Origin of the sequence: Streptomyces sp. NPDC023723 (assembly GCF_040639815.1) — a bacterium.
Classification (GTDB): Bacteria; Actinomycetota; Actinomycetes; order Streptomycetales; family Streptomycetaceae; genus Streptomyces.
The window spans coordinates 244,552-301,506 of the sequence record NZ_JBFAAP010000001.1; the positions used below are offsets into that span (position 1 = coordinate 244,552).

48 protein-coding genes (2 of these 48 cut by a window edge) are annotated in these 56,955 nt (G+C 74.5%); 27 read left to right on the forward strand and 21 right to left on the reverse strand.

The window, feature by feature from the left end; genetic code table 11:
- The 4 genes in view from AB0G32_RS01250 to AB0G32_RS01265 are tightly spaced (at most 27 nt apart) and all read right to left on the reverse strand, a layout consistent with a single transcriptional unit that may run on beyond the window.
- Positions 1-386: the 5' portion of an ATP/GTP-binding protein gene (locus tag AB0G32_RS01250; RefSeq protein ID WP_361156429.1), read on the reverse strand. Its footprint begins 253 nt before the window's first position; the window shows 386 of its 639 coding nt (coding positions 1-386); the start codon lies at positions 384-386; the stop codon falls past the left edge of the window.
- Positions 367-726 (reverse strand): DUF742 domain-containing protein, encoded by a 360-nt coding sequence (locus tag AB0G32_RS01255; protein WP_361156431.1) that lies wholly within the window; start codon positions 724-726, stop codon positions 367-369. Before AB0G32_RS01255 ends, AB0G32_RS01250 begins: the two co-directional genes overlap by 20 nt.
- The gene (locus AB0G32_RS01260; protein WP_361156433.1) at positions 723-1,130 is read right to left on the reverse strand and encodes a roadblock/LC7 domain-containing protein; all 408 of its coding nucleotides are present in this window, start codon (positions 1,128-1,130) and stop codon (positions 723-725) included. Before AB0G32_RS01260 ends, AB0G32_RS01255 begins: the two co-directional genes overlap by 4 nt.
- A 27-nt stretch (positions 1,131-1,157) precedes the next feature.
- On the reverse strand, positions 1,158-3,017 hold the full coding sequence (locus tag AB0G32_RS01265) for an ATP-binding protein (RefSeq protein WP_361156436.1): 1,860 nt from the start codon (positions 3,015-3,017) through the stop codon (positions 1,158-1,160).
- A gap of 245 nt (positions 3,018-3,262) precedes the next feature.
- Between AB0G32_RS01265 and AB0G32_RS01270 the strand changes: the two genes are divergently transcribed.
- Together AB0G32_RS01270 and AB0G32_RS01275 are read left to right on the forward strand one after the other, a co-directional pair.
- Positions 3,263-6,160, forward strand: a complete 2,898-nt coding sequence (locus tag AB0G32_RS01270) for an FAD-binding and (Fe-S)-binding domain-containing protein (protein WP_361156439.1) — start codon at positions 3,263-3,265, stop codon at positions 6,158-6,160.
- 47 nt (positions 6,161-6,207) lie between these two features.
- Positions 6,208-7,809 carry an FG-GAP repeat protein gene (locus AB0G32_RS01275; RefSeq protein WP_361156441.1) on the forward strand — a complete coding sequence of 534 codons (1,602 nt, stop codon included), beginning with the start codon at positions 6,208-6,210 and terminating at the stop codon, positions 7,807-7,809.
- Positions 7,810-7,853: 44 nt separating this feature from the next.
- Here AB0G32_RS01275 and AB0G32_RS01280 read toward each other — a convergent pair whose 3' ends face one another.
- Entirely contained in the window at positions 7,854-8,306 is a 453-nt protein-coding gene (locus tag AB0G32_RS01280; protein ID WP_361156444.1) for an NUDIX domain-containing protein, read from the reverse strand.
- A gap of 296 nt (positions 8,307-8,602) precedes the next feature.
- Between AB0G32_RS01280 and AB0G32_RS01285 the strand changes: the two genes are divergently transcribed.
- From AB0G32_RS01285 to AB0G32_RS01325, 9 genes are all read left to right on the forward strand, one after another.
- Positions 8,603-9,517, forward strand: a complete 915-nt coding sequence (locus AB0G32_RS01285) for an EamA family transporter (RefSeq protein ID WP_361157130.1) — start codon at positions 8,603-8,605, stop codon at positions 9,515-9,517.
- Between the two features lie 173 nt (positions 9,518-9,690).
- Positions 9,691-10,485 (forward strand): TIGR03084 family metal-binding protein, encoded by a 795-nt coding sequence (locus tag AB0G32_RS01290; RefSeq protein WP_361156447.1) that lies wholly within the window; start codon positions 9,691-9,693, stop codon positions 10,483-10,485.
- Complete coding sequence (locus AB0G32_RS01295) at positions 10,482-12,152, forward strand: acyclic terpene utilization AtuA family protein (protein ID WP_361156450.1); 1,671 nt, start codon at positions 10,482-10,484, stop codon at positions 12,150-12,152. The genes AB0G32_RS01290 and AB0G32_RS01295 overlap by 4 nt, the downstream gene beginning before the upstream one ends.
- Positions 12,149-13,747, forward strand: coding sequence for a carboxyl transferase domain-containing protein (locus tag AB0G32_RS01300; RefSeq protein WP_361156452.1), 1,599 nt, complete (start codon positions 12,149-12,151; stop codon positions 13,745-13,747). Before AB0G32_RS01295 ends, AB0G32_RS01300 begins: the two co-directional genes overlap by 4 nt.
- An 8-nt stretch (positions 13,748-13,755) precedes the next feature.
- Positions 13,756-15,600, forward strand: coding sequence for a biotin carboxylase N-terminal domain-containing protein (locus AB0G32_RS01305; protein ID WP_361156455.1), 1,845 nt, complete (start codon positions 13,756-13,758; stop codon positions 15,598-15,600).
- Positions 15,601-15,642: 42 nt separating this feature from the next.
- Positions 15,643-16,773, forward strand: a complete 1,131-nt coding sequence (locus AB0G32_RS01310) for an acyl-CoA dehydrogenase family protein (RefSeq protein WP_361156458.1) — start codon at positions 15,643-15,645, stop codon at positions 16,771-16,773.
- 21 nt (positions 16,774-16,794) lie between these two features.
- Entirely contained in the window at positions 16,795-18,363 is a 1,569-nt protein-coding gene (locus tag AB0G32_RS01315) for a 4-coumarate--CoA ligase family protein (protein ID WP_361156460.1), read from the forward strand.
- Positions 18,360-19,094 carry an enoyl-CoA hydratase family protein gene (locus tag AB0G32_RS01320; protein WP_361156463.1) on the forward strand — a complete coding sequence of 245 codons (735 nt, stop codon included), beginning with the start codon at positions 18,360-18,362 and terminating at the stop codon, positions 19,092-19,094. The genes AB0G32_RS01315 and AB0G32_RS01320 overlap by 4 nt, the downstream gene beginning before the upstream one ends.
- Positions 19,082-19,705 carry a TetR/AcrR family transcriptional regulator gene (locus tag AB0G32_RS01325; protein ID WP_361156465.1) on the forward strand — a complete coding sequence of 208 codons (624 nt, stop codon included), beginning with the start codon at positions 19,082-19,084 and terminating at the stop codon, positions 19,703-19,705. The genes AB0G32_RS01320 and AB0G32_RS01325 overlap by 13 nt, the downstream gene beginning before the upstream one ends.
- On the opposite strand, the gene pdxH is transcribed toward AB0G32_RS01325, so the two are convergent.
- The gene (gene pdxH / locus AB0G32_RS01330) at positions 19,695-20,330 is read right to left on the reverse strand and encodes a pyridoxamine 5'-phosphate oxidase (RefSeq protein WP_361157133.1); all 636 of its coding nucleotides are present in this window, start codon (positions 20,328-20,330) and stop codon (positions 19,695-19,697) included. The genes AB0G32_RS01325 and pdxH overlap by 11 nt on opposite strands.
- A 208-nt stretch (positions 20,331-20,538) precedes the next feature.
- Between pdxH and AB0G32_RS01335 the strand changes: the two genes are divergently transcribed.
- Both AB0G32_RS01335 and AB0G32_RS01340 read left to right on the forward strand, forming a co-directional pair.
- Positions 20,539-21,633: a citrate synthase 2 gene (locus AB0G32_RS01335; protein WP_361156468.1), complete on the forward strand. Its 1,095-nt coding sequence runs from the start codon at positions 20,539-20,541 to the stop codon at positions 21,631-21,633.
- A 438-nt stretch (positions 21,634-22,071) separates the two neighbouring features.
- A complete protein-coding gene (locus tag AB0G32_RS01340; RefSeq protein ID WP_361156471.1) occupies positions 22,072-23,466 on the forward strand; it encodes a PAS domain-containing protein in 1,395 nt (464 codons plus the stop codon).
- A gap of 1,130 nt (positions 23,467-24,596) precedes the next feature.
- Here the strand turns inward: AB0G32_RS01340 and AB0G32_RS01345 are convergent.
- Positions 24,597-25,352 carry an SIS domain-containing protein gene (locus tag AB0G32_RS01345; RefSeq protein ID WP_361156474.1) on the reverse strand — a complete coding sequence of 252 codons (756 nt, stop codon included), beginning with the start codon at positions 25,350-25,352 and terminating at the stop codon, positions 24,597-24,599.
- A 253-nt stretch (positions 25,353-25,605) separates the two neighbouring features.
- Between AB0G32_RS01345 and AB0G32_RS01350 the strand changes: the two genes are divergently transcribed.
- Both AB0G32_RS01350 and AB0G32_RS01355 read left to right on the forward strand, forming a co-directional pair.
- Positions 25,606-26,298 carry a metal-dependent transcriptional regulator gene (locus AB0G32_RS01350; protein ID WP_361156476.1) on the forward strand — a complete coding sequence of 231 codons (693 nt, stop codon included), beginning with the start codon at positions 25,606-25,608 and terminating at the stop codon, positions 26,296-26,298.
- A gap of 469 nt (positions 26,299-26,767) precedes the next feature.
- Positions 26,768-27,682 (forward strand): alpha/beta hydrolase, encoded by a 915-nt coding sequence (locus tag AB0G32_RS01355; RefSeq protein ID WP_361156479.1) that lies wholly within the window; start codon positions 26,768-26,770, stop codon positions 27,680-27,682.
- A gap of 56 nt (positions 27,683-27,738) precedes the next feature.
- Here AB0G32_RS01355 and AB0G32_RS01360 read toward each other — a convergent pair whose 3' ends face one another.
- From AB0G32_RS01360 to AB0G32_RS01370, 3 genes are all read right to left on the reverse strand, one after another.
- On the reverse strand, positions 27,739-29,343 hold the full coding sequence (locus AB0G32_RS01360; protein WP_361156481.1) for a transporter: 1,605 nt from the start codon (positions 29,341-29,343) through the stop codon (positions 27,739-27,741).
- Positions 29,340-30,110, reverse strand: a complete 771-nt coding sequence (locus AB0G32_RS01365) for an ABC transporter ATP-binding protein (protein WP_361156483.1) — start codon at positions 30,108-30,110, stop codon at positions 29,340-29,342. Before AB0G32_RS01365 ends, AB0G32_RS01360 begins: the two co-directional genes overlap by 4 nt.
- Positions 30,111-30,250: 140 nt before the next feature.
- Entirely contained in the window at positions 30,251-30,904 is a 654-nt protein-coding gene (locus AB0G32_RS01370; RefSeq protein WP_361156485.1) for a bifunctional DNA primase/polymerase, read from the reverse strand.
- 312 nt (positions 30,905-31,216) lie between these two features.
- On the opposite strand from AB0G32_RS01370, the gene AB0G32_RS01375 reads away from it, so the two are divergent.
- Together AB0G32_RS01375 and AB0G32_RS01380 are read left to right on the forward strand one after the other, a co-directional pair.
- Positions 31,217-32,602: a transcriptional regulator gene (locus tag AB0G32_RS01375; protein WP_361156488.1), complete on the forward strand. Its 1,386-nt coding sequence runs from the start codon at positions 31,217-31,219 to the stop codon at positions 32,600-32,602.
- Positions 32,603-32,802: 200 nt separating this feature from the next.
- The gene (locus AB0G32_RS01380; protein WP_361156491.1) at positions 32,803-34,554 is read left to right on the forward strand and encodes a hypothetical protein; all 1,752 of its coding nucleotides are present in this window, start codon (positions 32,803-32,805) and stop codon (positions 34,552-34,554) included.
- Positions 34,555-34,574: 20 nt separating this feature from the next.
- Here the strand turns inward: AB0G32_RS01380 and AB0G32_RS01385 are convergent, their stop codons facing one another.
- Positions 34,575-35,852 (reverse strand): ABC transporter substrate-binding protein, encoded by a 1,278-nt coding sequence (locus AB0G32_RS01385; RefSeq protein WP_361156493.1) that lies wholly within the window; start codon positions 35,850-35,852, stop codon positions 34,575-34,577.
- A 117-nt stretch (positions 35,853-35,969) separates the two neighbouring features.
- On the opposite strand from AB0G32_RS01385, the gene AB0G32_RS01390 reads away from it, so the two are divergent.
- Together AB0G32_RS01390 and purU are read left to right on the forward strand one after the other, a co-directional pair.
- The gene (locus tag AB0G32_RS01390) at positions 35,970-36,470 is read left to right on the forward strand and encodes a hypothetical protein (RefSeq protein ID WP_361156495.1); all 501 of its coding nucleotides are present in this window, start codon (positions 35,970-35,972) and stop codon (positions 36,468-36,470) included.
- A 46-nt stretch (positions 36,471-36,516) separates the two neighbouring features.
- Positions 36,517-37,398, forward strand: coding sequence for a formyltetrahydrofolate deformylase (purU, locus tag AB0G32_RS01395; protein ID WP_361156497.1), 882 nt, complete (start codon positions 36,517-36,519; stop codon positions 37,396-37,398).
- 190 nt (positions 37,399-37,588) lie between these two features.
- Here purU and AB0G32_RS01400 read toward each other — a convergent pair whose 3' ends face one another.
- Positions 37,589-39,175, reverse strand: a complete 1,587-nt coding sequence (locus tag AB0G32_RS01400; RefSeq protein WP_361156500.1) for a zf-HC2 domain-containing protein — start codon at positions 39,173-39,175, stop codon at positions 37,589-37,591.
- A complete protein-coding gene (locus AB0G32_RS01405) occupies positions 39,172-39,765 on the reverse strand; it encodes a sigma-70 family RNA polymerase sigma factor (protein WP_361156502.1) in 594 nt (197 codons plus the stop codon). Before AB0G32_RS01405 ends, AB0G32_RS01400 begins: the two co-directional genes overlap by 4 nt.
- Before the next feature lie 320 nt (positions 39,766-40,085).
- Here AB0G32_RS01405 and AB0G32_RS01410 point away from each other — a divergent pair, with 320 nt between their 5' ends.
- From AB0G32_RS01410 to AB0G32_RS01420, 3 genes are all read left to right on the forward strand, one after another.
- Positions 40,086-40,466 (forward strand): STAS domain-containing protein, encoded by a 381-nt coding sequence (locus AB0G32_RS01410; protein WP_361156504.1) that lies wholly within the window; start codon positions 40,086-40,088, stop codon positions 40,464-40,466.
- Between the two features lie 154 nt (positions 40,467-40,620).
- On the forward strand, positions 40,621-41,133 hold the full coding sequence (locus AB0G32_RS01415; RefSeq protein ID WP_361156506.1) for an EF-hand domain-containing protein: 513 nt from the start codon (positions 40,621-40,623) through the stop codon (positions 41,131-41,133).
- A gap of 355 nt (positions 41,134-41,488) precedes the next feature.
- Positions 41,489-41,959 carry an ATP-binding protein gene (locus AB0G32_RS01420; RefSeq protein ID WP_361157135.1) on the forward strand — a complete coding sequence of 157 codons (471 nt, stop codon included), beginning with the start codon at positions 41,489-41,491 and terminating at the stop codon, positions 41,957-41,959.
- A 454-nt stretch (positions 41,960-42,413) separates the two neighbouring features.
- On the opposite strand, the gene AB0G32_RS01425 is transcribed toward AB0G32_RS01420, so the two are convergent.
- Positions 42,414-43,412: a helix-turn-helix domain-containing protein gene (locus tag AB0G32_RS01425; RefSeq protein WP_361156508.1), complete on the reverse strand. Its 999-nt coding sequence runs from the start codon at positions 43,410-43,412 to the stop codon at positions 42,414-42,416.
- A gap of 224 nt (positions 43,413-43,636) precedes the next feature.
- Here AB0G32_RS01425 and AB0G32_RS01430 point away from each other — a divergent pair, with 224 nt between their 5' ends.
- Complete coding sequence (locus AB0G32_RS01430) at positions 43,637-44,884, forward strand: MFS transporter (RefSeq protein WP_361157138.1); 1,248 nt, start codon at positions 43,637-43,639, stop codon at positions 44,882-44,884.
- A 21-nt stretch (positions 44,885-44,905) separates the two neighbouring features.
- A complete protein-coding gene (locus AB0G32_RS01435; RefSeq protein ID WP_361156511.1) occupies positions 44,906-45,868 on the forward strand; it encodes a hypothetical protein in 963 nt (320 codons plus the stop codon).
- A 7-nt stretch (positions 45,869-45,875) separates the two neighbouring features.
- Here the strand turns inward: AB0G32_RS01435 and AB0G32_RS01440 are convergent, their stop codons facing one another.
- Both AB0G32_RS01440 and AB0G32_RS01445 read right to left on the reverse strand, forming a co-directional pair.
- A complete protein-coding gene (locus AB0G32_RS01440) occupies positions 45,876-47,078 on the reverse strand; it encodes an NAD(P)/FAD-dependent oxidoreductase (protein ID WP_361156513.1) in 1,203 nt (400 codons plus the stop codon).
- A gap of 39 nt (positions 47,079-47,117) precedes the next feature.
- Positions 47,118-48,758 (reverse strand): subtype B tannase, encoded by a 1,641-nt coding sequence (locus tag AB0G32_RS01445; protein WP_361156516.1) that lies wholly within the window; start codon positions 48,756-48,758, stop codon positions 47,118-47,120.
- Between the two features lie 177 nt (positions 48,759-48,935).
- Between AB0G32_RS01445 and AB0G32_RS01450 the strand changes: the two genes are divergently transcribed.
- The gene (locus tag AB0G32_RS01450) at positions 48,936-49,538 is read left to right on the forward strand and encodes a GNAT family N-acetyltransferase (RefSeq protein WP_361156519.1); all 603 of its coding nucleotides are present in this window, start codon (positions 48,936-48,938) and stop codon (positions 49,536-49,538) included.
- A gap of 148 nt (positions 49,539-49,686) precedes the next feature.
- On the opposite strand, the gene AB0G32_RS01455 is transcribed toward AB0G32_RS01450, so the two are convergent.
- The 3 genes from AB0G32_RS01455 to AB0G32_RS01465 form a co-directional block, all read right to left on the reverse strand.
- Entirely contained in the window at positions 49,687-50,352 is a 666-nt protein-coding gene (locus AB0G32_RS01455) for a pyridoxal 5'-phosphate synthase (protein WP_361156521.1), read from the reverse strand.
- Positions 50,353-50,778 carry a pyridoxamine 5'-phosphate oxidase family protein gene (locus AB0G32_RS01460; protein WP_361156524.1) on the reverse strand — a complete coding sequence of 142 codons (426 nt, stop codon included), beginning with the start codon at positions 50,776-50,778 and terminating at the stop codon, positions 50,353-50,355.
- Between the two features lie 180 nt (positions 50,779-50,958).
- Positions 50,959-51,594, reverse strand: coding sequence for a TetR family transcriptional regulator (locus AB0G32_RS01465; RefSeq protein WP_361157141.1), 636 nt, complete (start codon positions 51,592-51,594; stop codon positions 50,959-50,961).
- A gap of 135 nt (positions 51,595-51,729) precedes the next feature.
- On the opposite strand from AB0G32_RS01465, the gene AB0G32_RS01470 reads away from it, so the two are divergent.
- Positions 51,730-52,467: a VOC family protein gene (locus AB0G32_RS01470; RefSeq protein WP_361156527.1), complete on the forward strand. Its 738-nt coding sequence runs from the start codon at positions 51,730-51,732 to the stop codon at positions 52,465-52,467.
- Positions 52,468-52,636: 169 nt separating this feature from the next.
- The gene (locus tag AB0G32_RS01475; protein ID WP_361156530.1) at positions 52,637-54,994 is read left to right on the forward strand and encodes a serine/threonine-protein kinase; all 2,358 of its coding nucleotides are present in this window, start codon (positions 52,637-52,639) and stop codon (positions 54,992-54,994) included.
- A gap of 233 nt (positions 54,995-55,227) precedes the next feature.
- Here the strand turns inward: AB0G32_RS01475 and AB0G32_RS01480 are convergent, their stop codons facing one another.
- Positions 55,228-55,386 carry a hypothetical protein gene (locus tag AB0G32_RS01480; RefSeq protein ID WP_361156532.1) on the reverse strand — a complete coding sequence of 53 codons (159 nt, stop codon included), beginning with the start codon at positions 55,384-55,386 and terminating at the stop codon, positions 55,228-55,230.
- A 202-nt stretch (positions 55,387-55,588) separates the two neighbouring features.
- Positions 55,589-56,955: the end of a BTAD domain-containing putative transcriptional regulator gene (locus AB0G32_RS01485; RefSeq protein ID WP_361156535.1), read on the reverse strand. It continues 1,570 nt past the right edge of the window; 1,367 of the gene's 2,937 nt are visible here — the last part of the coding sequence; its start codon lies off the right edge, out of view; the stop codon is at positions 55,589-55,591.

Consider the following 56,955-nt stretch of genomic DNA (forward strand, 5'->3'; position numbering starts at 1 on the left):
TCGATGGCGTACCAGGAGTCGTCGATCCGCCGGGTGTCGACCAGTACGACGGCGCCCAGCGTGCCGTAGAAGAGGCGGTCCCACAGGAACCAGAAACGTTCCTGCCCCGGGGCGCCGAACAAGTACAGGACGTTGCGGGCGTCCAGCGTGATGCGGCCGAAGTCGAAGGCGACCGTGGTGGTGGTCTTGCCGTGCACGCCGGTCAGGTCGTCGACCGTGGCGCCGGCCTGGGTCATCGTCTCCTCGGTGTTCAGGGGACGGATCTCACTGACCGAACGGACCAGGGTCGTCTTGCCGACGCCGAAGCCGCCCACGATCACGATCTTGAGGCCGTTGTCGACGGAGGCGCCGAGCGGCGCGCTCGCTCTAGAGGTTGCGGAGTCCAACGAGCACCTGCTCCAGGATTTCGGGATCGGGTAGGGCTTCCTGACGGGGGTGACGGGCGCTGACGCGGCCCGCGTCCAGCAGGTCGGTCAGCAGGATCTTGGTGATGCCGACGGGCAGCCGCAGCTCGGCGGCGATCTCCACGACGGCCGTCGGGCGCTCGGTCATCCGCAGGATCGCGGTGTGCTCCGACTGCATGCCGGGGACCGGGTCGCACTCGGCGACGACCAGGGTCACCAGGTCGAACGGGTTGTCCGCGTGCGTCTTGCTGCGGCCGCCGGTGAGGGTGTAGAGGCGGTCGGGGGCGTCGTCCCGGCCGGGCCTGCCGCCGGGACCGTTCATGATGTGCGGGGCCGGGCGGTCAGGTGCTCGCCGAGCTGCTCGACGAGCTCGCTCATGTTGTGGCCGACCAGTCCGGCGTCCGCGTCCTCGGCGGTGACCACGGCCAGGTGGGCGCCCTCGCCGGCCTCGACGATGAACAGCACCCCGCCGTAGAACTCGGCCATCGCGCTGCGGACTCCTCCGGTGCCGTCGCCGAACTCCATGGAGGCGCCGTGCGACAGGGACTGGATGCCGGCCGCGATCGCGGCGAGCTGGTCGGCCTGGTCCGCGGTCAGCTCCGGGGTGCGGCACAGTTTCAGGCCGTCCCGGGACAGCACGAGGGCGTGCCGCGCGCCGGGGGTGCGCTGGAGCAGGCCCTCTATCAGCCACGTGAGTTTGTCATCGGCGGTCGTCGTGCCGGTCATGAGCGTGGTGTCGCCTTCCGGGTGGGGTTACGGGTGCGAGGGGGTGCCGGGGGCGGGGGCCTCCGGGGGGTCGGCCGGGTGAGCGGCGGGGGGATCTGCGGGTGCGGGTGCGGGTGCGGGGGCTTCAGGCGCTTCGGCGGTGGGCTGGGCGGGGGTGCCGCGTACGGCCTGCCGGAAGCTGGTGAAGCGGGCGACGCGGGCCCGTGCCTCCTCGCGGGTCGGCGGGGTGCGCGGGGCGGCGGACTGCTGTGCGGCCTGGGCGCGTTCGGCTTCGGCGAGGGTACGGCCGCGGCGGCGGCGGGGGAGTCCGTGCGGGAGCGTGGACCCTTCCGGGGACGGAAGGGGGGCGTACGCGGTGGTGGGGGATGCGGGGGTCGTGGGGGACTCGACCGGAGCAGGGTGGGACGTCCCGGACGTGGCGTGGCGCTGCGGGAGCTGGGGGGCGGCGGCCGCGCGGGCCGCGTCGGGCTCGGCGGCCGTGGCGGAAGCGTCGGCGGCGGTCGGGGCCGTCGCGTCCGCCACGTCCGTTGGATCGGACGGGGCCGCCGGGACCGGCGTCCGCTCCCGGCCAGGGGACGGCAGTGCCGCCGGGAGGGCACCCGTCGCCCCCGTCGAACCGTCCGCGGAGACCAGCAGTTCCTGCGGGACCAGCATCAGCACGCCCGTGCCGCCCCGGGCCGACGGACGGAACGAGACCTTCAGCCCGTACCGCTGCGCCAGCCGCCCCACCACCGCGAGCCCCAGCCGGGTCCCGGTCAGGCCGCCGAGCCCGGCGGTCCGGCCGGACACCGCGCGTTCGGCGCGGCGCAACTGGACGTCGCCCATCACCAGGCCGCTGTCCTCGACGGACACGATGGCGCCGGCCGGGACCTCCTCGACGTAGACGTGGACCTCCGCCGTCGGCGGGGAGAAGTTCGCGGCGTTGTCCAGGATCTCGGCCAGCGCGTGCATCACGCCCTCGGCGGCGTGCCCGGCGACGGCGGTCTCGCTGGTGGAGTGCACCCGGACCCGCTGGTAGCCGCTGATCCGGCCCATCGCGCCGCGCAGGATGGACTCCATGCCGATCGGCCGGGCCCAGCGGCGACCCGAGCGGGCGCCCGCCAGTACGGCGACGGAGTCGGCGAGCCGGCCCGCCTGGGCGGTGCGGTGGTCGAGGTGGAGCAGGTCGGTCAGGACGTCCTCGTCGGCGTGCCGTTCCTCCATCGTGCGCAGGTCGGCGAGGGTGGCGGTGGCCAGCGCCTGGAGGCGGCCGGCGACGTTGGCGGTGGCGGAGACGGCGGCGGCGCGGCGCGACTCGGCCTCGCGGAACTTCTTGGTGACCCGGGCCACCTCCCCGGTCAGCCGGGCCCGTTCCGCCATGTGCTCCTCGGCCAGCCGGTCCCGCTCGGCGGCGTGCTCCTCGGTGCGCCGGGCCAGCTCCGCCTCGTACTCCGCCGTCAGCCGCGCGTGTTCGGCGGCGTGCGCGTCGGTCAGCCGGGCCCGCTCCTGGGCCAGTTCGGCCGCGGCACGCGCGTGCTCCTGGGCCAGTTCGGCGGTCAGCCGGGCGCGTTCGCGGTCCAGTTCGCCGGTCAGCCGGGTGCCTTCCTGGCGCGCCTCCTCGGCGATCCGGACCCGTTCCTGGAGCAGCCGCCCCAACTCCTGGTTGGCGGACTCCAGTCGGCGCCGGGCCGTCCGGGCCGACCGGATGCCGTGCCCGGCCACGGTGACCGCCACGCTCAGCAGCAGGCCGGCCGCGCCGGCTCCCAGCGCGAGCGGGACGCGCACGGTCCCCGGTGCGGCGGCCACCGAGGCGGCCACCACCAGCCCGGCCGCCACCGCGGTGATCAGGAAGACGGGCAGCAGGCTGGATATGGCGGGGCGTTCGCCGGAGGGTGTGGGGGAGGGCATCAGTCGGTTCCTCGGTCGAGTCCGCGGGCGTTCACCGGAGCAGGGCGTTCCGTGGTCTGTTTTCGGCAGTCTTCTCCGGTGCCGGCCAACACCTTTGGCTACCTGACGGTCACTATAAGAGACTTCACGGTCGCGTTGGGCACATTAGTGTCACGTTCTTAGCATCAGATCACAGGAACAACTACGGCAAAGGTGCCGGCGGTGAACCCGGCGCTCCGGATGGCTCGAAGCGGCATGCTGAGTACATGACGGATCTGCGGAACGCGCTACGGGCCGCCGTACGCGGCGAGGTCTCCTTCGACGCGACCGCGCGAGCGCTGGCCACCATGGACGCGTCCAACTACCGCCGGGTCCCGCTGGGCGTGGTCGCGCCCCGGGACGCCGACGACGTGGCCGCCGTACTGGAGGTCTGCCGGGCGCACGGGGTGCCGGTCGTGCCGCGCGGCGGCGGCACCTCGATCGCGGGCCAGGCCACCGGCACCGGCGTGGTGCTGGACTTCACCCGGCACATGAACCGGCTGATCGCCCTCGATCCCGAAGCGCGCACGGCCGTCGTCCAGCCGGGGCTGGTGCTGGACCGGCTCCAGGAGGCGGCCGCCCCGCACGGCCTGCGCTTCGGCCCCGACCCCGCCACCCACAGCCGCTGCACCCTCGGCGGCATGATCGGCAACAACTCCTGCGGCTCCCACTCGGTGGCCTGGGGGACCACGGCCGACAACGTGGCCGGGCTGTCCGTCGTCACCGCGCGCGGCGCGCGGCTGCGGCTGGGCCGGGACTGGGCCGGCGCGCCGGACGGGCTGCGCCCACTGGTGGACGCCGAACTGGCCCGCCTGCGCACCGGCTTCCCCGAACTGCCCCGCCGGATCTCCGGATACGCCCTGGACGCCCTGCTGCCGGAGCGCGGCGCGGACGTCGCCCGCTCCTTCTGCGGCTCCGAGGGCACCCTCGGCGTGCTGACCGAGGCGGTCGTCCGGCTGGTCGGAGCGCCGCCCGCGCGGGCCCTCGCGGTGCTCGGCTACGGCGACGAGAGCGCGGCGGCCGAGGCGGCGGCCGCGCTGCTGCCGCTCGGGCCGCTGACCGTGGAGGGCATGGCGGCCGACCTGGTGCCGGACCCGGCCGGACTGCCGAAGGGCGGGGCGTGGCTGTTCGTGGAGACCGGCGGGGAGTCGGCGGCACAGGCCCGCGCGCGGGCGGACGCGGTGGTGCGGGCCGCCGATGTCGGGGCCGCCCGCGTGGTCACCGACCCGGCCGGGCAGCGGGCGCTGTGGCGGGTGCGGGAGGACGCGTCCGGTACGGCGACCCGGATGCCGGACGGGAGCGAGGCGTGGCCCGGCTGGGAGGACTGCGCGGTGCCGCCCGCCCGGCTCGGCGGGTATCTGCGGGACTTCCGGGGGCTGCTGGCCGAGCACGGGCTGCGCGGGACGCCGTACGGGCATTTCGGGGACGGCTGCATCCACGTCCGGATCGACTTCGACCTGCTCACGGCGGCCGGGGTGGCCCGGTTCCGCCGCTTCTCCGAGGAGCTGGCGGACCTGGTGGTGGCGCACGGCGGTTCGCTGTCCGGCGAGCACGGCGACGGACAGGCCCGCGCCGAACTCCTGCCGCGCATGTACGGCGCCGAGACCGTCGACCTCTTCGCCCGCGCCAAGGCCGTCTGGGACCCCGACGACCTGCTCAACCCCGGCATGCTGGTCCGCCCGGCCCCCCTCGACACCAACCTCCGGTTCGCCGTCCTGCCCCGCGAGCCGGTCGACGTCGCCTTCGGCTACCCGTCCGACGGCGGCGACTTCACGGCCGCGGTCCGGCGCTGTGTCGGCGTCGCCAAATGCCGTACGGCGTCGGCGGCAGGGGCGTCCGTGATGTGCCCGTCGTTCCGGGCGACCGGCGCGGAGCGGCACTCGACCCGCGGCCGGGCCCGGCTGCTGCACGAGATGCTGGCCGGCGAGGTGATCACCGACGGCTGGCGGTCCACGGAGGTCCGCGACGCCCTCGACCTGTGCCTGTCCTGCAAGGGGTGCCGGTCGGACTGCCCGGTCGGGGTGGACATGGCCACGTACAAGGCGGAGTTCCTGCACCACCACTACGCGGGCCGGCGCCGCCCCGCCGCCCACTACACGATGGGACGGCTGCCGGTCTGGCTGCGCTGGGCCGCCCGTATCCGGACGGCGGCGCTGCTCAACGCGCTGGCGTCGGTACGCCCGTTGGCGGCGGTGGCCAAGCGGCTGGGCGGCGTCGCGGCCGAGCGGGAGATCCCGCGGCTGGCCGGCGAGACGTTCACCCGGTGGTGGCGCGGGCGGCGGCCGGCCGCGGCCGGCCACGGCGACCTGGTCGTACTGTGGCCCGACACGTTCACCGAGCACCTGTCGCCGTCCGTGGGCCGGGCGGCCGTGCGGGTGCTGGAGGCGGCGGGCCTGCGGGTGGCGCTGCCGCCGACGCTGCGGCTGCCGGGCGGCGCGCTCGGCGACGGCCGCACCCGTACGCCCGCGGCCCTGCTGACGGCCCGGCGCGGCCAGGTCTGCTGCGGGCTGACGTACGTCTCCACCGGCCAGCTCGACCGGGCCCGCACCGTCCTGCGCCGCACCCTCGACCTGATGGAACCGGTGCTGGAGTCCGGCGCCCCCGTCGTCGTCCTGGAACCGAGCTGCGCCGCCGCGCTCCGCACCGACCTGCCCGAGCTGCTGCACGACGACCCGCGCGCGGCCGTCCTCGCCGGGCGCGTCCGCACCTTCGCCGAGGTGCTGGAGCGCCACGCCCCCGACTGGACCCCGCCCGCCCTGAACCGTCCGGTCACCGGCCAGACCCACTGCCACCAGCACGCCGTCCTCGGCGACGCGGCCGACCGCCGCCTGCGCGCCGCCGCCGGCCTGACCGGCGAACCGGCCGGCGGCTGCTGCGGGCTGGCCGGCAACTTCGGTTTCGAGCGGGGGCACTACGAGGTGTCGGTGGCCTGCGCGGAGGACCGCCTGCTCCCGGCGGTGCGGGAGGCACCGGAGGGCGCGGTGGTCCTGGCGGACGGCTTCTCCTGCCGTACGCAGCTGGAACAGCTGGCGGGGACGCGGGGCCGGCATCTGGCGGAGGTGCTGGCGGACGGACTGCGCGCGCGAGAACCGGAGGACGAAACCGACCCGACTGTCACCAACTAGCTCGGATGAGCGGAACCGCGTGGTGCCGCTGAGGCGTGGTGAGGCGTATGGGTGATCAAGGTGACGGGCCGGGTGACGGGCCGGGACGTGCGCGGTGGCGCGGCGGTGAACGGCGCTGGGTGCTGATCGGCGGCGGCACCGCCCTGGCCGCGGCTCTCGTGGCCGCCACCGTGCTGGTGATCGGCGGCGGCCCCCACCGCATCACCGCCACCCCGCACACCTGCCACACCACCACGCCCAGCGCTCCCACTGATCCCACTACGTCCACCACACCCACTACGCCCGCCGGATCCGCCGCGAACACCGCGTCCGCCGCTCCCACCGCCGACTTCGACGGGGACGGTCACCCCGACCTGGCCTTCGGTTCGCTCGGGAGCGTGCCGGACGGAAGCGGGGGCGGCAGCATCGCGGTGGCGTACGGCTCGGGGGACGGCACGGAACCGGCCCGCTGCCAGTACCTCACCCAGGACGACCCCGGGATACCGGGAAAGAACCGCAACGAGGCGTACCTCGGAAGCGACGTGGTCGCCCGCGATCTCGACGAGGACGGCTACACCGACCTCGCCACCCTGGTCTTCGACTGGAAACCGAGCGTGATCGTCCTGTGGGGTTCCGCCGACGGACTGTCCCGCGCCACCCGGGTGCCGGGCACCGACGGCACGCACGTCCCCTGGCAGTTCGACCCGATCCTGGACGAGCAGCTCGCCGCCGGGGACTTCGACGGCGACCGGCACACCGACCTGGTCTTCGGCCTCGGCTCCGCGAAGGGCCTGCTCAAGGGCCCCTTCCAGCGCGACGGCACCCCGGCGGACACGGCCGCCGTCCCGGCCCCGCGCAATCCCGGGGCGGCCACCGGCAGCGCCGGCTACGGCGACCTGGTCACCGGCGACCTCAACGGCGACGGCACCGACGACCTGGTGACCCTGCACTCCTACGAGCCCGGTGGGGACGCCGGGACCCGCCGGCCGGTCGGCTACCTCCAGGGCGGCCCGGACGGCTTCACCCAGCCGAAGGGCGTCGACCTCCCCGAGGGGGCCCGGGCGACCACCGGTGACGTGGACGGCGACGGCTACGACGACCTGCTGCTCAGTCCCAGGGAGGGCGACGGGGACCAGCTGTCGGTGACGGTGGTGTACGGCTCGGCGTCCGGGCCGGGGAAGCGGACGACCACCGTCGGCCCCGGCACCCCGGGGGTGCCCGGTGCGGTGTCCCGGGACGCGGACGCCGTCGTCACGTCCCTGGACACCGGGGACGTCAACGGCGACGGCTACGCGGACGTCGTCGCCGGAGCACCCCGCGACGACCCGTACGTGAAACCCGGCCCGGAACAGGTACTGCTGCTGCTCGGCGGCCCGGACGGCCTGACCGGCGAGGGGGCCCGCGTGTACGACGGAGCCGGCCTGCGCGGCGGCTCCGGCCCGCCGGACGGGTTCGGCGGCGAGGTCTGCCTCACCGACCTGGACGGCGACCGGCGGGCCGACCTGGTGGTGGCGGCGTACGGCGACGACAAGGTCGAGGGTTCCGCGTGGCTGCTGCCCGCCACCGCCGCCGGGCCGTCCGTCGGGGGAGCCGTCCGGCTCCTCGGGGACTCCTTCGACGACACCGAGGACATGGACCTCTACCTGGGCGGCGGCGGCATCGCCGGCTAGCCCCGCAGCCCAGCCCAGTCCAGTCCAGCCCAGTCCGGCCCGTCTCAGCAGGTGGTCTCGCCCCGCACCAGCGGACGGCACACCGGCTGGACCTCCTCGGGCAGCTCGTCGGGCCGGCACCAGCGGGCGTCCAGGATCTCGAACGGGTCGAGGCGCAGCTCGCCGCCGAGCAGCCGGGCCTCGTACGCCACCTCCAGCCGGGTACGGAAGCCGCTGTTCAGCATGACCAGCCGGCCCGCCGCCACATCGAGGCCGGTCTCCTCCTTGACCTCGCGGACCACGGTGGCCCGGAAGTCCTCGCCCTTGTGCGCGAACCCACTCGGCAGGCCCCACTGGCGGCCGGGCGGCCACATCCGGTGCCGCAGCAGCAGCACCCGCCCCTCACCGTCCCGTACGACACCGGTCACCCCGACCACGAACTTCGGGTTCAGCAACCAGACCAGGCGGCTCTGCACAGGGCGCAGGGCACGCCAGAGCCGGGCGAGGAGTCGGCGCACGGGGCCTCCGGGACGGGCGGGTACGGCGGACCGGTAACGCCGCCGCTGCGGACGCTACCCGGCGCGGGCGCCGGTCCGCGGGCCGGGCGTGCGTTGACAGCCGCGTACCCGGCCCAGGACAGTTGCATGGCGGGGCTATGCGGCTGACCTAGTCCATTTCCCTGCACCAGGCAGTACAGTGAGATGAACTCGACCCGTTCGTCGACCGCCACCACCGCCCCGGAGCCCCCGTGAACACCCCCAGCGCCGAGCCCGGCATCCCGACCCCGGCCGTCCCCGCGCCGGGCGGCACCCCCCTGCCCGCCCCCGCCCCCGGCGCCGGGACCGGGGGCGCCCCCGGCCGCCGGGGCGCCCTCGGGCCGGTCGGCCTGGTCCTGGCCGGCGGGCTGTCGGTGCAGTTCGGCGGCGCGCTGGCGGTGACCCTGATGCCACGGGCCGGCGCGCTCGGCATCGTGACCCTGCGGCTGGCCGTCGCCGCCGTCGTGCTGCTCCTGGTCTGCCGGCCCCGGCTGCGCGGCCACTCCCGCGCCGACTGGGGCACGGTGATCGTCTTCGGCGTCACCATGGCCGCCATGAACGGCCTCTTCTACCAGGCCGTCGACCGCATCCCGATCGGCGCGGCGGTCACCCTGGAGGTGCTCGGCCCGCTCGCCCTGTCCGTCGCCACCTCCCGTCGCGCGGTCAACCTCGTCTGGGCCGCGCTCGCGCTGGCCGGCGTCTTCCTGCTCAGCGGCGGCGGCTTCGACAGCCTCGACCCGGCCGGCGCCGGCTTCGCGCTCGCGGCGGGCGGGATGTGGGCGGCGTACATCGTCTTCAGCGCCCGCACCGGCCGCCGCTTCCCGCAGGCCGACGGCCTGGCGCTCGCCATGGCGGTCGGCGCGCTGCTGTTCCTGCCGCTGGGCATCGCCGAGTCGGGGACGAAACTCGTCGACCCGGTGACGCTCGGCCTCGGCGCCGCCGTCGCCCTGCTCTCCTCCGTCCTGCCCTACACCCTCGAACTGCTCGCCCTGCGCCGGCTGCCCGCCGCCACCTTCGCCGTCCTGATGAGCCTGGAACCCGCCATCGCCGCCCTGGCCGGCTTCCTGGTCCTGGACCAGGCCCTGACCGCCGCCCAGGCCGCCGCCATCACCCTGGTCGTGGCGGCGAGCATGGGGGCGGTGCGGACCCAGGTGGGACGGGGGCGCGGGAGCGGACCGAAGGCCGCTGCCTGACCACACGTTCCTGACCACACGTCCCTGACCACACGCGCACGCGCCGGCTCCGGCGGGCGGATAAATCCAGCAAGCATGCTTGATTGTTTCCGTCCCCGCTGCCATGCTCCCCCCCACCGCACCGTCCCCGCACCACCGCACCCGCCCGCCGCCGTGTCCGAGGGGAGCGCACCGTGTCCGACCCGACGCCCGTGATCGACGACCTGCGTGAGGAGGGCGCGGAACTCGACGCGCTGGTCGCCCGGTTGCGGCCCGAGCAGTGGGCGTTCGCCACCCCCGCCACCGGCTGGACGATCGCCCATCAGATCGCGCACCTCGCCTGGACCGACCGGTCCGCCCTACTGGCCGTCACGGACCAGGACGGCTTCCGGACCCTGGTGGACAAGGCCCTCGCCGCACCCCACGGCTTCGTCGACGAGGGCGCGGAAGAGGGCGCGGTGCTGCCGCCCGCCGTACTGCTGGCCGGGTGGCGGCGTGGCCGCACCGCCCTGGACGAGGCGCTGCGCGCGGCCCCGCCCGGCGCCCGCTTCCCCTGGTACGGGCCGCCGATGAGCACCGCGTCGATGGCGACGGCCCGGCTGATGGAGACCTGGGCGCACGGTCTGGACGTGGCCGACGCGCTCGGCATCGGCCGCCCGCCCACCGGCCGGCTGCGGCACGTGGCCCGGCTCGGCGTCCGCACCCGGGACTTCGCCTTCGCCGCCCGGGGCCTCACCCCGCCCACCGAGGAGTTCCGCGTCGAACTGACCGGCCCGCGAGGACACCCGTGGGCGTACGGCCCCGAGGACGCCGCCCAGCGCGTCACCGGCCCCGCCCTCGACTTCTGCCTGCTGGTCACCCAGCGCGCCCACCGCGCCGACCTCGCCCTGCACGCGGCCGGTCCGGACGCCGACCGCTGGCTGGACATCGCCCAGGCGTTCGCCGGGCCGCCGGGGGACGGACGCGCGCCGAAGGGGGCGGCCGGATGACCGTCCTGCGGATAGGCAACGCCTCCGGCTTCTACGGCGACCGCTTCGACGCCATGCGGGAGATGCTCACCGACGGCCCGCTGGACGTCCTCACCGGTGACTACCTCGCCGAGCTGACCATGCTCATCCTGGGCCGGGACCGGCTGAAGGACCCCGGCGCCGGGTACGCCCGCACCTTCCTGCGGCAGTTGGAGGAGTGCCTCGGCCTCGCCCACCAGCGCGGCGTCAAGATCGTCAGCAACGCCGGCGGCCTCAACCCGGCCGGTCTCGCCGCCGCGGTACGGGAACTGGCCGCCCGGCTCGGCATCCCGGTACGCGTCGCGCACGTCGAGGGCGACGACCTCACCGCCCGTCACCCCGGCGCGCTGGCCGCCCACGCCTACCTCGGCGGCTTCGGCATCACCGAGTGCCTCAGGGCGGGCGCCGACATCGTCGTCACCGGCCGGGTCACCGACGCCGCCCTGGTCACCGGGCCGGCCGCCGCCCACTTCGGCTGGCGGCCGGCCGACCACGACCGGCTCGCGGGCGCGGTCGTCGCCGGGCACGTATTGGAGTGCGGGGCGCAGGCGACCGGCGGGAACTACGCCTTCTTCCGGGACGGCGACGTCCGGCGCCCCGGCTTCCCGCTCGCCGAACTGCACGCCGACGGCAGCTGTGTCATCACCAAGCACGACGGCACCGGCGGCTTCGTCGACACCGGCACGGTCACCGCCCAGCTCCTGTACGAGACGGGCGGCGCCCGGTACGCCGGGCCGGACGTCACCGCCCGCCTCGACACCGCCACCCTCACCCCGGACGGCCCGGACCGCGTCCGGATCGCCGGCGTGCGCGGCGAGCCGCCACCGCCCACCCTCAAGGTCGGCCGCAACCGGCTCGGCGGATTCCGCGGCGAGGTCGTCTTCGTCCTCACCGGTCTCGACATCGAGGCCAAGGCGGCACTGGTCCGGGAGCAGTTGGCCCCCGCCCTCGGCAAGGTCGAGGAGGCCCGCTGGGAACTGGTCCGCACCGACCGGCCCGACGCCCCCACCGAGGAGACGGCCGCCGCCCTGCTGCGGCTCGTGGTCCGGGACGCCGACCAGCGGGCGGTCGGACGGTCGATCGGCGGGGCGGCGGTGGAACTGGCCCTCGCCAGCTACCCCGGCTTCCACGTCCTGGCACCCCCGGGGAAGGGCGACCCGTACGGAGTCTTCGAGGCCGGGTACGTCCCCCAGGACACCGTCGGCCACCTCGCCGTCCTCCCCGACGGACGCCGCGTCCCGGTGCCGGCGCCGCAGGCCACCGCCGCCCTCACCGAAGTACCGCGGCCCGCACTGCCCGACCCGCTGCCGCCCGGCCCGGTCAGGAGGGCCCCGCTCGGCCGGATCGCCGGCGCCCGCAGCGGCGACAAGGGCGGCGACGCCAACGTCGGCGTGTGGGCCCCCACCGACGACGCCTGGCGCTGGCTGGCGCACGAGCTGACCGCCGACCGGTTCCGGGAGCTGCTCCCGGAGACCCGCGAGCTGCCCGTGACCCGGCACGTGCTGCCCAACCTGCGCGCCCTGAACTTCACCGTCGCGGGCATCCTCGGCGCGGGCGTCGCCGCGCGGCACCGCTTCGACCCGCAGGCCAAGGCGCTCGGCGAATGGCTGCGCGCCCGTCACCTGGAGATACCGGAGGTTCTGCTGTGACCGTCCTCGCCTCCGCCCTCGACCCCACCGCCCCCGACCACCGGGCGCACCGCGCGGCCATGCTCGGCAAACTCGCCGAACTGGACGCCGAGCACGCCAAGGCCCTGGCCGGCGGCGGCGCGAAGTACGTCGAACGGCACCGCGCCCGCGGCAAGCTGCTCGCCCGCGAGCGCGTCGAACTCCTCCTCGACCCCGACACGCCCTTCCTGGAGCTGTCCCCGCTGGCGGCCTGGGGGAGCGAGTACACCGTCGGCGCCTCGCTGGTCACCGGCATCGGCACGGTCGAGGGCGTCGAGTGCCTGATCACCGCCAACGACCCGACGGTGCGCGGCGGCGCCTCCAACCCCTGGTCGCTGAAGAAGGCCCTGCGGGCCAACGACATCGCGCTGGCCAACCGGCTGCCCTGCGTCAGCCTGGTGGAGTCGGGCGGCGCCGATCTCCCCTCCCAGAAGGAGATCTTCATCCCCGGCGGCGCGATCTTCCGCGACCTCACCCGGCTGTCGGCGGCCGGCATCCCGACCGTCGCCGTCGTGTTCGGCAACTCCACGGCGGGCGGCGCGTACATCCCCGGCATGTCCGACCACGTCATCATGGTCAAGGAGCGGGCGAAGGTGTTCCTGGGCGGGCCGCCGCTGGTCAAGATGGCCACCGGGGAGGAGAGCGACGACGAGTCGCTCGGCGGCGCGGAGATGCACGCCCGCGTCTCCGGCCTCGCCGACCACTTCGCCGCCGACGAACCGGACGCCCTGCGCCAGGCCCGCCGGGTCGTCGCCCGGCTCAACCACCGCAAGGCCCACCCCGACCCGGGACCGGCCGAGCCACCGAAGTACGACCCGGAGGAACTGCTCGGCATCGTCCCCGGCGATCTGCGCACCCCCTTCGACCCGCGCGAGGTGATCGCCCGGCTCGTCGACGCCTCCGACTTCGACGAGTTCAAGCCCCTGTACGGGACGAGCCTGACGACCGGCTGGGCGACCCTGCACGGCTATCCGCTCGGCATCCTCGCCAACGCCCAAGGCGTGCTCTTCTCCGCGGAGTCCCAGAAGGCCGCCCAGTTCATCCAGCTCGCCAACCAGCGCGACATCCCGCTCCTCTTCCTGCACAACACCACCGGATACATGGTCGGCAAGGAGTACGAGCAGGGCGGCATCATCAAGCACGGCGCGATGATGATCAACGCGGTCGGCAACTCCCGTGTCCCGCACCTCTCCGTCCTGCTCGGCGCCTCCTACGGCGCCGGCCACTACGGCATGTGCGGCCGCGCCTACGACCCGCGCTTCCTGTTCGCCTGGCCCAGCGCCAAGTCCGCCGTCATGGGCCCGCAGCAACTGGCCGGCGTGCTGTCCATCGTCGCCCGGCAGTCGGCGACGGCGAAGGGCCGGCCGTACGACGACGAGGCGGACGCGGCGCTGCGCGCGATGGTGGAGCAGCAGATCGAGTCCGAGTCGCTGCCGATGTTCCTGTCCGGGCGGCTGTACGACGACGGTGTCATCGACCCGCGCGACACCCGCACCGTCCTCGGCCTGTGCCTGTCCGCCCTGCACACCGCCCCCTACCAGGGCGTGCGCGGCGGCTTCGGCGTATTCCGCATGTGAGGAGTCACATGATCACCTCAGTACTGGTCGCCAACCGGGGCGAGATCGCCTGCCGGGTCTTCCGCACCTGCCGCGCGCAGGGCATCCGCACCGTCGCCGTGCACTCCGACGCCGACGCCGGCGCCCTGCACACCCGGCTGGCCGACGCGGCCGTACGGCTGCCGGGGACGGCGTCCGCCGACACCTATCTGCGCGCCGACCTGATCGTGAACGCGGCCCGCGCGGCCGGCGCCGACGCCGTGCACCCCGGCTACGGCTTCCTCTCCGAGAACGCCGCCTTCGCCCGCGCCGTCACCGCCGCCGGCCTGACCTGGATCGGCCCGCCGCCGGCGGCGATCGAGGCGATGGCGTCCAAGACCCGGGCCAAGAAACTCATGGGCGTCGAGCCGCTGCACGAGGTCACCGAGGCCGACCTGCCGGTGCTGGTGAAGGCGGCGGCCGGCGGCGGCGGACGCGGCCTGCGGGTCGTGCGCCGCCTCGCCGACCTGGACGCCGCCCTGACCGCCGCCCGCGCGGAGGCGGCGAGCGCCTTCGGCGACGGCGAGGTCTTCGTCGAACCGTACGTCGAGCACGGCCGCCACATCGAGGTGCAGATCCTCGCCGACACCCACGGCACGGTCTGGACCCTCGGCACCCGCGACTGCTCCCTCCAGCGCCGCCACCAGAAGGTCGTCGAGGAGGCCCCGGCCCCCGGCCTCCCCGAAGACCTCACCCGCGACCTGTACGAGCAGGCGGTACGCGTCGCCCGCGCCGTCGCCTACACCGGCGCCGGCACCGTGGAGTTCCTGGTGGCGGACGGCCGGACCCACTTCCTGGAGATGAACACCCGGCTCCAGGTCGAACACCCCGTAACCGAGGCCGTGTTCGGCATCGACCTGGTCGCCCTCCAGCTCCGGGTCGCCGAAGGCCACCCGCTCGGCCCCACTCCTCCCCGCCCCCACGGCCACGCCGTCGAGGCCCGCCTGTACGCCGAGGACCCGGCCGCCGACTGGGCCCCGGCGACCGGCCGTCTGCACCGCCTGGCCGTCCCCGACGGCATCCGCCTGGACACCGGCTACACCGACGGCGACGACATCGGCGTGCACTACGACCCGATGGTCGCCAAGCTCGTCGCCCACGCCCTCACCCGGGCGGAAGCCGTCCGCCGCCTGGCCGGCGCCCTGGACCGGGCCACGATCCACGGCCCCCGCACCAACCGCGACCTCCTCGCCCGCTCCCTGCGCCACGCCGACTTCACGTCCGCCCGCATGACCACGTCCTTCTACGACCGCCACCTCCCCGAACTCACCGCGCCCGCCCCCGACCCGCACGCCCCCCTCGCCGCCGCCCTCGCGGACGCCGCCGCCCGCGCCCGGTTCGGCGGCGCGTGGCGCAACCTGCCCTCCCAGGACCAGGTGAAGCGGTACGCGGTCGCGGGCGAGGAGACCGAGGTCCGCTACCGGCACACCCGCACCGGCCCGCGGGCGGACGGCGTACAGGTCGTCCACACCGACCCCCACCTCGTCATCCTGGAGACCGACGGCGTACGCCGCCGCTACGAGGTGGCCCGCTACGGCGCCGAGATCCACGTCAACACCACCCGCCTCACCGCCCTCCCGCGCTTCCCCGCCCCCGCGACCGCCCACGCCCCCGGCTCCCTCCTGGCCCCCATGCCCGGCACGGTCACCCGGGTGGCGGACGGCATCAAGGAGGGCTCCCGCGTCACGGCGGGCCAACCCCTCCTCTGGCTGGAGGCCATGAAGATGGAACACCAAATCACCGCCCCGGCCACCGGCACCCTGACCTCACTGCACGCCGTGACGGGCCAGCAGGTAACGGTCGGCTCCCTACTGGCGGTAGTGCAGAGCACCTAGGGGCGCGGGGAACTGCGCGACAAGCCACAACGAAGGAGCCACATGCCCACCACCGAAACCCAAGACCACGAGTCCCTCCGCCAAGCCGTGGCAACGCTGGGCAAACGCCACGGCCGCCACCACGACCGCGAGGCCCTCTGGCAAGAGGCCGGCAAACTCGGCTACCTCGGCGTCAACATCCCGGAGGAGTACGGCGGCGGCGGCCACGGCATCACCGAACTCTCCATCGTCCTCGAAGAACTCGGCGCGGCCGGCTGCCCCCTCCTCATGCTGGTCGTCTCCCCGGCCATCTGCGGCACGGTGATCGCCCGCTTCGGCACCGAGGAACAGAAACGACACTGGCTCCCCGGCATCGCCGACGGCACCCGCACCATGGCCTTCGGCATCACCGAACCCGACGCCGGCTCCAACAGCCACCGCATCACCACCACCGCCCGCCGCGACGGCACCGACTGGCTGCTCACCGGCCGCAAGGTCTTCATCAGCGGCGTCGACATAGCCGACGCCACCCTCATCGTCGGCCGCACCGAAGACGCCCGCACCGGCAAGCTCAAGCCCTGCCTCTTCATCGTCCCCCGCGACACCCCCGGCTTCGAGCGCCGCCCGATCGACATGGAACTGCACGCCGCCGAGAAGCAGTTCGAGCTGACCCTCGACGACGTACGCCTCCCCGCCGACGCCCTGGTGGGCGACGAGGACGCCGGCCTGCTCCAGCTCTTCGCCGGCCTCAACCCCGAACGGATCATGACCGCCGCCTTCGGCATCGGCATGGGCCGCTACGCCCTGGCCAAAGCGATCGAGTACGCCCGCGACCGCACCGTCTGGAACACCCCCATCGGCGCCCACCAGGCCATCGCCCACCCGCTCGCCCAGGCCCACATCGACCTGGAACTGGCCCGCCTGATGATGCGCAAGGCCGCCCAGCTCTACGACGCGGGCGACGACATCGGCGCCGGCGAGGCCGCCAACATGGCCAAGTACGCCGCCGGGGAGGCCTGCGTGAAGGCCGTCGACCAGGCCGTGCACACCCTCGGCGGCAACGGCCTCACCCGCGAGTTCGGCCTCGCCTCCCTGATCACCGCCGCCCGGGTGGCCCGGATCGCCCCGGTGAGCCGCGAGATGATCCTCAACTACGTCTCGCACCAGACCCTGGGCCTGCCCAAGTCGTACTAGCCGTACCGTCCTGGAGGAACCGTGTTCCGAAGCCAGTACGCGGACGTCCCACTGGTGGACCTCCCCATCCACGACGCCGTCCTCGGCCACGCGGCCACCTTCGGCGCCGCGCCCGCGCTGATCGACGGCACCGACGGCACCACCCTCACCTACGAGCAACTGGACCGCTTCCACCGCCGGGTCGCCGCCGCCCTCGCCGAGGCGGGCGTCCGCAAGGGCGACGTGCTCGCCCTGCACAGCCCGAACACCGTCGCCTTCCCGATCGCGTTCTACGCCGCCACCCGGGCCGGCGCCTCGGTCACCACCGTGCACCCGCTGGCCACCCCGGAGGAGTTCGCGAAACAGCTCGGTGACTGCGCGGCCCGCTGGATCGTCACCGTCTCCCCGCTCCTCGACACCGCCCGCCGGGCCGCCCGGCTCGCGGGCGGGGTGAGTGAGATCCTCGTCTGCGACAGCGCCCCCGGCCACCGCTCCCTCGTCGACATGCTGGCCAGTACCGCGCCCGAGCCGTCCGTCGCCATCGACCCGGCCGAGGACGTCGCCGCGCTGCCGTACTCCTCCGGGACCACCGGCACCCCCAAGGGCGTGATGCTCACCCACCGCCAGATCGCCACCAACCTGGCCCAGCTGCACCCGTCGATGCCCGCCGACCCGGGCGACCGGGTCCTGGCCGTCCTGCCCTTCTTCCACATCTACGGGCTGACCGCCCTGATGAACGCCCCGCTCCGCCTCGGCGCCACCGTCGTCGTCCTGCCGCGCTTCGACCTCGAACAGTTCCTCGCCGCCATCCAGACCCACCGCATCACCGACCTGTACGTCGCCCCGCCGATCGTCCTCGCCCTCGCCAAGCACCCGGTGGTCGCCGACTACGACCTCTCCTCGCTCAGGCGCGTGGTCAGCGCCGCCGCCCCGCTGGACGCGGCCCTCGCCGCCGCCTGCTCGCACCGGCTCGGCCTGCCGCCGGTCGGCCAGGCGTACGGCATGACCGAACTCTCCCCGGGCACCCACGTCGTGCCCCGGGACCAGATGGCCACCGCCCCGCCCGGCACCGTCGGCAAGCTCATCGCCAACACCGAGATGCGGATCGTCTCCCTCGACGACCCCGGCACGGACCTCGGCCCCGGCACGTCCGGCGAGATCCTGATCCGCGGCCCGCAGGTGATGAAGGGCTACCTGGGCCGCCCCGACGCCACCGCCGCGATGATCGGCCCCGACGGCTGGCTGCACACCGGCGACGTCGGCCACGTGGACGAGGACGGCTGGCTGTTCGTCGTCGACCGGGTCAAGGAACTCATCAAGTACAAGGGCTTCCAGGTCGCCCCCGCCGAACTCGAGGCCCTCCTCCTCACCCACCCCGCCATCGCCGACGCCGCCGTGATCGGCGGCCACGACGACAACGGCAACGAGATCCCGCACGCCCACGTCGTGCGCCGCCCGGGCCCGCCCGCGCTGACCGAGAGCGAGGTCATGATGTACGTCGCCGAACGCGTCGCCCCCTACAAACGCGTCCGCCGCGTCACCTTCGTCGACGGCGTGCCGCGCGCCGCCTCCGGCAAGATCCTGCGCCGTGAACTGCGGGACCGCGCATGACCCTGACCGTCCACCCGCCCGCGCGCGGCATCGGGACCCTCACCCTCGACTCCCCGCCCACCCGCAACGCGCTGTCCGCCGCCCTCGTCACCGACCTCACCACCGCCCTCGCGCGGGCGGGCCAGGACGACGGCGTCCGGGCCGTCGTCCTCACCCACACCGGCAGCACCTTCAGCGCCGGCGCCGACCTGCGCGACCCGCCCGACCCGAAGGCCCTTCTCGCCCTGCTCCGGGGGATCGTGGAGCTGCCCAAACCCGTCGTCGCCCGGGTCACCGGCCACGTCCGGGCCGGCGGCCTCGGCCTGCTCGCCGCCTGCGACATCGCCGTCGCGGCGGACACGTCGACGTACGCCTTCACCGAGGTCCGGATCGGCGTGGCGCCCGCCGTCATCTCGCTGCCGGTGCTGCCCCGCGCCGACCCGCGCGCCCTGGCCCGCTACTGCCTCACCGGCGAACGCCTCGACGCCGCCGAGGCCGTCCGGACCGGGCTGATCACGGCGGCGGGCGACGACGTGGACGCCGTACTCGAACCGGTCCTGGACGGGCTGCGCCGGGCCGCCCCGGGGGCCCTGGCCGAGACGAAACGGCTGCTCACGGCTAGGGTGCTGGAGACCTTCGACCGGGACGGAGCCGAGCTGACCGCGCTGACGGCACGGCTGTTCGCCGCCGCCGACGCCCGCGAGGGCATGACGGCCTTCCTCGAACGACGGGATCCCGCATGGGTGCTGTGACCGCGACCGGTGCCGACCGCGCCCCCAAGCAGGACCGCAGCCGCGCCACCCGGCGCCGGCTGCTGGCCGCCGCCGTGTCCTGCCTCGCCGAACGCGGCTGGGCCGGCTCCACGGTCTCGGTCGTCGCGATGCGGGCCGGCGTCTCCCGGGGCGCCGCCCAGCACCACTTCCCGACCCGCGAGGACCTGTTCACCGCCGCCGTCGAGTACGTCGCCGAGGAACGCTCCCGCGCCCTGCGCGCCCTCTTCCCCGAGGGCGCCGCCGACCGCCGCGCGGTGGTCGCCGCTCTGGTCGACCTCTACACCGGCCCGCTCTTCCGGGCCGCCCTGCACCTGTGGGTGGCCGCCTCCAACGAGGACCAGCTGCGCGGCCGGGTCACCGAACTGGAGGCCCGCGTCGGCCGCGAGACCCACCGCATCGCCGTCGACCTGCTGGCCGCCGACGAGCTGCGCCCCGGCGTCCGGGAAACCGTCCAGGGCCTGCTCGACATGGCCCGCGGCCTGGGCCTGGCCAACCTCCTCACCGACGACACGGCCCGCCGGGAACGGGTCGTCGAGCAGTGGGCGGCCCTGCTGGACACCGCGCTGGAGCCGGCCCCCGTCACGGACTGAGCCGCTCCACCCGCCAGCCCCCGCCGCCGTCCGCCGCCGCGACGTACCGCAGCCGGTCGTGCAGCCGGTTCTCCCGGCCCTGCCAGAACTCCACCGTCCGCGGCACCACCCGGAACCCGCCCCAGTGCGGCGGCACCGGCACCTGCTCGCCCTCCGGGTAGCGGGCCGCCAGCTCGGCGTAGGCGGCGTCCAGTTCGGCCCGGGAGCCGGCCACCGCCGACTGGGTACTGGCCCACGCCCCGAGCTGGGAGCCGTGCGGCCGGGTGCGGAAGTACGCGGCCGTCTCGTCCCGCCCGGTGCGGGCCGCCGTACCCGTGACGATCACCTGCCGGGCCATCGGATGCCAGGGGAAGAGCAGCGAGACGTACGGGTTGGCGGTCAGGTCGCGGGCCTTGCGCGAACCGTAGTTGGTGTAGAAGACGAAGCCGCGCTCGTCGAAGTGCTTCAGCAGCACCGTGCGCGAGCTCGGCCGGCCCTCGGCGTCGGCCGTCGAGACGACCATGGCGTTCGGCTCGAAGAGGCCGCCGTCGGTGGCCGCCTGCTTGAACCAGCGGGCGAACTGCGCTACCGGCGTGGCGGCCAGCTCGGTCTCCCCGAGCCCGTCGGCCCGGTACTGCCTGCGCATCGAAGCGAGATCCACCCTGTCATCCTGCCCTATGGCACTGAGTGCCGTCAGCCCTCCCCGGCGGTGGCACTGAGGGATATCGTGCCGCCTACGGGGCATCACAGGGATGGCCGCCGGGGGCCGCGAGCCGGGGACGACGGCCGCGGACCCGCCGGGCACGGCCACCGTCCCGCACCCCACCGTGCACACGACCATGAGGAGCCGCCTGATGTCCGACTTCGTACCCGGGCTAGAGGGAGTCGTCGCGTTCGAGACGGAGATCGCCGAACCCGACAAGGAGGGCGGCGCGCTCCGCTACCGCGGCGTCGACATCGAGGACCTGGTCGGGCACGTCTCCTTCGGCAACGTCTGGGGCCTGCTCGTGGACGGCGCCTTCAATCCGGGCCTGCCGCCCGCCGAGCCGTTCCCGATCCCGGTGCACTCCGGCGACATCCGGGTCGACGTGCAGTCCGCCCTCGCCATGCTGGCGCCCGTCTGGGGCCTGAAACCCCTCCTCGACATCGACGCCGAGCGGGCCCGCGCCGACCTGGCCCGGGCCGCCGTCATGGCCCTGTCCTACGTCGCCCAGTCGGCCCGCGGCCAGGGCCTGCCGATGGTCCCGCAGCGCGAGATCGACAAGGCCGGGTCCGTCGTCGAACGCTTCATGACCCGCTGGCGCGGCGAGCCCGACCCCAAGCACGTCGCCGCCGTCGACGCCTACTGGACCTCGGCCGCCGAACACGGCATGAACGCCTCCACCTTCACCGCCCGCGTCATCGCCTCCACCGGCGCCGACGTGGCCGCCGCCCTGTCCGGCGCGGTCGGCGCCATGTCCGGCCCGCTGCACGGCGGCGCCCCCTCCCGCGTCCTCGGCATGATCGAGGAGATCGAACGCACCGGCGACGCCGAGGCGTACGTCAGGAAGGCCCTCGACCAGGGAGAGCGTCTGATGGGCTTCGGCCACCGGGTCTACCGCGCCGAGGACCCCCGGGCCCGGGTCCTGCGCCGCACCGCCCGCGAACTGGGCGCCCCCCGCTTCGAGGTCGCCGAGGCGCTGGAGAAGGCGGCCCTGGCCGAACTGCACGCCCGCCGCCCGGACCGGGTGCTGGCCACCAACGTCGAGTTCTGGGCGGCCATCGTCCTGGACTTCGCCGAGGTCCCCGCGCACATGTTCACGTCGATGTTCACCTGCGCCCGCACGGCCGGCTGGTCCGCGCACATCCTGGAGCAGAAGCGCACCGGCCGCCTGGTCCGCCCCTCGGCCCGCTACACCGGCCCCGGCTCCCGCGACCCGCGCGACATCGAGGGCTACGAGTCCCTGTAGATCCGCGTCCCCGCAGATCCGCGGCACCGGGCCGGGCATGCAGGCGACCCGCGAGTCAGGTTCCTCCGGGGAGGAGCCGGCCGGACGTACCGGCGACTCGCGGGTCGGGTGACTGCGTGGGACTGGCCGGCCGCGTGCATCTCGCACACGCTGGTCCGGCACCGCACTGAGCGTGGTGACGGGCCGCTAGCCCGCAGCCACCTCTTCCGTCCGGTATCCATACATCTGCCGAACCACCTCCTTTCCGAAGTGATGGCCACATTAGGAAGCCGTCCTCGGCGGATCAACCCATTTTCCGAGAGCTTGAAGCTCGGTTCCCGGGGGCCGCCGATTTCCGCCGTGCAACGATTCCTGCATAGTTGCGGGAACCAGGTGTGCCCTGAGTCACGTTCGAGTTGAATGAAGGCCAGTACCGATGCAGTCAGCAGGGGGGTCCAGGTGAGTGCTTCCCGGCGTAGTGGGTCGACCGACGAACTGGGGCCGGACGGGCCCGAGCGGGAGGGCGCGGATCTGCTGGCCGCGCTGCTGGACGGGATGGACGCGGCGCTGTGCGCGTTCGACGCGGACGGGGTCGTCACCCACTGGAACCGCGAGGCGGAGCGCATCCTCGGCTGGACGGCCGCCGAGGCGGTGGGCCGCAAGGGCTTCGCCGGATGGGCCGTGCGCAGCGCGGACGCCGAGGAGATCGAGGGCCGGCTGCTGGCGGCGATGCGCGCGCCGGGCCGGCAGGTGCACGAGTTCGCGCTGCTGACCAAGGACGGCGGGCGGGTGCTGGTGCGCACCCAGTCCGCGGCCGTGCGCGGCTCGGACGGCGAGCCCGCCGGGCTGTACTGCGCCTTCAGCGAGGTGCACGCCCAGATAGACCTGGAGCGGTCGATAGCGCTGAGCGAGGCCCTGTTCGAGGACGCGAGCTGGGGGGTGGTGCTGGTCGACGCGGATCTGCGGCCGGCCGTCGTCAACGCGCACGCCGCGCGGGCCTTCGGCACCGGGCGTACGTCCGTACTGGGCCGGCCGCTGGGCGATCTGCTCGCCCAGGGCGTCGAGGAACTGGAGAGCGCGCTGACCCACGTGCTGGCGGAGGGCGCGCCGCCCGCGCCGGCCGAGCTGTGGGTGAGCGTGCGCACCCCGGAGGGCGAGCGGCGCCGCTGCTGGAGCTGCGGGTTCCTGCGGCTGGCCTCGCCGCTGGCGGAGGAGCCGGTGCCGCTGGGGGTGGGCTGGCTGTTCCGGGACGTCACCGAGGCCCGGCAGACCGAGCAGGAGGCGTCGGCGCTCAGGTTCCGCTCCAACCAGCTGCACCGGGCGGCGCGGGCGGCGGCGGAGTGCGAGGACCCGGCCGAGGCGGCCACCGTGCACCTGGACTTCGCGCTGGCCGGGTTCGCCGACCACGCGCTGATCGACCGGGTGGCGGGCGCCCCGCTCACCGGCGAGGCGGCGGCGCCCGTCCGGCTGGTCCGGCTCGCGGCCACCCCCGCCGGCGCGCCGGGACCGAGCCTGCGCACCGGGGAGGCGGGGCTGCCGGTCCGCTACGACCAGGGGCATCCGGCGGTGCAGTGCGTGGAGCGGTCCGGCTCGGTACGGGCCAGCGCCGGGGTGATGGCGGCCGACCGGGCGCGCGCGTGGGCGCGGGCCCGCCAGTGGCCGGAGGGCACGGTGCACGCACTGTGCGCGGTACTGCGCAGCCGGGGGCGCACGCTCGGCGTCGTGACGTTCCTGCGCGGCACCGGCCGCACCGCCTTCGAACGCCCCGACGCGGCCCACGCGGAGGACATCGCCGCCCGCATCGCGACGGCCCTGGACCTGGCCGCAGCGACCACGGAGGAACAGAACCGATAACCCCGGGCCGCGCCCGGCCACCCTGGACCCCGGGGCGGCCGGGGGTGGCCCGGGACCCGGGGGCGGCCCGGACGGCCCGGGGTCCGGGGGTGGCCCCGGGTCCGGGGGCGGGGCCCGGGGGTCCGGGAAACGCGACCCGGCACCGGGGGGAGCCGCGTCCACTCCGGCACCGGTCTTCGGAGGGCTCTTCCCGGCCTCGCGCCGGACCCGGCAACCGTTTCGACCCTGCTCCGGGGCCCCGGTCTTGGTCCGGGTCCGGGAGCCGTTCCGCCCCGGCTCCGGGGCAGCCGCGCCCCCTCCCGTCCCCGACTTCCGCAGAGCCGCCCCCGCCCCGGGCCCCCGCAGAGCCGCCCCCGTCCCGGCTGCGGAGGCCCGTCCCGACCCGGCTGCGGGAAGCCGCGTCCACTCCGGCACCGGTCTTCGGAGGGCTGTCCCCGGTCCTGGACCGGGCCCGGGAGCCCGTCCCGGGCTTTCGCAGAGCCGTCTTTGTCCGCGCCCTGGCTGCTGGGGCCGGTTCCGATTCGGCCTCGGGGGAGCCGCGCCCGTCCCGGGCTTTCGCAGAGCTGTCTCCGTCTCCGCCCTGGCTGCTGGGGCCGGTTCCGATTTGGCCTCGGGGGAGCCGCGCCCGTCCCGGGCTTTCGCAGAGCTGTCTCCGTCTCCGCCCTGGCTGCTGGGGTTCGTTCCGATTCGTCCTCGGGGGAGCCGCGCCCGTCCCGGGCTTTCGCAGAGCTGTCTCTGTCCGCGCCCTGGCTCCTGGGGTTCGTTCCGATTCGTCCTCGGGGGAGCCGCGCCCGTCCCCGGCTTTCGCAGAGCCGTCTTTGTCCGCGCCCCGGCTGCTGGGCCCGTCCCGAGCCGGCCTCGGGGGAGCCGCGCCCCCCCGGCTTCCGCGGAGCCGTCCCCGTCCCCGCCCCGGCCGCGAAGGCCCGTCCCGCCCCGGCCGCGAAGGCCCGTCCCGACCCGGCCACGGCGGGGCTTACGCCCGCACCTGCGCTACGCCCGCCCCGGAGGGGTCTACGCCCGCCCCGGGAGGGCCCCCGCCCCGGGATGTCCCCCGGCCCTGGAGGGGTCTACGCCCGCCCCGGGAGGTCCCCCGGCCCCGGAGGGGTCACCCCGCTCAACCCCCGGAGGGCTCAGTGGTGGTAGAAGATCCGGTCGCCGTACTCCTCCAGCACCCGGCGGTTCCAGTCGTGGCCGCCGTCCACGTTGCCCGAGCGCAGCAGGGGCGGTTCGACGCCGCGGTCGGCGAGGGTGGCCGCCGTGGTGGCCAGGACGGCCTGCATGAGGGCGGCGGTGACCACCGTGGACGCGGGCGCGAAGGGCGCCGGGACGGTGTCCAGGGTCAGTTCCGCGTCGCCGACCGCGATCTTGGAGTCGAGTACGACGTCGCAGTGGTCCTTCAGGAAGGTGCCGGAGCTGTGCCGGGACCGGGTCCCGGTGGTGTAGGCGACCGAGGTGACGCCGATGACCCGCACGCCCAGGCCGCGGGCGTGCGCGGCCATCTCCACCGGCAGCGCGTTGCGGCCCGACAGGGAGATGATCACCAGGGCGTCGCCCGCGCGCAGCGGCGAGGAGTCCAGGACGGCACTGGCGAGGCCGTCCACCCGCTCCAGGGCGGAGCCCAATGTGGCGGGCATCACATCGACGCCCACGACCCCGGGCACGGTCAGCAGGTTCATCAGGGCGAGCCCGCCGGCCCGGTAGACGACGTCCTGCGCGGCGAGCGAGGAGTGCCCGGCGCCGAAGGCGAACAGCCGGCCGCCCCCCTGCACGGTGTCCGCGAGCAGCGTGCCGGCCGCTTCCACGGCCGTTTCCTCCTCGTCCCGGACGCGGTGCAGCAGCTCGACCGCCGCGTCGAGGAACTGGCCGGCCGGCTTGCGGTCGCTCATGCGGAGCCCCTTCGGGGTGACGGTGTGGTGGTGCTCTCACGCTGTGCCGGGGCTCACGGTGCGGTCTGGACCAGTGCGGTGTCAACACGGAACGGCCCGGCGGCAAGGGCCCGGGCGGTACGCTCGATATCCCGTTCGGCCCTTCTCCTCGGCGCGGCACGGTTGTCAGTGGTATGCGTCAGAATTGATGGCAGGGCCAGCGCACGCGCCGGAGAGCCGTCGAGCTCCCGGAAGATCTCATCAAGGGGCACGTATGTCCGGACTGATCGACACCACGGAGATGTATCTCCGCACCATCCTCGAGCTGGAGGAGGAAGGTGTGGTCCCCATGCGCGCCCGGATCGCGGAGCGGCTCGACCAGAGCGGCCCGACCGTCAGCCAGACGGTGGCGCGGATGGAGCGCGACGGCCTGGTGTCCGTCGCCAGCGACCGGCACCTGGAGCTGACCGACGAGGGCCGCAAGCTGGCCACCCGCGTGATGCGCAAGCACCGGCTCGCCGAGTGTCTGCTCGTCGACGTGATCGGCCTGGAGTGGGAGCAGGTGCACGCCGAGGCGTGCCGCTGGGAGCACGTGATGAGCGAGGCCGTGGAGCGCCGCGTGCTCGAACTGCTGCGCCACCCCACCGAGTCGCCGTACGGCAACCCGATCCCCGGCCTGGAGGAGCTGGGCGAGACGGACACCGCCGACCCGTTCCTGGACGCCGGCCTGGTCGCGCTCTCCGACCTGGACCCGGGCGCCGAGGGCAAGTCGGTGATCGTGCGCCGCATCGGCGAGCCGATCCAGACCGACGCGCAGCTGATGTACACGCTGCGCCGGGCGGGCGTGCAGCCCGGCTCGGTGGTGAGCGTGACGGAGTCCGCGGGCGGCGTGCTGGTGGGCAGCGGCGGCGAGGCGGCCGAGCTGGAGTCGGAGATCGCCTCCCACGTCTTCGTCGCCAAGCGCTGATCCGCCGGCCGCCGTGACCGGCGGGAATGTGGCGCCGGTGTTTCCATCCCGTCGAATGCGGAATTCGGTCTGTTCGAACGGCAGCGTCCGCGCGATTCGCGTGCAAGGCTGTCGCCGAGGCATATGACGACGGCGCATATGGCGAAGGCTCGGGACCGCGGGGGGCGGCCCAGGAGAGGGGGAGACCGTGTCACGGAGACGACTGAGGGCCCCGGCGCCGTGCGGCGCCGGGGCCTGTCCACCCCTGTGCTGACCCGGAGCCCCGAGCTCTCAGGGTCATCCCCTCGGACCGTTTTCCCCGAGCGGCCCGCCTCCCGCTGAAGATCTCCCCCCGACGACGGCGGCCAATCCCCGGAGGGTGTCACTCGAACGAGCGGTATTGCCCGGCAGGACGGTTTTTTCGAAAACGCATTCGATAGCCTCATGGCAGGCAGATCAGGTCCGAGCGGAGCATGGGGGTGCCAGGACCATGGCGCGGCGCATCGACGTGACCGGCGCGGGGGGCGTACGCCTCGCGGCCTGGGAGTTCGGCGACCCTCCCAAGGCCGACCCGACGACCGGCCCGGGCCAGGAGACGGCGGCCGGGACGGCGGCCGGGACGGGTGCGGACGCCGCCGCCCCCGGCGTCCTCCTCCTGCACGGCCTGATGGGCCGCGCCTCGCACTGGGCGGCCACCGCCCGCTGGCTCTCCGAGCGGCACCGCGCGGTCGCCCTCGACCAGCGCGGCCACGGCCGCAGCGAGAAGCCGCCGGCGGCGTCCTTCACCCGCGAGGCGTACGTCGCGGACGTCGGCGCCGCGCTCGACCAGCTCGGCCTCGCCCCGGCCGTGCTGATCGGCCACGCGATGGGCGCGCTGACCGCCTGGCAGTTCGCCGCCGAACATCCCGAGCTGGTCCGCGGCCTGGTCATCTGCGACATGCGCGCGTCCGCGCTGGGCGCCGCCTCGCAGCAGGAGTGGACCCAGTGGTTCCACGCCTGGCCGCTCCCCTTCGCCACGCTGGCCGACGTACGCAAGTGGTTCGGCGAGGACGACCCCTGGACGGAGCGGCCGAACCCGGCCCGCGGCGCGTTCTACGCCGAGGTGATGGCGGAGTCGGCGGACGGCTGGCGTCCGGTCTTCGAACCGGACCAGATGCTCAGCTCCCGCGAGACCTGGGTGCACGACGCCCACTGGGACCAACTGGCCCAGGTCGGCTGCCCCACCCTGGTCGTCCGCGGCCTCGACGGCGAACTGGGCCGCGCCGAGGCCCAGGAGATGGTCCGGGTGCTGCCCCGCGGCCAGTACGCGGAGGTCGCCGACGCCGGCCACCTGGTCCACTACGACCAGCCGGAGTCCTGGCGCGCAGCCGTCGAACCATTCCTCGACAGCCTCCGCGACGCCTGACGAACCACCGCCCCAGCCCCCGCGACGGCCGTCGTGTCGGCCGCCGTGCCGCCGTGCTACCCCTTGCTGACCGCCGTGAGGATCTCCGGCAGCCGCCGGGCCGTCTGTGGTGCGGCGAACCGCAGCCCCAGCACGGTCAGCGCGGCCCCGTACGCCACCCCCACCGGCAGTACCACCCACGTCCACGCGTCGCCGCCCGCGCGCACACTCAGCCACACCGTCAGCGCGATGACCGGCGCGCACAGCAGCGCGGCGGCGACCATCCCGCCGAAGATCGAGATCCAGGCGAGCCCGGCCTGACCGGGGGCGACGTTCTTGTAGCCGTCCTGCGGGATGGAGTACGGGAAGCGCGCCGAGGTCCAGGCGCCGGTCGCCAGCATCGCGCCGAGCAGCGCCAGCGACAGGCCGAGCGCCTCGGGCAGCGCGGCCCAGTCGGCGAGCAGCGCGGTGGTCAGGACGGTGACCAGAGCGGCGTACGGCAGGGTGATCAGCAGCAGCGCGCAGGCCCGCGCGCGCAGTTCGACGTAGGCGTCGCGGGGGGACGAGATGGTCATCGCGACCATCCAGAAGGCGGAGGTGTCCTGGCCGAACTGGTTGTACATCTGGATGCCGAGCATGCCGGCGGCGAAGCAGGCGAAGTAGACCGAGCCGCTGCCCTGGAGGGCGTTGAACACCGGCACGATCAGACCGATGGCCAGCGAGGTCACCCAGGCCGCCTTGGTCTTCGGGTCGCGCCACACGTACCGCAGGCTGCGCTCCATGACGGTGCCGGTGCGCCCCGCCGGCAGCAGCCGGCCGCGCCCCGGGGAGCGGCGCTCCCGCGCGGCCCCGCCGGCCGGCAGCGTCGACCCGTCCGGCGCGGTCAGCAGCCGGGTCAGCTGCCGGGCCCACACCGCCAGCAGCCCCGCCAGCAGCGCCGCGCACAGCGCGAGCCGCACCAGCGCCGTCCCGTACGCTCCCTCGCTCGCCGCCCGCACCGCGCCGACCGCCGAGGCGGGCGGCACCCAGCTCAGCACGTCGGAGACCGGCGCGAGTTCCGCGAGCCCCGACGAACCGAGGCGCTGGACCCCGAAGTTGACCAGCTGCGCGCCGACCGCGACGACCAGTCCGCTGAGCACCGCCAGATCCCGCCCCCGGCGGCTGGTCAGCAGCCGTACGTTGGCGGCGGCGACGGCCCGCGCCAGCGCCACGCACACCAGCAGCACCAGGACGGCCCCGACCGCAGCGACGGCGTACGCCGCCCCGCCGTGCGCCGGCGCGATCACCGAACCGGCCGCCAGGCACAGCGTGAACAGCGGCCCGATGCCCACCAGCGACGCCGCCAGCAGCGCCCGGACCAGCGGCCGGGGCCGCAGCGGCAGCATCACCAGCCGGGTCGGGTCCAGCGTCTCGTCCCCGCTCGGGAAGAACAGCGGCAGCACCGCCCAGCCCAGCGCGAGCACCGCCACCAGCAGCACCACCAGCGCGTCCGCGTGGGCGTGCCCGCGCAGCGCGATCAGGCCGATCAACTGGAGCGCGGCGAACAGCAGCGCGACGACGGCCGACGCCACGTAGGCGGCCCGCCGGCCGGCGGACTGCCGCAGCCCGTTGCGCAGCAGCGACAGCTTCAGCCGGACGAAAACGGCGGTGACCGAGGTCAGCGGGTCGGCGCCGGCGCTCATCGGGCGCCGCCGCCCAGCCAGTCCAGATCCGCCCCGGCGTCCCGGCCGCCCGCGCCGACCAGTTCCAGGAACGCCTGCTGCAACGAGGGCGCCGCCCCGCGCACCTCGGCGAGCGTCCCGGTGGCCCGGATGCGGCCGGCGGCCAGCACGGCCACCCAGTCGCACAGCGACTCGACCAGTTCCATCACGTGCGAGGAGAAGACGACGGTGGCGCCGGAGGCGGTGTACCGCTCCAGCACGCCCCGGATGGTCTGCGCGGAGACCGGGTCCACGCCCTCGAACGGTTCGTCCAGGAACAGCACTTCGGGGTTGTGCAGCAGGGCCGCGGCCAGCCCGATCTTCTTCCGCATCCCGGTCGAGTAGTCGACCACCAGCTTGTGCTGGGCCCCGGCCAGGTCGAGCACGTCCAGCAACTGCCCGGCCCGCTTGTCGACCTCACCGCCCGGCAGCCCCCGCAACCGCCCCGTGTACCCGAGCAGTTCCCGCCCCGACAGCCGCTCGAACAGCCGCAGCCCCTCCGGCAGCACCCCGATCCGCGCCTTCACCTCGGCCGGATCACGCCAGACGTCGTGCCCGACCACCTCCACCGTCCCCTGATCCGGCCGCAGCAGCCCGGTCACCATCGACAGCGTGGTGGTCTTCCCGGCCCCGTTGGGCCCGACCAGCCCGATGAACTTCCCGGCCGGCAGCTCGAGATCGATCCCCCCGACAGCCACCTGCTGCCCGAACCGCTTCCAGAGCCCTCGCACCCGCACGGCTGACGTCATGCGAGAACCCTACGGGGACGGAGCGTCCCGCCAGGGGCGCGGGCTGTGCTCATCAGCGGCTCCGCCGCGTGGGCGCGACCAGCCACCCACCACCCGCACCCGCACCCGCCAGGCGACCGGACCCGGCAGCCGAGCAGGCGTCACCGCTCCCGCCCGCACGCATAGGCGAGCGGCGACATCAACTCCTCAACATCCGGCAGCCACCGATTGGTCCGGGTCGGCGGGCACGCCCACTGCACCGCCCCACGCACCCCGTACCGGGTGGGCGGCGCCGCCACCCACGCCCCCTCCCCGAGCACCGTCAGATCCAACGACACCGGCGACCACCCCAGCCCCCGCACCAGCTCGGGCACCTTCGCCGCGGCCCCCGGCAGCACGAAGAACCGCATCCGCCGGTCCGGCGTCAACGTCACCGGCCCGAGCGTCAGCTGCATCCGCTCCATCCGGGCCAGCGCCAGGAACCCGGCCGTCTCCGGCACGTCGATCGCGTCGAACGTGCGCCCGGTCGGCAGCAGGATCGACGCCGTCGGCTGCTTCTGCCACACCCGGCGGGCCACGGTCGCGCTGCCGGTCGCCTGGGCCGCCCAGTCGGCGCGCGCCGGGTGCGCGCCGGGGAGGGCGCACGCCCGGTCCGCGCAGGAGCAGTACTGCTCCCCGTCGACGGCTTCCAGCCAGGTGCCGGGGAACACGTCCCAGTGACGCTCCTCGGCGTAGCGAACGGCGGCCTCCAGCAGCGATGCGCCGCGCTGCTGGGGAATCTGTGCGGTCTCGGTGCCAGGGATCGTCTCTTCCACGTGGAACTCAACTCCCGCGCCCATCCCGGGTTACGGCCCCTGCCACGGCTGCTGCGCGCGCGGGGGAGGAGCACCGGTTCCGCGTCCGGGGCGCATGGTGGCACGTCCGGGGGCGCGCGGGAGGATCCGCGGCGGGAGCTGGGTAGCCAGGGACGGGGGGCACGGCGACGGCCGTTACCCGGCAATCCGCGCAAGCCTCGCATTTTCCGCATGTCAGCGGGGCACTGATCTTCACGGCCGGATTCTTTCGGCAGAAGACACGCCAACTCGGTGCACGGGCAGGCACCCGAGCCATGAAGCAGGGGGTACGCCATGGCCGCAAGGCCTCTTGTCGCGCGGCAGCCGAACGAACGGTTGCAGGCGCTCATCCAGGAAGCGGGCTGCTCGAACGCGGGCCTGGCCCGCCGGGTCAACATGTGCGGCGCCGAGCACGGTCTCGATCTGCGGTACGACAAGACGTCGGTGGCCCGCTGGCTGCGCGGACAGCAGCCGCGCGGCCGGGCGCCGGCGATCATCGCGGAGGCGCTGGGGCGCAAGCTCGGCCGGACGGTCACGATCGACGAGATCGGCATGGCCAACGGCAAGAACCTCGCCTCCGGCGTGGGTCTCCAGTTCTCGCCGACCGTGCTGGGGGCCATCGAGCAGGTCTGCGAGCTGTGGCGCAGCGACGTGGGCCGGCGGGACTTCCTGTCCGGGTCCTCGGTCGCGGCGTCCGCGCTGGTGGAGCCCAGCCGGGACTGGCTGATCTCCGCCCCCGACGCGCAGGTGTCGCGGGCGGCCGGGCCGCGGGTGGGCCCGTCCGACGTGGCGGCGGTGCGGGCGATGACCCAGGCGCTGGTCGACCTGGACCACCAGTACGGCAGCGGGCATGTCCGCCCGGTCGTCGTGCACTACCTCAACAGCGTGGTCTCCGGGCTGCTCGCGGGCTCCTACCGGGAGGCGGTCGGCCGGGACCTGTTCGCGGCCGTCGCCCGGCTGACCGAGCTGGCCGGGTACATGGCCGTCGACACCGGCCAGCCCGGACTCGCCCAGCGGTACTACATCCAGGCGCTGCGCCTCGCGCAGGCGGCCGGCGACCGCGGCTACGGCGGCTATGTGCTCGCCGCGTCGATGAGCCACCTCGCCGCGCAGCTCGGAAACCCGCGCGAGATCTCGCAGTTGGCGCGCGCGGCGCAGGAGGGCGCACGGGGGCGCGTGACGCCGCGCGCGGAGTCGATGTTCCACGCGGCCGAGGCCCGCGGGCACGCCCTGCTCGGCGACGCGCGGGCGGCCCAGGAGGCGGCGGGCCGGGCGGTGGCCGCGCTGGAGGCGGTGGACGAGGCGTCCGGCGACGACCCGGCGTGGATCGCGCACTTCGACGCGGCCTACCTCGCCGACGAGTTGGCGCACTGCCACCGGGACCTGGGCCAGGCGGACGCGGCGGCCCGGTACGCCGAGGAGTCGCTGGCCGGACATCCCGAGTCCCGGGCCCGCCGGCGGGCCATCGGCTATGTCCTGCTGGCCAGCGCCCAGGTGCAGCGCCGGGAGATCGAGGAGGCGTGCAGTACGGGCACGAAGGCGGTCGAGCTGCTGGCCGGTCTGCGCTCCAACCGGGGTGCCGAGTACCTGGACGACCTCCAGCAGCGGCTGGACCCCTACCGGGAGGAGTCGGTGGTCCGGGAGTTCGGGGCGCGGGTCGATCTCCAGGCGGCCGCGTGAACTTCGGCCCGGACGGCGCGTGAACGGGCGGGGAATGAGGGGTGGTCGAGGGCGCGGGACGTCAACACCGCGTAGGGGACCGGTTTTGTTATTGCGGTCACAGGGAAGGTGGTCACGTCCTGTGCGGCGTGGCAGCGGGTTCCGGGGACCCGGTAGCGTGAGCCGACGATTCCGAAGGTCCCCCATTCGTAGGAGTCCCGGTGACACAGAGTGGACAGGGCGAGGAGCCCTCGGCGCGCCCGGCGCGCGAAGGCATCGTGCTGCCCTCGGACGGCAGCGCGCCCCTGTTGCCGGGTATGACTGGCGCAGCCGCCGGTCCGCCGTCCGGCCCGCCCGCCCCGCCGCCCGCCGCCCCCACCGGCGGACAGTCCTGGAACCAGGCGTGGGGGCCCGGCGGCCCGCACGCCGATCAGGGCGCGCCGCAGCAGTGGAGCGCGCCCGCGCGGCAGTCGCCGGACGCCTGGCCCGCGCAGGGCCAGGACCGGCCCGGCCCGCCGCAGCAGCCGGGCCCCGGCCCGCTGCCGCCGGAGGGCGCCCAGGCCCCGGCCTACGGCTCCCAGCCCCCGGCGGCCTACGGCGGCCCGCCCCCGGCCTACGGCGCCCAGCAGACTTACGGAGACGCCGCGGCCTACGGCGCCCAGCCGCCGGCGTACGGCGCGCAGCAGCCCCCGTACGCCCAGCAGGGCGGTCAGGGCGGTCAGGGGAGCCAGGGCGGGCACGGCGGGGGGCACGCGGCCCCGCTGCCGCCCGCGCCCGTGCCGGACCAGGCCACCCAGTACCTGCCGCCCGTGCCGGCCCCGGCCCAGCCCGCCGCCGACGAGGGCGCCACCCAGTACATACCGCACATGCCGCCCGCTCCCGCCGCCGACGAGGGGGCCACCCAGTACCTCCCGCCGGTCGCGCCCGGCGCGCTGCCGCCCGAGATGCCGGCCGGTGGGCACCAGTCCGAGCAGACGCGGTCGCTCGGCGTGGTGAAGCCCGCCCCGCAGGGGCCCGGCCCGCTGCCGCCGCAGGCCACCGGCTCCGACGCGGAGGCCACCCAGTACATTCCGCCCGTACCCGGACAGGCCGGACCGGTGCCCTTCGGTGCCGGGCCCGGCGGGGACGCGAACCGGCAGCCGCCCGCCGAGTTCGACAACCTCTTCCGCGGCGCCCCGGGCGCCGACGGCCCGTCCGGTTCCACCCAGCAGATGCCCGTGCCCGGCGCCCCGCAGCCGCCCCAATACGGGTACGCCCCGCAGGGCCCCGGCTCCGGTCCGGTTCCCGGTGCGGGTTCCGGTGACAGCGGCCGGCGCGGCGGTGGCGGCCGGGGCGGCCGGACCGGTTCCCGGGTGCCGCTGATCGCGGCCGTCGGCGTGGCCATCGCCGTCGTCGGGATCGGTGCCGGCGCGCTGCTGGCCGGCGGGGGCGGCGAGGAGGACGGCGACAAGAACCAGACCGTCTCCGCCACCGCCCCCGCGACCGAGGGCTCCGCGTCCGCGTCGGCCTCCGCCGACCCGGCGCGGGACCAGGCCGTCGCGCTGGACGCGCTGCTCGCCGAGAGCGGCGACAGCCGGCAGACGGTGATCGACTCGGTGGCCGCGGTGAAGTCCTGCGACAACCTGGCCCAGGCGGCGCAGAGCCTGCGCGACGCGGCGCAGCAGCGCACCGAGCTGGTCACCCGGCTCTCCCAGCTGTCCGTGGACCAGCTGCCGGACAACGCGGCGCTGACCGCCGCGCTGACCAAGGCGTGGCAGGCGTCGGCGGCGGCCGACAACCACTACGCGGCCTGGGCCGACCAGGCGGCCGGGAAGAAGGGCTGCAAGAAGGGCCAGGCCCGCAGTACCAGCCAGACCGCGGCCGGCAACAAGGAGAGCGGCGTCGCCAGCACCGAGAAGAGCGAGGCCGCCAAACTGTGGAACAAGATCGCCAAGACGTACGGTCTGACCGCGCGCACCCCGGTGCAGCTCTGAGCGGCGCGGCCGGCCCGGTCTCAGTTCACGTCGGCCGCGCTCAGCGTCCCGGTGGTGTCGAGGAAGCCCTTGCGGGCCGACACCAGCCGGCCCTGCCGTACCACTTGGAGGGTGACGTCGGTGTTGACCAGCCGGGGGAAGCCCACGGAGGCCAGGTCGGCCGCGAACGTCCAGCGCAGCGTCGGGGTGAGCCCGTCGGTGTCGATCTCCAGCCCGTCGTCCAGGGCGCCGGTGATCGCGTCGGCGCTCACCTCGGCGTCGTCGCCGAGCGCGGCGACGACCTTCTTGAGCACGGTGTACGCGATGTAGGTGGTCTGCACCCCGGCGTCGGCGGCGTCGATCCGGTTGTCGCCGAACGCCTTCTCCTTGATCACCTTCTTCATCGGGTCCCAGACCCGGTCGGTCTCCACCGGGTACCAGCCGGTGACGTACGCCCCCTCGTAGGGGCTGGACGCCCCGCCGGTGGCGTTGACGGTGGACTGGTCGACGCTGCCCAGCACGGTCGCGGTGCGCACCTCGGGATAGGACTCGCGGGCCCGCCGGAAGGAGTCCATGAAGGTGTCGGTGCGGTCGCCGAGCACCGGGACCACACAGCCCTGCTTCCCGGACAGTCCGTCGGCGGACCGCTGGAGCGCCCGGTCGGCCTGGCCGCCGTACTCGGTGGCGTCCTCCGCCGCCCGCTGGTCCTGGGCGCTCGCGTGCCCGCCCGCGGTGAGACCGGAGTCCAGCAGCGGGGCGAGCTGGTCGCCGGCGATGGTGTCGGGGCGGACCAGGGTGACCGCGCCGCAGTTGCCGGCCAGCGCGCTGCCGAGACCGGCCAGCAGCGTCGGCTGGCCGCCGTTGACCGGGTAGGACAGCGGGCTGGTGAACTCCTCGGAGGTGATGCCGTAGCCGCCGAGGTAGGGGATGCCGGCCCCCTCCAGCACCTGGAGGAAGGCGTCGGCGTACTGGCTGTAGGAGCCGACCACCGCGACGACGTTCTCCTGGACGGCGCGCCGGGCGCACTTGGCGGCGGCCACGCCGTCGTTGTGGTCGTTGCAGGTCAGCACCTTGAGCCGGTGGCCGGACAGCCCGCCGTGCGCGTTGACGTAGCGGGCGTAGGCCTGGGCGAAGGCGGGCATGCCGGGTTTGTTGGTGGCGTCGGTGTCCTGGGGTGCCCAGGTCATGACGGTGATGGTGTCGTCCCCCGCGCCCCCCGCGACCCCGGGGACGACCCCGCAGCCGGCGGCGAGCGACACGCACGCCGCGAGCGCGCCCAGGGACAGGAAGGTTCTGCTGAAGCGTCGCCTGCCGGTCATGAAACCGTACGATTCCGTCACAGGGCTAACCTGGGGGCGCCCTCCGGTCGACGACGGGTGGCCTTGCGGTGAATTGCGGGTGCCTGTGAGGCAAGCATGGAGAGGAACGTACGATCGATGACCGTGCAAGGTTCGGAGAACTCTTCCCGTCGCGGCCGTCGCTCCTCCACCATGGGCGGCATGCCTCTCAACGACATGCCGTGGTGGCGCTGGCGCGGCAACGTGCGGTCGGCGCTGCACATGCTCTCCGACCCCGCCTTCCAGCGGGACGTCTGGCTGGCCGGGGTGGACGGCTACGGCGACGTCACCGACGCGGTCTACCGGCTGGTCGAGGACACCTGGCTGGACAACTGGTCGGCGGAGAAGTACGTCGGCACGATCTTCCGGGACTCCCAGGAGGCGGCGCTCGTCGACACCGCCGTGCTGCGCGTCCTGCGGATCATGCACCAGGTCGGGCCGGACGCGCCGGTGGCCACGTACCTCCAGCACGGGGACTGGCCGGAGGCGGTGCGGGCGGCCCGGGACGCGCACGTGCGGCTGGCGGCGAGCGACGGCGAGGACCCGGACACGGTGCCGCGCAGCCTCGAGGTGCTGCACATCATGACGCGGTCCGCGTAACGGGACGCTCTTCGTGCCGGGTGCCGGATATGGGACCCTGTCCGGCATGAACGACCAGTCCACCCGGCCCGCGGCCGCCGCCGACCAGTACGTCCTCACCCTCTTCTGCCCGGACAAGCAGGGCATCGTGCACGCGGTGTCCAGCTACCTCTTCATGACCGGCTGCAACATCGAGGACAGTCAGCAGTTCGGCGACCACGACACGGGTCTGTTCTTCATGCGGGTCCACTTCTCGGCGGAGTCGCCGGTGACGGTGGACAAGCTGCGCGCCAGCTTCGCGGCGATCGGCGACTCCTTCCAGATGGACTGGCAGATCCACCGGGCCGACGAGAAGATGCGCGTCGTGCTCATGGTCAGCAAGTTCGGGCACTGCCTGAACGACCTGCTGTTCCGCACCCGGATCGGGGCGCTGCCGGTGGAGATCGCCGCGGTGGTCTCCAACCACACGGACTTCGCCGAACTGGTCGGCTCGTACGACATTCCCTTCCACCACATCCCGGTGACCAAGGACACGAAGGCGCAGGACGAGGCGCGGCTGCTGGAGATCGTCCGGGAGGCGGACGTCGAACTGGTCGTGCTGGCCCGCTACATGCAGGTCCTCTCCGACGACCTGTGCAAGCAGCTCAGCGGGCGGATCATCAACATCCACCACTCCTTCCTGCCGAGCTTCAAGGGCGCGAAGCCGTATCACCAGGCGCACGCCCGGGGCGTGAAGCTGATCGGGGCGACGGCGCACTACGTGACGGCGGACCTCGACGAGGGGCCGATCATCGAGCAGGAGGTCGAGCGGGTGGGCCACGATGTGACCCCCGATCAGCTGGTCGCGATCGGGCGGGACGTGGAGTGCCAGGCGCTGGCGCGGGCCGTGAAGTGGCATGCGGAACGGCGGATTCTGATCAACGGGCGGCGGACGGTGGTGTTCGCCTAGGAGCTCGGGGGGGTTCTGTTTCGTCGGCGGCCGCGGGTGCCTCGTGGCCGGTCGCGCCCACGCGGCGGAGCCGCATGTCGACACAGCCCCGCGCCCCTCATGTACGTGCGGTGGATGTCCCTTGAGGGGCGCGGGGAACTGCGCGACCAGCCCCTACGAACCCGCAGCCGCCCCGCGACGGAAAGGCCCCCTACATCCGGCTCAGGCTCGCCGTGGCGAACAGGACGTCCCTGATGGCCTCGCGGTCCCCGGACTGTCCGGCCGCCGCCTCCTCCGGAGGGACCCGGCCCGCCGCCAGCCGGCAGAACTCCACGTCGTCCAGGGCGACATAGGCCACCTCGTGCTCCGCGGAGCCCACCGCCGCCGGTGAGTCCAGCGGGATGTACCACTGCCCGCCGCCGGACCCCTCGATCTCCAGCCGCAGACTGCGCCCCGGCGCCCCCGCCGCCACCAGGTGCCGCTGCGCCCCGGGCCCGGCCTTCCCGGACCGGCGGCGCTCCGCGAGCACCGCGGGCAGCATCCGGGCCGCCAGGTCGATCATGCGGTTGAGGTGCCGCGCGGCCGGCGGATCGTAGGGGTAGTTCACCGCCTCCGCGATGTCCTCGGCGTGCACCCAGCACTCGAAGGCCCGGTCCAGCATCGCGTCCCGCAGCGGCAGTTCGAAGTCGCCGTACGCCACCGGCATCCGGCCCGCGCCGGCGTCCCGCCCGGACTCGCCGCCGCCGGTGAACGCCGTGGTCCGGATCAGCGCGTGGCTCTGCTCCCGCCAGGGCGCGCGCACCGCACGGGTGGGCGGCAGGTGCGAGCCGCGCCAGTACGCCTCGGTACGGCCGGCCGGCGCCGGGGTCCGGGCCGCGAGGTCGCCGAGCGGGTCGGCCAGCCCCAGGGCGACCGCGACCAGGCCGTCGACCGCCAGCAGATGGGCGATGACCCCGGCGACGGTGGTGCGGCGGTCGGCCGTCCCGTCGTCCGCGAACCAGCGCAGCCGCACCGGAGCGTGCCACTCCGCGTCCCCGAAGTCCTGGAGCAGGGCGTCCAGCCGGGCGGTCTCGGCGTCGTACGGCATGGTCCACTCCGGCACCGGGATGCGCGGCGGGCGGCGTTCGAGGCAGCCGTCCAGGACCCGGGTGCGCAGGGCCGGGTTCGGGTCGAGGGTGTCCGGCGGCTGGAGCAACTCGACCGCCTGCCGCAGCCGGTGGCCCTCCTCGGTACAGGCCGCGCAGTCGTCGAGGTGCCGGTCGACGGCGGCGGCCTCCTCCGGCGAACAGGCGGCCAGCGCCCAGGCGCCGAGCAGGGACTTCAGTACCGGGTGCGCCAGCGCGAGCGGCGCGGCGGGTGCCGGCAGCGGCAGTCCGCCGTCCTCCGGGGAGACCCGGGGCAGCGGTATCCGGGGCCGGCCGGCCCCGGGTCCTGGCCCACCGGGTCCGCCGGGTCCGCCCGGCCCGCCCGGCCCGCCGGGCTCCCCGGGTCCGCCCGCCCCGCCGGGCTCCCCGGGTCCGCCCGCCCCGCCGGGCCCGCCGGCTCCATCGGCTCCTCCGGGACCGTAAGGCTCTCGTTGCTCTCGTTGCTCTCGCGGCTCTTGCCGCTCCTGCGGTTCTCGTTGCTCCTGCGGTCCTTGTTGCTCCTGCGGTCCTTGCTGCTCCTGCGGTTCCTGTTGCTCCTGCGGTTCCCGTTGCCCTCGCGGCTTTCGTTGCCCTGGTGGCTCGCTCGTCCCCTCCCGCCGCTCCGGCGGGACGCCGCAGTCACCGATGCCGCCGGTGTCACCCACGCCGCTCATGCCGCACCTCCGTAGCCGGGCGGAGCCTCGGGCGTGTCGCCGGGGGCCGTCGTGTCGTGGGCGGTGGACAGCAGCTGGAGGCCCAGCCGGAGCCGGCGGCGGGCCTCGTCCTCGGTGATGCCGAGGTCGGCGGCGGTCTGGCGGTAGTCGCGGCGCTGGAAGTAGGCCCGCTCCAAGGCGGACCGCAGCGGCGCGGGCATGGACTGGACGATGTAGTCGGCGCGGGCGGCGACCGACGCCTGGCGCACCCGGCGCTCCAGGTCCTCGGCGGTGCCGGGGCCGCCGCGGGCGAGCGCGGCCGTCCCGGTGGCCCGCAGCCGCCGCACGGCCAGCCGGCGGGTGAGTTCGGCGACGTACGTGCGCAGTGGTCCGCGCTTGGGGTCGTAGGCGTCGGGGTGTTCCCAGAGGTGGGTGAAGACCTCGCGGGTGAGGGCGTCGGCGGCACTCTCGTCGTCCAGCACCCGGTGGGCGAGGCCGTGCACGAGGGAGGCGAACCGGTCGTACAGCTCGCCCAGGGCGGCGGCCTCGCCGCGGGCGAGCCGCTGCTGCATCTTGCGGTCCCAGCGGAGCGGTGTGTTCTTCATCGCCATAAGGCCCCTTCACCCCCTGATGCTGCCGAACGTCCAGCTTGCGGCCATCGTCTTCTCGAATGTAGTCGGCACGTATGACGGCGCACGCCCCTTTACAGCAATGCGCGCTCCGGGAGCGCCCCGGATGGTAGGGACCGTGCGCGGGCCAGGTGGGCGGACCGAATGAGATCGTGAGGAACGGAAACAAGCCGCTTCTGATCGGTTCTCGTTTTCCCCGGCGCGTTTGCGGGAACGGCCGGTGGGCAGGTGCGCGCCCAAGGAAGCGTAGGTGTGTCTTCCGATTCGCGTTCGCGTAAGGATTCGCGCAAGGAAAGGAGGGCTTGGCGGTGACGTTCCATGTGACCGGGGACGAGCGGGGCGGCTGGACCGTCGTCCAGGTGTCGGGCGAACTGGACCTGGTGACGTCGCCGGCGCTGCGCCAGCGGGTGCACGACGCCGTGGCCGAAGGGCGCCACAGCCTGGTCCTCGACCTCTCCGACGTGCTGTTCTGCGACTCCAGCGGGGTGGGGGTGCTGATCGCCTCCCGCCGCCTCATACGTTCCTGCCAGGGCCGGCTGCGGCTGATCCTGCCCGCCCAGGGCGCCGTCGACGGCTCGCACGTCAACCGGGTCCTCGGCGCGCTGGGGGTGCGCCGGCTGTTCGACGTGCATCCCGACCTCGCCTCGGCGACCGGCGACGAACCGCGTCCGCTGTCCGCCTAGCATCATCGTTTCGTCACACCGTTGTACCGGTATTCACCCGGTCTTGGGGCAGACGTCACTTTTCGTCGCCCGGGTGCTTCCCGTCGTCGTAGGCTCCCAGCGACGTGAGGCGGCCGGAGAAGGACGTGAGGCGGCCGGAGAAGAGGGAGCAGGGATGGTCAGCAACGAGAACGAGCGCAGGATCGCCAACCGGTTCGCCACCTTCGACCAGAACGGCAACGGCTGCATCGACCGTGAGGACTTCGGAGAGGCGGCCAGGGCGCTGCTCGCGGAGTTCGCCGTCGCGGCCCGCTCCGAGCGGGGCCAGGCGCTGTACGGCGGCGCCGAGGCGTTCTGGCAGGGCATGGCCGGTATCGCCGACCGGGACGGTGACCAGCGCATCACCCGCGAGGAGTTCGTCACCGGCGCGGTCAAGCGGCTGCGGGACACCCCGGACCGGTTCGCCGAGATCGCCCGGCCCTTCCTGCGCGCGGCGCTCGCGGTCGCCGACTCCGACGGCGACGGAGCCGTCACGGTCGAGGAGACCGCCCGGCTGCTGACCGCGCTCGGCGTGCCCGCCGACACCGCCCGCCCGGTGGCCGCGGAGCTCGACGCGGACGGCGACGGGAAGGTCGTGGAAGCGGACGTCGTGCCGGCCTTCGCCCGCTACTTCACGGTGGCGGAGTGACGGACCGGGCGGATTCGGTCCGGGGCGTCATCGTTCGCGGCATCCGGTGATCACGGAGCGTTTTCGCCGGGTCGCGTCCCGGGCCTGACCCGTCACAGCCCGCAGTCGGCGACGGGCTCCGGTACGTTGTCCGGATTGCGGCCTGTTCGAGTCCCCGTGGCGGGTGTCGCACAGTATGACGCACGGGTACTCCTTCGCGCTGGAATATGCCCGAAGCGCTTGTTGGCGTGACTGTACGTCAACCATGCTGTCCCACAAGGGAGTCACGGTCCGTGACCCCTGTCCCGGCCGTTGTTCCGGCCATACGTGCGAGTGTCTGTCGGTTCGGATGGTGTGAGCGGTGCAGGTGCTTCAAGTGCAGCTGGAGATCCGGCCCGACCCCGCGGAGGTCGGGCGGGCCCGCAGATGGGCCCGCTCGAGACTGGCCGGGTCGGGGATACGGGACGACGAGCCGCTCGCCGAGACCCTGGTGCTGCTCGTCTCCGAACTGGTCACCAACGCGGTGGTGCACACCGGCCGGCCGGCCGTGCTCCGGCTCTGTCTGCCGGGCGGCGGACCGGGGGCGGCGGCGGACGAGGCCACCGTCCGGCTGGAGGTGGCCGACACCAGCGGGCGGGCGCCGGTGTACCGGTGCGCGGACGGTGACGCGACCAGCGGCCGGGGGCTGGCCCTGGTCGACGGGCTCGCCGACCGCTGGGGCTGGACCCGGGACGACGCGGGCAAGCGCATCTGGTGCGAACTGGACCGCTGCGCCGGACGCCCGGAGCCCGCCGCCGACTGTGCCGCGGCGGCGTTCGAGGGGCTGGCGGCCTACGAGGCGGTGTGAGGCCGGGCCGCGTGACTCCCGGACCGGCCGGGGTGCGCCCCGATGCGCCCGGCCGTGCTTCTGTGCGCTTCCACCGCGAAACAGGACATATCTCTACGAATCCCATCGATTCCCATCGACGCCTGTTGACGGTATGTGACGGTTCGTTCACGCTGATGGTCAGCGATTCGCCGTGAGGGGACGCCGAGGGCCGATACGGAAGCCCTCGGCGAGTGTGGGTCGCGACGCGACGGCGATCCCCTCGTGGCTTCGGGGCCGAGGCGGAACGCCGGGTCGGGCGGCGGTGTGCGGCGCCGGTCTCGGGGTGAGGCCGCCGCCCCGCCGCCCGGTCGCGGCCGACCGGACCCGGCCACCCGAGAAGTTATCCACAGGGTGTGGAGAAAAAGTGTGGGCGGCGACAGCAGCGCTTGTCCACAGGCCCGGAAACCGGCTGGGACGATGTCGGACCCTGGCCCTACCGTTCTCGGGTGACGTGGAAGGTCCGTCGGTAAGTGGTCGGGGTGACGCCGAGGGTCGTCTGTAGGTGCTGGCGCATCGACTGGGGTGTGCCGAAGCCCGCCTCGCGGGCCACCTGGTCCACCGACAGGGCGGTCGACTCCAGCAGGTGCCGGGCCCGTTCGACGCGCTGCCGGGTCAGCCACTGGCCGGGGCTGACCCCGACCTCCTCGCGGAACCGGCGGGTGAACGTACGGACCGACATCGCCTCCCGCTCCGCCAAGTCCCGCAACTGGATCGGTTCGTGCAGCCGGCCCAGCGCCCAGGCTCGGGCGGCGGTGGTGGACGCCTGCTGCGGGTCGGGCACCGGCCGTTCGATGAACTGCGCCTGCCCGCCGTCGCGGTGCGGCGGCACCACGGTCCGCCGGGCCACGTCGTTGGCGACGGCCGTCCCGTGGTCCCGGCGCACCAGGTGCACGCACAGGTCGATGCCGGCCGCGACCCCGGCCGAGGTCAGCACGTCGCCGTCGTCCACGAACAGCACGTCCGCGTCGACCCGGACCTTCGGGAAGAGCCGCTGGAAGTGCTCGGCCGACGCCCAGTGGGTGGTCGCCGGGCGGCCGTCGAGCAGCCCGGCGGCGGCGAGCACGTAACCGCCGGTGCAGATGGCGACCAGGCGGGTGCCGGGCCGGACCAGGGCGAGGGCGGCGGCCAGTTCGCCGGTCAGTACGCCCTCCTCGTACACCGGCCCCATCTCGTAGGAGGCGGGCACCACGACCGTGTCGGCGGCGGCCAGCGCCTCGGGCCCGTGCGCCACCAGGATCTCGAAGTCGGCGTCGGTGGCGACCGGGCCCGGCGGCCGGACCGAGCAGGTGACGACGTCGTACAGGGCGCGCCCGGCGGCGTCCCGGGCCATGCCGAAGATGCGCTGCGGGATGCCCAGTTCGAAGGGGAGCACGCCGTCCAGGGCGAGGACGACGACACGGTGCGGGCGGTGGGACGGGCGGCCGGACGTCATGGCCCGATCCTAGCGAACGCTGTCCTTCGGGCCACTCGTTCGCGGCGGCCGGATGACGCAGGCTCCATGACGTGACTCGTGAAGTGACCCATGACGTGACCCGTGACGTGACCCATGACGTGACTCGTGAAGTAACATGTGGCGTGGCCGGGACGAGCGGGCGCGAGCGTGCCGCCGGGTCGGCCCGGCCCGGGACCGGGCCCGCCCGGCGCCGTCGCCGCGGGGTGCACCGCGCCTGGTTCGTCGCCGCCGTCACCTTCGTGACGATCATCGGCGCCGCCGCCTTCCGCGCCGTGCCCGGCATCCTCATCGACCCGCTGCACGCCGAGTTCGGCTGGTCCCGCGGCACGATCGGCGCCGCCGTCTCCGTCAACCTGGCGCTCTACGGGCTGACCGCCCCGTTCGCCGCGGCCCTGATGGACCGGTTCGGCATCCGGCAGGTGGTCGCCGTCGCCCTGACCGTGATCGCGCTCGGCTCCGGACTGACCGTGTGGATGCAGTCGGCGTGGCAACTGCTGCTCTGCTGGGGGCTGCTGGTCGGCCTCGGCTCCGGTTCGATGGCGCTCGCCTTCGCCGCCACCGTCACCAACCGCTGGTTCACCACCCGGCGCGGCCTGGTCAGCGGCATCCTCACCGCCGCCTCCGCCTCCGGCCAGCTGATCTTCCTGCCGCTGCTGTCCTGGATGGTCGAGGCGCACGACTGGCGCCCGGCGGCCGTCACCGTCGCGCTCGCCGCGCTCGCCGTCGTCCCCTTCGTCTGGCTGCTGCTGCACGACCACCCGGCCGACCTCGGCCAGAAACCGTACGGCGCCGAGGAGTTCGTACCGAGACCCGCGCCCGTGCCCGGCGCCGCCCGCCGCACCCTCGGCGTGCTGTTCTCGGCCGCCCGCACCGGACCGTTCTGGCTGCTGGCCGGCACCTTCGCGATCTGCGGCGCCTCCACCAACGGCCTGGTGCAGACCCACTTCGTGCCCGCCGCGCACGACCACGGCATGCCGGTCACCGCCGCCGCCTCCCTGCTCGCCGTCATCGGCGTCTTCGACGTGGTCGGCACCATCGCCTCCGGCTGGTTCACCGACCGCTTCGAGGCCCGCCGCCTGCTCGCCGTCTACTACGCCCTGCGCGGCGCCTCCCTCCTCTTCCTCCCGATGCTCCTGGCGCCCACCGTGCACCCCCCGATGATCTTCTTCATCGTCTTCTACGGCCTCGACTGGGTCGCCACCGTGCCGCCCACCCTGGCCCTGTGCCGCGAGCGGTTCGGCGACGACAGCGCGATCGTCTTCGGCTGGGTGCTCGCCTCCCACCAGGTCGGCGCCGCCCTGGTCGCCTTCCTCGGCGGCGTCGCCCGGGACGCCTTCGGCTCCTACGACGTCGTCTGGTACGCCTCCGGCGCGCTGTGCGCGGCAGCCGCCCTGATGGCCCTGGTGATCCGCCGCCACCCGGCACCGGCCCTGCCGGCCGCACCGGCCTGACCGGCGAGTACGCTCCCGGCCGTGAAGTGGGGGAACACGGTCCGGCGGGTCCGCTCGGCCTGGACGTACGAGGAGACGCACCGGGCCGCGGCGTGGAGCGCGGGACAACTGCCGGCGGCCTGTGTGGTCTGGTGGGTGCTGGCCGAGAGCGGCCGGGACGACCACGGCGTGGGCTACGGCGGTGCGTTCGGCCTGGCCTGCCTGTTCGTGTTCGCGCCGCTGTACCTGCCGGTCCTCGGCCTGCTGCACACCGTGCTGCACATCGCCCCGGCCGGCGTCCTCGCCCGCACGGCGCCGGCCCGCCGGCTGCCGGCCCCCGGATGGCTGCGGCACCTGGTGGCCGTGGCGCTGCTCGGCACCGGGTGGGCGGTCCTGGCAGCCCGGGCGACGGGAGCGGACTTCGGGGTGACGGCCGTGGCGTTCGCCTCGCTCGGCGTGCTGCCGGTGCTCGCCGCCGCCCGCCGGGGGCGTGGTACGGAGCCGGAGCTGCCGGAATGGGGCTGCTGGGGCACGTGGTTCGCGGCGGGCGGGGCCGGCGTGGTGCTGGCCGGCGCGGCCGTCGGCGGCCTCGCGCTGGCCGCCCGCGCGGGCCTGGTCGAGGAGTACGAGCCCCCGGTGCTCACCGCCGCTCAGCTCACCGGCGGCTGGCGCGGGGCGGGCGGTGCGGTACTGCGGCTGGAGCCCGGCGGCCGGGCCGTACTGACCCGGGTGCCGGCCGAATCGGGGTCCGGCGACGACTGGGCGGACGGCTCGTTCCCCCGCTGCGACGGCACCGGCACCTGGCGACTCGACCGGGACGGCCCCGACGACGACCTGGGCAGCGGACCCGGGACCCGGGACGCCGTCGTGGTCCGCGCCCAAGGCTGCGGCCGGGACACGTACTGGACCATCGGCGGCACCGCCCGCGCCCCCGAACTCTTCGTCCTGTTCGGCGATCCCGACGCGGGCGACCTGCGTGTCCTGACCCGGACGGAGACCGCCTAGCCCACGCCTAGCCCGGCAACCGGGACAGCCGTGCCCCCTGGCGGCGGTCGACCGTCTTGGCGATGCGGAGGGCGTCGTGGGCGAGTTCGCGGAGCATGCCGCTGATCGGGTTGGTGAAGCCGGTGAAGTACAGGCCGGGCGCTGATCTGGGGGAGCGGGCGCCGTGCGCGGTGGGGCGGCCGCGCGCGTCCAGCACGTCCAGGTGGCCGACGAGAGCGGTGAGGCCGCGGTCGTAGCCGGTGGCCGCGATCACCGCGTCGGGGGCGATGCGGTCGCCGTTGGCGAGGATGACCTTGCCGTCCTCGAAACCGTCCACGGCGGCGACCACCTCCACCCGCCCCCGGCGCACCGCGTCGATCAGGCCGACGTCCTGCACCGGGATGGAGCCCTGCCGCACCCGGCTGTAGAGGCCGGTGTCCGGGCGGGGCAGGCCGTGCGCCGACAGGTCGGGCACGCTCAGCCGGCCCATGGTCCGGGCCAGCCGGTCGACCAGGCGGACCGGCAGCCGGCGGACCAGGACGGCCGAGTACTGGGCGGCCCAGCCGGCCGTGGAGCGGCGCACGATGTGCGGCGCGGTGCGCACGGCCAGCCGGACCCGGGCGGCGCCGCCCGCCACCAGGTCGACGGCTATCTCGGCGCCGGTGTTGCCGACGCCGACGACCAGGACGTCCCGGCCGGCGTAGGGCGCCGCGTTGCGGTAGTCGGCGGCGTGCTGGAGGGTGCCGGTGTAGGCGTCCCGGCCGGGCCAGTCGGGCAGCCGCGGGGTGTGGTTGAAGCCGGTGGCGATCACCACCGCGGCGCCGGTCAGTTCGCGGCCGCCGGAGGCGCGCAGCAGCCAGCCGGTGCCGTCGGGGGCGGGGTCGACGCGGGACACCTCGACGCCGGTGACCACCTCCAGGCGGTGGTGCTCGGCGTACTTCTCCAGGTACCGCACCACGTCGTCCCGGGCCGGCCAGCGCCCGAAGCGGCGCGGCATCGGCAGACCGGGCAGCGACGACAGCCGGCGGGTGGTGTGCAGCCGCAACCGGTCGTAGTGCCGGCGCCAGGACGCGCCGACCCGGTCGGAGCGTTCCAGCACGACGGCCCGGATGCCGCGGGCGCGCAGGGCGTGGGCGGCGGCGAGGCCGCCCGGCCCGCCGCCGACGACGTAGACCGGCAGGTCACCGGGTCCGGCGGCGGGCGTGGGGGAGTCGGTCGCGGAGTCGGCCATGCGGCGAGCGTAATCACCCGCACGGTCCGGTGGGCCCGGCTAGGCCGACTTGTAACCGGCCGTCTTCGCGATCCACTCGATGAAGTCGCCGGGGTCCTCGTTGGCGCCGTGGCCCGCGTCCCAGTAGTAGAGGTGGCTGACGTCGTCGCCCAACTGGTCGGCGGCGGCCGCCAGGTTGGCGGAGACGGTGAGCGCGGTGTCGGAGTCGGAGGTGCCGAGCCGGATCCACCAGTGCTTGGTACGGCCGGAGTTGGGCTGGTCGATCAGGTGGTGCATCGGGTTCATCAGCCGCAGCTTCTCGGGGATGTCGCCGGCCAGCCGGGCGCTGCTCCCCTTGTCCTCGCGCAGGCTGTAGAGGGTGAAGTGGCGGAACTGCTCGGTGCCCTTGCCGAACTCGTTGTTGATGTCGCCGGTCATCGTGTCCGAGGAGTCGGTCGGGAAGGCGAACAGGTCGAAGGCGGGCGCGTCCTTCTTGCGGGCGCCGACGTGGGTGAGGAAGTCGGCCCAGCTGAAGGTGGCGTTCTCGCCGTCCCAGGCGATGAAGGTGTTCTTCGCCAGGTACGTCTCGCGGTCCGCGTCAGAGAGGGCGGCGAGGTACTTGGTGGCGGACGGCTGGAGGTACGTCTTCACCAGGTACTCGTCGTAGTTGCGGGCGGTGAGCGTGCCGAAGCCGTTCAGGCCGCGCAGCTTCAGGCCCGCCTGGTACTCCGCGAACTGCGACTTCAGTTCCTTGGACACCGTCTGGTCGACCTGCGCGCCGGTGCTGAGCTTGTTGCCGCCCCAGTTCCACTCGTAGGCGCCGTCGGCGTGCTCCAGGTCGGTGATCGGGCACCAGGCGCCGGTCGCGAAGACCGCGTCCGAGGCGTCGGCGGCGCCGATCTCCTTGAGGTACTTGTCGTAGATCGGGCTGTCGCCGGACGCGCCGAGCAGCGCGGACAGGCCGCCGCCGGCGCTGGTGCCGGTGGAGAAGATCCGGTCCACGTCGCCCGGGACGCGGCCCTTGTTGGCGCGCAGGTAGCGGACGGCGGCCTTCAGGTCGACGATGGCGGCCGGGGCGGTGCCGTAGTACTCGCCGGCGCTGTTCTTCAGGGTGCGCCCGCGCGCCCCCGGCTCCACCACCACGTATCCGGCGGCCAGGCCGAGCTGCGGCAGGCTGACCATTTTGCCGCCGGCCTGCTGCGCGGAGCTGCCGGACTCGGTGCCGGTGGCGGAGGACGCCGCGGCCGACGGGGCGGCCGAGGCGCTCGCGGCGCCGCTCGGCGCGGTGCCGCTCATGCCGCCGCCCACGCCGGTGGCCTCGGCGACCGACGAGGGCATGTAGCCGCCGACCGAGTTGGCGAACAGGATCGGGGCGCCGGTGGCGTCCACCGCCTTGCCGTCGATCTTGACCGGGACGCTGACGTTCAGGCTCTGGTACGCCTCGTCGACCGGCTTGGAGACGTAGGTGATGGCCTTCCAGAAGCGGTACGTCACCTCGTGCTCGGTACCGGCCGGGTCCGTGACGGTCGTGGTCAGCGTGGTGTACGCGGCCGTGTCGAAGACCAGCGCGCCGGACGCGGAGGAGCCGCCCTTCTCGCTCTCGGCCTGCGCGGTCAGGGCGATGCCGCCCACCGCGGCGACGCCCGCGGTCGCGCCGATTCCCAGCACGACACTCCTGCGCTTGACTGCCCTGTGCTTCACGTTGACGCCCTTCTGGGTCCGTACGGGCTTGCGTCTGTGAACGTAGGCAATCGTCGACAAGATTGCCAACAATCTGCCGGGCTTCGGCGGTATTCACGGGGGACGCACAGTTTCACGGTCGACTCACAGGGGAGCACGGGGGTGACTGGGTGGCCGGTACAGGGATTGAATGGCCCCATGTCCCGAACGAGTGATCGACTGCCGCTCTCCGTCCCCCGGCCCCGGCCCGCCGGCCACGGCCTGCGTCTGGGCGCCTGGGACCCCGACTCGGACGCCGACGCCGAGACCTGGCTGCGCGGGCTGCTGGACCCCGACTTCCGGCGCTGGAACACCCCGCTGAACCTGGTCACGGACCTGGACAGCGTCCGCGAGGCGCTGCGCGGCCGGGCCCGGCAGGAGGCGGACGGCGGCTCGGTGTCCTTCCGGGTCACGGACGAGGAGACCGGGGCGACGCTGGGCCACGTCGGCGTCAACGAGATCAACCGGCCCATGCGGGTGGCCCGGGTCGGCTACTGGGTGCTGCCCGAGGCGCGCGGCCGGGGCGTCGCCACCCGCGCCCTGCTGCTGGCCGCCGAGTACGCCTACGCCGAGCTGGGGCTGCACCGGCTGGAGCTGGGCCACGGCGTCGGGCACGGCGCCTCCTGCCGGGTCGCCGAGCGGTGCGGGTTCCGGGCCGAGGGCGTACTGCGCGACGCGATGTTCGAGGCGGAGCGGCACGACGCGTTCCGCGACGTCCATTTGCACGCGCGACTGGCCACGGACGAGCCACCGGTGCGGTGACCGGCGCTGCGACCACTGCTCCGTCCACTGCGGTGACCGGCGCTGCGATCACTGTTCCGTCCACTGCGGTGACCGGCGCTGCGACCGGCGCTGCGATCACTGCTGCGACCGGCGCTGCAACCGGCGCTGCGACCACTGCCCTGCCCCCTCAGGGCCACAGCAACCCCCGCCGCCACCCCGTCGCCTCCCGGCGGTACACCAGCCGCACGTGCTGCCGCCGCGCGTCCCCCTGGAAGAACTCCACCTCGTCGGGGCGCAGCCGGTACAGCGTCCAGGTCGGGGCCGGGGCGTCCGGTTCCCGGCGGGCCCGTTCCCAGGCCGCCGCCGACGTGTCCGCCAGCTGGGCGAGTGACTCCAGCGGCTCGCTCTGCCGGCCGGTGAGGGCGGCGGCCAGCGCGCCCGTGGAGCGCACCCCGAGATCCGCCCGCGCCTGCTCGGGCGGCGCGGCGCCGACCGGGCCGCGCACCCGCACCTGGCGGCCGAGCAGCGGCCAGTAGAGGGCGAGGGCGGCCTGCGGGCGGGCGGCGAGCTGGCGGCCCTTGCGGCTGCCGGAGTGCGTGGCGAAGGACCAGCCGTCCGGGTCCGCGCCGTGCAGCATCACGATCCGCACGTCCGGGCGGCCGTCCTCGTCCGCCGTCGCCAGCGACACGGTGTGCGGCTCGCGCTCCCCGGCCGCCACCGCCTCGGCGAACCACCGCGTGAACAGCGGCAGCGGCTCGGCGGGTGCGGTGGCCGGGTCGAACGGCGGCAGCTCGGTCACCGCCGGGTCCCAGACCCGCAGCGACCGCAGCAGACCGTCGAGCTCGCCGGTCACTCAGACCGAGCCGAGGTCGGAGGAGAGCCACCGCTCGGGCCGCATGCGGATGATCAGTTGCTCGCCGTGGTTCTCCCAGGCGAAGTCGACATACCCGTCGACCTTCCCGGCCGGCAGATAGCGGGCCGACATCTCCCGGAGCAGTTCCCGGGTGGCGGGCTCGGTCCCGGTGACCGGCCCCTCCACCGAGACGTACCGGATGGTGGGCTCCACCCGGTCGGCCAGCAGCGAGAACCGCCCGCTCGCCTTGATCAGCTCGTACTTGCGCGACGTCGCCCCGGTCAGGATCCAGACGTCGCCGCCGGGCGCGTACTGGTACCAGATGGGCACCGTCAGCGGGGCCCGCCCGGTGCCCGCGTCGACCGCCAGCGCGGCGATGTGCGGCTCGGCCAGGAACTGTTCACGCTCTGCGCGGCTCAGCGCCATGTCGGTCTCCTCGGACGTCCTCGGATGCGAGTCGTGATCCCGGTCCAGTCTGCCGGAAACGACGAACGGCGGCCCACCGGAGTGGACCGCCGTCCGACGGACAGGACTGGACGGGGCAGGACAGGACAGGACAGGGCAGGGCAGGAAACGGCAAGGCAGGGAACGGCAAGGCGCGGGGGGCTACTTCGTCGGTTTGCGGCCCGTGACGCCCAGATGGACCAGCAGCGCCAGACCCGGCTTCAGCTCCGCCTGCTTCACGCCCCAGGCGGAGGTGCCCTTCTGGTGCGAGGCCACGGCCGACAGCATCGCGACCAGCGAACCGGCGACCGCGGCCGGGCTGACGTCCTTGTCGACCTTGCCCTTGGCCTGCAACTCGGCGACGGAGTCCGCCAGCGAGCCGGTCACCGAGGTGAGGATCCGGGTCCGGAGCTTGCTGAACCGCTTGTCGCCCTCGGCGGCACCGAGGTCGACGACCCGGAGGATGGCGTCGTTCTTCCGCCAGAACTCCAGGAATCCGTCGACGAGTTCCTGCGCGGTCGTCCAGCCGGCCCGGCCGGTCCACGAGCGGCCCTGGACCAGCGCGGTCAAGTCGGCGGCGTCGGCGGTGGTTTGCTCGGCGATCTCCAGGACGGCGCCCTCGACGTCCGGGAAGTACTGGTAGAAGGTCGCGGGCGAGGTGCCCGCCCGGCGGGCGACATCGATGACTTTGACGTCGCGGTACGGGGAGGAGCTGAGCATCTCGCTGAGGCAGTCGAGCAGCTTCTGCCGGGTCGCCTGCCCTCGCCGGCCGGCCACCCGCCCGTCGACGGTACGCACTTGTCCTGTCATGCCCGTCAGCTTACCGAGGGGTGATCAGGGCGCGATTCGGCCGACTGCAAATGGGGTGCGCGGTGGTCCCGGGAGCGCTGTGCCTGGTCTGCGCGGTGCGCGGCATCCGGTTACGTTGGCGACATGGCCGAAAACAGCGCATCCGGCGACGCCTGCACCTACCCCGAGGGCGTCCCTTGCTGGGTGGACGCGCAACTCCCCGACGTGGCGGCCGGCCGGCGGTTCTACGGCGAGCTCTTCGGGTGGACGTTCGACGCCCCGAGGGACGACGCGACCGTCTGGGCCCGGCTGCGCGGCGCGCCCGTCGCCGCCCTCACCCCCAAGACCGACGGCCGCATGCCCACCGTGTGGACGGTGTACTTCTCCACCGCCGACGCCCGCGCGCTGGCCCGCCGGATCGAGGCGGGCGGCGGGCAGCTCGTCACCCCGCCCCGTTCGGACGGCGACCTGGGCGGCGCGGCGCTGGCCGCCGACCCGCAGGGCGCCGTCTTCGCGCTCTGGCAGCCGGGCCGGCACGCCGGTTTCGGCCGCCGGCACGAGCCGGGCACCTTCACCTGGGCCGAGCTGTACACCAGGGACACCGAGGCCGCCGACCGCTTCTACGGCGACCTGTTCCACGACGCCCTGTTCGGCCCCGGTGCCGAGCCCGACTTCGGCCGGGCCCCGCTGACCGGCGTCTTCCCCGCCGAGATGCCGCCGCACTTCCTGGTCCACTTCCTGGTCGGCGACTGCGAGGCGGCGCTCGGCACGGCGGTCCGGCTCGGCGGCCGGGTACAGGTTCCGCCATTCGAGACGTCGTACGGCGGAGTCGCGGTGGTCACCGACGATCAAGGAGCCTCGTTCGCCCTGCTGCAACGCTGATTTGCCCTGGATTGCCGCGAGACACCCTGATTGACCGCGGGTTCGCCACCAAGGCTTCGGACAGGAAGAATCAGGGTGCGTGCCGCCGCGGCGGTGTGGTGGTGAGACGCTGCACTTCGGTCGCGTACATATGTGGGTGGCGCGGCTCGTACGGGGAGGTGGCAGGCAAGTGGTGGATCAGCTGACGCAGCACGATCCGCGGCGGATCGGGCCGTTCGAGGTGCTGGGGCGGCTCGGGGCCGGCGGCATGGGGCTGGTCTATCTCGCGCGCTCGGCATCGGGCCGGCGGGTGGCGATCAAGACCGTGCGCACGGAACTGGCCGAGGACCAGCTGTTCCGGGTCCGCTTCACCCGCGAGGTCGAGGCGGCCCGCGCGGTGTCCGGCTTCTACACGGCGGCCGTGGTCGACGCCGATCCGCGGGCCGCCGTGCCGTGGCTGGCGACCGCGTACGTGCCCGCGCCCTCGCTGGAAGAGATAGTGAACGAGTGCGGGCCGCTGCCGGCCCAGGCGGTGCGCTGGCTGGCGGCGGGCATCGCCGAGGCGCTCCAGTCCATCCACGGCGCCGGGCTGGTCCACCGCGACCTCAAGCCGTCCAACGTGCTCGTCGTCGAGGACGGCCCCCGGGTGATCGACTTCGGGATCGCCTCCGGCGTCTCCAACACCCGGCTGACCATGACCAACGTCGCCGTCGGCACCCCCGCCTACATGTCCCCGGAGCAGGCCAAGGACTCCCGCTCGGTGACCGGCGCCAGCGACGTCTTCTCGCTCGGCTCCACGCTCGTCTTCGCCGCCACCGGCCACGCCCCCTTCCACGGCGCCAACCCGGTCGAGACGGTCTTCATGCTGCTGCGCGAGGGCCCCGACCTGGACGGGCTGCCCGCGGAACTGCGCCCGCTGATCGAGTCCTGCATGCAGATGGAGGCGCACGGCCGGCCCAGCCCCGCCGACCTCCAGTCCCAGCTCGCCCCGCACCTGTTCGGCTCCGGCTCCGACGACAGCGGTACGGCGTCGGCCTGGCTGCCCGAGCGGGCGGTCGGCCTGATCGAGTCCCGCCGGGGCGGCAGGCCCGCACCCCGGCCCGCCACCACCGCCGGCCGGGCCCCCGCCGCCCGGGTCCCCGCCCCGGCCGTCCCGCCGCCGCCGGCCCACGCCCCGGCGGTGCCCGCCCCGGCCGGCGCCCCCGACCCCGGCCCGGTCCGGCTGGCCGGCGCCGCCGTGCCCATCGGCCCCGGCCCCCGGGTCGCCGACACCCGCGCCGCCGTGGTCAAGGCGCCGCCCCCGGAGGCCGCGCTGTCCGCCTCCTGGGCCAAGCCCCGACCCGGCGCCAACGGCGCCGACACCGCCGTACCGCCCGCCCCGGCCGCACTGCCCACCGCGCCGCCCGACCCGGCGGCCACCGGCTGGCGGCCCTGGCGGTTCCGGATGTCCAACGACGTCTGGGGCACCCCGTCCGTCGCCGGCGACCTGGTCTACGTCACCTCCTTCGAGGTGCACGCCCTGGACGTGGCCACCGGCCGGCGCCGCTTCAAGACCCGGGACGTGGCCTGGTCGATGGCGGTCGCGGACGGCCGTATCCACGCCTCCGACGGGCCCACCCTGTACGCGCTGGACGCCCGGGAGGGCGCCGACCTGTGGCGGCTGTCCACGGACGCCTGGGTGTACGCGCTCAAGGCCGACCAGGGCACCGTCGTCACCGGCACCCGCGGCGGCGGCGTCCAGGCCTGGGAGGCCGCCACCGGACAGAGACTGTGGGAGACCAGCGGCTGCCAGACCGACTTCGAGTCCCCGGAGGCGGGCCCGGTCCTGCACGACGGCACGGTCTACGTCTGGCAGGACGCCCGGCTGCGCGCCCTGGACGCCCGCGGCGGCGAGGAGCGCTGGTCGTACCCGATCGGCGACGCGGCCTCCTGCGGCGGCGTGCCGGTCCGGATCGGCCGGGCACCGGACGGCTGCGTGTACGTCTGCGCCGGTACGCGCGTCCTCGCCCTGGACGTGGCCACCGGACACGTCCGCTGGCACTTCGAGGCCCCCGCGGTCTTCCTCTCCCCGCCGGTCTTCGTGCCCGGCCCGGCCGTCACCGGCGGCGGTGTCTACCTCGCCGACTACCTCGGCACGGTGTACGCGCTGGACGCCGCCGACGGCCGGGACCGCTGGCGGATCGCCACCGAGGCGCGCACCGCCACCGAACCGGTGCTGGTCGCCGCCGGCCACGTGCACGTCGGCAGCGGCAAGGGCCTCTACACCCTGGACGCCGTCACCGGCACGCCCAAGTGGCGGTTCCAGGCGGGCGGCGACATCGTGGGCGCGCCCGCGGTGGCCGAGGGCCGCATCCACTTCGGCTCCACCGACCACCTCCTCTACACGCTGAAGGCCGACGACGGCCGGCTGCGCTGGAAGCTGGCGACCGGCGGCGAGATCACCGGCACACCGGTGGTGCGGGACGGCATCGTCTACGCGTGCAGCAAGGACCGCTGCGTGTACGCGCTGGACGCGGAGAAGGGCACGGGGACGGCCCGGAGCACGTAGGTCCTGCTGGCTGGGCCGGGCCGGGCTGGGCGGGGCAGGAACGGGCGGGGCAGGAACGGGCCGGGCATGCGTCGGCCGCGGTGGCTCCCCCCTCGGCGCCACCGCGGCCGTTCCCCCGCCGTCCCCCGTCTTTTCCCCCGTCCCCCGTCCCCCTCTTCCCCCGTCCCCCTTTTCCCCCGGTCCCCCCGGTCCCCCCGGCTTGCCCCGCTGCCCCCTCCGGTGCGGAGGCGCGGTCAGGACTCGTCGGTCGTCGCCGCCGCCGTCGTCGTCGTGGCGGTGGTGGCGGTCTCCTCGTCCATGACGTGGTTGTCCTGCGTGGTGGCCTCGGTCTCGGCATCCATGACGTGGTTGTCGAGCGGCTTGACCACGGTGTCCTTCTTGGCATCGGCCATGACCTGAACTCCTGTCCATCGATCGGCGAACGCCCGCCCGGCGGCTCCCCCGAGCGGCTGCCGGACGGGCATGTCAGGGTCGTTCACCCTAGCGACGCCGAGCGCCGCTGATCCGTCTGCCCCCCGACGCGACGGACCGACAGACCGAGGGTGCCGCGCGGCGATAAACGAACGATGAACGCCGCGGACGCCGCCGCGCGGCTCAGGCGACGGCGGCCGGCCGGAGCAGCGGCCGCACCTCGTCGGCCTCCGGCGCGCCGAGCCGCTCGAAGACGGTGAGCGCCTCCTGCAAGCAGGCCCGGGCCCGGCCGGTCTGGCCGAGCGCGCCGAGCGCGCGGCCGAGCACGGTCAGCACGTTGCCGCGCCGCCACTCGCCGCTGTCCCCGCGCAGCACGGCGAGCGCCTGCTCGGCCAGGGCGGCGGCGCGCGCCGGGTCCCGCCCGGCCAGCCGCGCCTCGGCCAGCCGGAACAGGGTCATCCCCTCCCACAGCCGCTGCCGGCTGTCGCGGAACACCTCCAGCGCCTCGGTCAGCCGGTCGACGGCCGCGTCCAGCCGGCCCTGCCCGGTGAGCGCCAGGCCCAGCGCGTAGCGGCCGTTGGCGCCGCGCAGGGCGTGCCCCAGCCGGTCGTAGATGGCGATGCCCTGCCGGGCCAGCTCCACCGCGCTGGTGGTGCGGCCCAGGGCCAGGTGGCTGCGGGAGAGGTTGCACAGGGCGCTGGCCTCCCCGGCCAGGTTCCGGTCCGCGCGGAAGATCTCGATGGCCTGCCGCAGGTACCCCTCGGCCTCCGCGTTGCGCCCCTGGTAGATCGCGCTGATGCCGCGGTCGTTGGCGGCCCAGCAGTGCGGTGCCGGGTCCCCGGCGAGGGCGGCCAGTTCCATGGCCAGCCGGGCCTGCTCCTCCGCCGCGGCGAACCGCCCGGCCACCAGATGGACGTTGGTCAGCGTGGTCAGCGCCCGGCTCAGCACACCGGGACCGGCCGCGTCCTCGGCCGCGTCCCGCAGGGCGAGGGCGGCGACCTCGTACTGCTTGGCGTTGGCCCCGGACTCGGCCAGGTCCTTGGCCGCCCACAGCAGATCGACGGCACGGGCCAGGGCGGGCCCCTTCGCGCTCTGCTGCACGCAGGCCAGCAGGACGTGCGCCTCGGCGTACAGCCAGTCCCGGGCCGCGTGCCGGTCGGCGAAGGCCAGCCCCGGGTACGCGGTCGCCGCGAGGTGGTCCACCAGCCGGTCGCCGGGCCGCTCGATGGCGTACACGGCGGACGCGGTGGCCAGGTAGAAGTCCAGCAGCCGGGCCAGCGCCGCGGCCCGTTCGCCCGGCGGCGACTCGTCGCGTTCGGCGCATGCACGCGCGTAGAGCCGGACCAGGTCGTGGTACCGGTAGCGGCCCGGCGCCGCCGACTCGAGGAGCGAGGTGTCGACGAGCGACTCCAGCAGGTCCTCGGCGTCCTCGGCCGGCAGGTCCAGTACCGCCGCCGCCGCGGCCAGCGAGATGTCCGGGCCGTCGGCCAGCCCCAGCAGCCGGAACGCCCGGGCCTGGGCGGGCTCCAGCTGGCCGTAGCCCAGCTCGA

Coding starts and splice junctions, on each gene's coding strand:
- AB0G32_RS01255 (WP_361156431.1), bottom strand. CDS start 726: ATGAACGGTCCCGGCGGCAGGCCCGGCCGGGACGACGCCCCCGACCGC.
- AB0G32_RS01260 (WP_361156433.1), bottom strand. CDS start 1,130: ATGACCGGCACGACGACCGCCGATGACAAACTCACGTGGCTGATAGAG.
- AB0G32_RS01265 (WP_361156436.1), bottom strand. CDS start 3,017: ATGCCCTCCCCCACACCCTCCGGCGAACGCCCCGCCATATCCAGCCTG.
- AB0G32_RS01270 (WP_361156439.1), top strand. CDS start 3,263: ATGACGGATCTGCGGAACGCGCTACGGGCCGCCGTACGCGGCGAGGTC.
- AB0G32_RS01275 (WP_361156441.1), top strand. CDS start 6,208: ATGGGTGATCAAGGTGACGGGCCGGGTGACGGGCCGGGACGTGCGCGG.
- AB0G32_RS01295 (WP_361156450.1), top strand. CDS start 10,482: ATGACCGTCCTGCGGATAGGCAACGCCTCCGGCTTCTACGGCGACCGC.
- AB0G32_RS01305 (WP_361156455.1), top strand. CDS start 13,756: ATGATCACCTCAGTACTGGTCGCCAACCGGGGCGAGATCGCCTGCCGG.
- AB0G32_RS01310 (WP_361156458.1), top strand. CDS start 15,643: ATGCCCACCACCGAAACCCAAGACCACGAGTCCCTCCGCCAAGCCGTG.
- AB0G32_RS01320 (WP_361156463.1), top strand. CDS start 18,360: ATGACCCTGACCGTCCACCCGCCCGCGCGCGGCATCGGGACCCTCACC.
- AB0G32_RS01325 (WP_361156465.1), top strand. CDS start 19,082: ATGGGTGCTGTGACCGCGACCGGTGCCGACCGCGCCCCCAAGCAGGAC.
- pdxH (WP_361157133.1), bottom strand. CDS start 20,330: ATGCGCAGGCAGTACCGGGCCGACGGGCTCGGGGAGACCGAGCTGGCC.
- AB0G32_RS01335 (WP_361156468.1), top strand. CDS start 20,539: ATGTCCGACTTCGTACCCGGGCTAGAGGGAGTCGTCGCGTTCGAGACG.
- AB0G32_RS01345 (WP_361156474.1), bottom strand. CDS start 25,352: ATGAGCGACCGCAAGCCGGCCGGCCAGTTCCTCGACGCGGCGGTCGAG.
- AB0G32_RS01350 (WP_361156476.1), top strand. CDS start 25,606: ATGTCCGGACTGATCGACACCACGGAGATGTATCTCCGCACCATCCTC.
- AB0G32_RS01355 (WP_361156479.1), top strand. CDS start 26,768: ATGGCGCGGCGCATCGACGTGACCGGCGCGGGGGGCGTACGCCTCGCG.
- AB0G32_RS01360 (WP_361156481.1), bottom strand. CDS start 29,343: ATGAGCGCCGGCGCCGACCCGCTGACCTCGGTCACCGCCGTTTTCGTC.
- AB0G32_RS01365 (WP_361156483.1), bottom strand. CDS start 30,110: ATGACGTCAGCCGTGCGGGTGCGAGGGCTCTGGAAGCGGTTCGGGCAG.
- AB0G32_RS01375 (WP_361156488.1), top strand. CDS start 31,217: ATGGCCGCAAGGCCTCTTGTCGCGCGGCAGCCGAACGAACGGTTGCAG.
- AB0G32_RS01385 (WP_361156493.1), bottom strand. CDS start 35,852: ATGACCGGCAGGCGACGCTTCAGCAGAACCTTCCTGTCCCTGGGCGCG.
- AB0G32_RS01390 (WP_361156495.1), top strand. CDS start 35,970: ATGACCGTGCAAGGTTCGGAGAACTCTTCCCGTCGCGGCCGTCGCTCC.
- purU (WP_361156497.1), top strand. CDS start 36,517: ATGAACGACCAGTCCACCCGGCCCGCGGCCGCCGCCGACCAGTACGTC.
- AB0G32_RS01400 (WP_361156500.1), bottom strand. CDS start 39,175: ATGAGCGGCGTGGGTGACACCGGCGGCATCGGTGACTGCGGCGTCCCG.
- AB0G32_RS01405 (WP_361156502.1), bottom strand. CDS start 39,765: ATGGCGATGAAGAACACACCGCTCCGCTGGGACCGCAAGATGCAGCAG.
- AB0G32_RS01415 (WP_361156506.1), top strand. CDS start 40,621: ATGGTCAGCAACGAGAACGAGCGCAGGATCGCCAACCGGTTCGCCACC.
- AB0G32_RS01425 (WP_361156508.1), bottom strand. CDS start 43,412: ATGACGTCCGGCCGCCCGTCCCACCGCCCGCACCGTGTCGTCGTCCTC.
- AB0G32_RS01440 (WP_361156513.1), bottom strand. CDS start 47,078: ATGGCCGACTCCGCGACCGACTCCCCCACGCCCGCCGCCGGACCCGGT.
- AB0G32_RS01450 (WP_361156519.1), top strand. CDS start 48,936: ATGTCCCGAACGAGTGATCGACTGCCGCTCTCCGTCCCCCGGCCCCGG.
- AB0G32_RS01460 (WP_361156524.1), bottom strand. CDS start 50,778: ATGGCGCTGAGCCGCGCAGAGCGTGAACAGTTCCTGGCCGAGCCGCAC.
- AB0G32_RS01470 (WP_361156527.1), top strand. CDS start 51,730: ATGGCCGAAAACAGCGCATCCGGCGACGCCTGCACCTACCCCGAGGGC.
- AB0G32_RS01480 (WP_361156532.1), bottom strand. CDS start 55,386: ATGGCCGATGCCAAGAAGGACACCGTGGTCAAGCCGCTCGACAACCAC.